The organism is Prevotella sp. AGR2160 (genome assembly GCF_000424185.1).
Classification (GTDB): Bacteria; Bacteroidota; Bacteroidia; order Bacteroidales; family Bacteroidaceae; genus Prevotella.
In genome coordinates this window covers 1-57671 of record NZ_AUJK01000007.1, presented here as the reverse complement: position 1 = coordinate 57671, position 57671 = coordinate 1, and the positions used below count along the sequence as shown (strand labels likewise).

Below are 57671 nucleotides of genomic sequence, written 5' to 3'. Positions count from 1 at the left end.
AATATTCAGCGTGATACTTCTTGTTGTCTTCACCATTAGTATTCCTTCTGCGCCTTGATGATATTGAAGACCTTCTCAATCAGGGCTTCGTTCTCTTTCCCTAATAACTGACCGACAGCAATTTTGATTGCTCGCTCCTTCATCCTTGAGCCGCGCCACTTCGCTTTAGCCACTCTGCGGACAGCTGCATCCACTTGCAAGGTTACATCCATGTCTTTGTCCAGATTGTCATAGAGCGCCTTCTTACCTGTGGTGTTGATGGCGGGAGGATATTTCTTGAGTTTCAACTTCTCTTCGCGCAGCTTCTCGACGAGCTGCTTGATCAACTGCTTATAGTCGATCTGCTCTTTCTTCAACTGCTCCAAGAGGTTGTTGAGCATCTCCGACATGCGGTCATAGTATTCGGGGTTCTCCTGATGCTTCTCAATGATGATGCGCCGGGCATTGCCGGTGATATATTCCGCCATGTTCTTTGGATCGCTCATCGTCTTCGGCATGTGCCTGGCACCTTCCTCCGCACCTTTGTCGAGGATGATATCCAAGAAACTGATATCGCTCATGTCAGCAACGAGGTCACTGTCTTTCGCACGCACATAGTTGTCGAGCAGCTGCCGCATGCCCGGCGTGTAGGCTTTCAGGTCGATGGCATCCCCACTCTTGAGTTTGAGCTCGTCCTTGAGATCATTGTAGTAAGCCACGGTCTTTTTCATCTCGGCAGCCTCGGTAGCCGTATATCCTGCCACCTCCATGTCGTTGGCAATGTTGATATAAGCCCGCACGAGGTCTTCAATGGCTTTATAGAGCAATTGCCGTTTCATGGCGTTCTTCTCGCTTTCCGCCCATTGCTCATCGGGTGGCGTCGTCTCCCGATACACGAAGAAGGCGAAGTAGCCCTCCTGCGTCTTCGGCTCCACATCCTCGCACATCTTGCGCACGGTCTCCAATGCCTTGTCGAGATCCTCACGTCCTTGCTTGACGCGGTTCTTCACGAGCCCCTCGACATCCTCCTTGTCGAAAGCGTCGAAGGCTCCGCTGGTATAGTCGTCGACGGCATCACGGATGGCATTGAAGAGATCCTGATAGTCGATGATGAAACCATAGTCCTTGTTCTCCCCGGCCACGCGGTTCACGCGGCAGATAGCCTGGAAGAGGTTCTGGTCCTGCATCTTCTTGTCGAGATAGAGATAGGTGGCGGCAGGGGCGTCGAAGCCCGTGAGCAGTTTCGACACGACGATGACGAGTTTTATGCGGCCGGGATGGTCCACAAACTCCTTCTTCACCTTCGCCTCATAGTCGGCAGCCTTCAGGTCCTTGCCGAGAATCTCCTCATAGGTGTCGTAGATAAACTTCTTGCCCGTCTCGCCTTCCCCCGTGTACTCGTCTTTCACGTCCTTGCTCTGGGGCTCATAGCTCGTCACGAGACCGACATGCCCTTTCAGACTCGTCTTCTCAAACATTTTGTAGTAGCGGCAAGCCTGATAGATGGAGTCGGCGACGAGCATGGCGTTGCCGTAGCCTCCGGCCAGGGCGGGCTTCGTGTCCATGTCCATTACGATATCCGTCACGATACGGTCCATGCGCTCCTTGGCGGAGAAGAGCTTCTTCATCTGCGCCCACTTGCCCATGAGCACTTTCTTCGCCACGCGGCTCAGGCCCTTGGTCTTGGCGTCGAACCACTGGTCGACCTTGTCTTTCGAACCTAAATACTGTGCCACGTTGCGCGGCTCGTAGCGCAGGTCGAGGATCACCTTGTCATCGACAGCCTCGTCGAACTTATAGGTATGGATGAAGCTGCCAAAGATCTCCAACGATGTACTTTTCTTGCTGCGGAGTATCGGGGTACCCGTGAAGCCGATCATCGTGAAGTCCTTGCCCATGATATGCTCCATCGCCTTGTGCAGCAGTCCACTCTGCGTGCGGTGGCACTCGTCGACAAAGACGATGACGTTCTTGCCTTTCACCGAGAAGTCCGCGGGGAGCTTCTGCTGAATGATCTCCATGTAGGCTTTCTCGTCATCGGGTATGCGCTTGTTGCCGACATATTCTGCCGGTATCCGCTTCCGGGCGCCGAACTTATGGATGAGGGTACAGATGAGCCATTTGTTGTCGTGGTTGAGCAGACTGATAAGCTGGGCGCCACTTGTTGCCTGACTGATGTCTTCCTTCACGTCGGCAAAGCCTTGCTCGATCTGGTCGTCGAGCTCATTGCGGTCGGTGACGATGATCACGCGTGGGTCCTCGAGGTTCTCATGGATCCATTTCGCCAGCCATACCATGATGAGACTCTTGCCCGAGCCCTGACTCTGCCAGATGATGCCGCCCTCGTGCTCGCCGATGCGCTTCTGCGCCGCCTTGATGGCAAAATACTGGTTTGGACGCGCCGCCTTCTTGATGCCGCCGTCGAAGATGATGAAGTCGTGGATGAACTCCAGGAACCGCTCTTTGTCGAAGAACTGCATGATGCTGCGGTCGAGCTCATTGGGGAAGAGCTCCGGCGTGTACCGGCTCTTCGGACAAGGGTCACCGCATGGCTCCTTCCAGCGCAGCCAGAACTTCTCCGGTGTGCCGATGACGCCATACCACAGGCCCTCGGAGTCGTTGCCGGCAAATAAGAGCTGGATGGTGTTGAAGAACTGCGGGATATAGTCTTCCTGCTGGTTGCGGATCTGCTGACGGATACCTTCGTGGACAGATACCTTCGAGCGCTTCAGTTCGATCGTTGCCAGGGCGATGCCGTTGACATAGACGACGATGTCGGGACGGATGGTCGTCTCCTTGCCGAGGCGTTTGACCGTCACCTCCTGAGCGACATAGAAGTCATTGTTCTGCGGGTTCTTCCAGTCGATGATTGGGATGTTGTGCGTCTTGTCGCTGATATCCTCTTTTGAGGCGACGCCATAGCGGAGATAGGAATAGAACTCTTCGTTCTTGTCGTAGAGCTGCGAGGCGAGCGAGAGGCGGGAGGCGATGCTGAGGACGTTCACCGTATGGTCGATCTCGTGGATCGTTTGTCCTTGTCTCGACAGATAAGTGCGCAACAGGTCCGGCTTCATGTTCGTGTTCTCCTGATTCTTGAGGTTGCCGAGATAGAGATAGCCGAGGTTCATGTGGCCCTCAGCATCGGCAAAGGGGAAACTGTCGGCAGCAAATCCTTCCTTGCTGTCGAAATCCTTGCTCATCAAGTGGAGAAGGCGTTCTTGTGCCTTGATTTCTATATCATCTACTTCTGCCATAGTCGTATTTTATTTTTTGTTACACCAACCGAATCTTTCCCGTCAGCAGTTGCTGCATCATGCCTTGTTTCAGTTCCTTCAGCTTGTCCCGCTTGCGTTCCAACGCCGTGATCTCAGAGTCCATATTACTGAGGATAGAGGCAATGGCACGCTGCTCGGAGATATCGATTGGGATTAAGATTCTTTGCTCCTTCAATTTTTCTTGAGACATTGTTGGAATTGTGCTTCCTCCTGTTATTGATAATACTTGAGCCTGATAATCATCATCTATCAATTTATAATATAGGAAATGATTATCACATTTAAAATCCTTCATTACTACGAACTGAGGATTAATGGTGGCTTTTTCATTTAGTCCTGTCACGATTGCACATTTTCCTATAGAAGCTGTTTTGCAAAATAGTATATCCCCATTATAAACTTTAATTTCAGGACTCTCCTCATATTTATTAAATGAGATATAATCGCAATCATCAAAAGAGAGTTTAAAGTCATGTATATCAGAAGGGCTGAAAGTAATCGCTCCCATCCCCTTTTCTACTAAGTCGTTTTTTGTATATCCTCTAAATCCTATTCTGCCATATAGCTTACAAAGACTTCCAATATTAACATTGCTCCATTCCCCTTTGTATCCGTTCAGTCTTTTCTTTCCCGTGAGGAGTTGTTGCATAGCGCCTTGTTTGATGAGTTTCTTCTTCTCAATCTTCTTCTCTACGGCTGCTATCAATGCATCAACATTGCTCAACGCCGTGGCGATACGGCGCTGCTCAGACAAAGAAGGAAGAGCAATTAGACAAGCATTAATATCTTTATTTGTTATCTGATTAATGGTAGCTGATGAATTTCCATGAATTTGGTTATAGACATAATCAGATTGCCATGCAAATGAGACATATTTGTAATCAAAATCTTTGTATACTCTCAGGATAGTCATAAAAGCGCCAAATGCTGCTCCCACGCAACGCTTATCTAATATCGTTGATTTTCCTATCAGTTTTGAACTCCCATTCCTTACACATATTAGTATGTCATGCTCCTGTACTTTGGCTCTGTCTGGAATGTACATGTTGACATAGACCTTATCATCCAAACTTAGAAAGCCATTTTGAATATTAGATGAGCGTAAAACTAGCGTCCCATGATCACTAACATCTTCAGGGTGATATGTTAACCCTGTAAAGTTCGAAGCTACAGCTGAGAGTTTGACTACTCCCCACTTCTCCGGAATCTTTCCTATCTCCGTATCTTTGAATTTTGTCTCAATCATCTTTGTTCTCTTTTAGTTTTGTACCCAACCGATAAATTCATTGGTCGAACATTATTTGAGGTGGGGCACAGAACCCCACCCTGCACTGTATTTGAATTGCGAACGCAGTGCGTTCACAATTGGTAATTGCGCACACAGTGTATGCGCAATCGCCGTCAATACCCCATCTCCTTCAGGCTTGCCTCCACCTTCTTCTCCAGCTCCTCGATCTCCGCGTCTATCTCCGGCAGTGTCTCGGCATAGCGGTCGTGGAGCGCCGTGACATCGGTCGTGATCTGCTGACTGATACGCTGCATCTCCTCGTTGAGACGACTGCTCAGCGAGGCAAACCATTTCTTCTCGATGACGAGACGGCGGATGTCATCCTCCGAGAGGCTGTCATACTTCTGGCGCGTCTCGTCCAAAAGGGCGACATTGAGCTCCTTGATCTTCTTGTTGACATCGGCTATCTTGTCTTTCAGCGTCACCCACTGGCACAGCACCTTGGCTTCATCCCCATTTGCAGGCAACGTCTTGATTCGCTTGTTGATCGTCTGCTTGTTGATCTTTTTGTCAGCAAAGAGCTCTTCATCGAAGGTTTGCTCATTGTCTTCGACGAGACTGTTGAGCTCGTCCTCGAGACCGCTCTTCTCTTCCTCTTTCTGTTCAATGGCGCTCAGCTCGTCGGCAAAATACTCGTTGACGACGATGCTGACAGGCAGGAGGTCGCAGGCAATGTCATCGATGCTCGTCGCCACCTTCGCCTTCGGCTGTTTGCCGCTTTTCTTCTTCTGCTCGGGCTGCGGCACATAGAGCGTCGCCTTCCATCCGTCGCTGTCGATGAGATAGAAGTCATCCTGCATCGTCTCTGCCCAATAGTTCATCAGTTGGTCGTAGACATCGTAGGCATTGACGAGCGAGGCGTCTTTCTTGAAGATCTCGAGAAGGTCGGCGCTGAGGCGGGCGATGAGCAGTTTCGGCGTGATGCCCTGGCGGAGGCCGTAGAAGAGGTCGTGCTCACGGTCGGTCCAGGTCTTGAAACTGTGAAGGAACGCGTCACGCTGCTTCAGGAAACTGTTGTTCTGCTCCACCGTCTGACGGATCTCGTCGGGCTTGCAACGGAGCTGGTAATAGCCTTGGCGCGTAGCGGGTTCGAAGAGTGCCTCGCGAAGGGTGGGGCACACCTCCCAGTAACGGTGCATCTGCTCAATGTCGTGAGGCGGCAGACCGCCCCCGAGATGGGCACTGATGTCCTGTGTGATCTCCTTATCCTCCGCCGTGATATAGCGGGGGATATTCAGATTGTAGTCGTTCTTCTCGTTGGCGATCTCCTCATTGCTGACGAAGCGGGCATAATGCGGCACATCCTGATGCGCGTTCCACACGTCGACGATACGTCGGTTGTCCTGCTCGCGCAGCCTGTTCTTGTTGCCGTCCTTGATGAACCCGTCCTTGGCATCGATAAAGAAGATACCCTTGCGATTCTCGGCATCTTTCTTGTCGAGGATGAGAATGCAGGCGGGGATGCCCGTGCCATAGAAGAGGTTCGGCGGCAGCCCGATGATGCCTTTGATATAATGCTTTGTGCCGACGATATACCGGCGGATCGTGGCCTCGGCGCCTCCGCGGAAGAGTACGCCGTGAGGCAGGATGACGGCACCCTGACCCGTGGGGTTCAGGGTCTTGATGATATGCAACAGGAAAGCGTAGTCGCCGACACTCTCGGGAGGAACGCCCGTGGTGTCAATGCTCCAACGGCCGTAGATATCGTTCTGCTGCCCGCTGCCCATCCAGCTCGACAAGGAGAAAGGCGGATTGGCAACGACATAGTCGTAGGTGTCGAGCTCGGTGCCTTCCCGGAAACGGGGCGAGCGGAGGGTGTCACCCTGGCGGATGTCAGCATCGACGACACCGTGCAGGATCATGTTCATCTTGCACAGGCCCACGGTGGCATTGTCTTTCTCCTGTCCGAAGATACTCACGCCTTCGGGGCTGTTCGTCTCTGCCTGGGCACGGAGGAGCAGGGAGCCACTGCCGCACGTGGGGTCGTTGATCGTCGTCTGGCTGCTTGTCACCTTACTGAGGTCGAGGAGCTTCGCCATGAGCCGGCTCACCTCGGAGGGTGTATAGAACTGTCCCTTCGACTTGCCGCTCTCGGTGGCGAAGTTCTTCATCAGGTACTCGTAGGCATCTCCGATGAGGTCATCATCGTTGGCGCGGTTGTTGGAGAAGTTGAGGCCGGCATCCTGGAAGACGCCGATGAGGTTGCTCAGCGTGTCGACCTTGTCCTTGCCCTTGCCGAGCTTCTGCTCGTCGTTGAAGTCAGCCTCGAAGCGGTCCATGCCGTTGGCTTCGGTGAGTGCGTCGAGGGCCTCGTTGATCTTCTCGCCGATGTCCTTGTTGCCTTTGAGCCTGACGAGGTCGTCGAAGCTGCTGCCTTCGGGGATGTCGATGATATAGTCGGGATCGGCTTTCTTCTTGTCGGAGATGTACTTCAGGAAGAGGATCACGAGCACATAGTCCTTGTACTGCGAGGCATCCATCGAGCCTCGCAGCTCATCACAACTCTTCCAAAGTGTACTGTATAGTTGACTTTTCTTTATTGCCATAGGTCTTGTTCTTTGTTGCAAAAGTAGTGATTTTTCCTGAGTCTTAAAAATAATAGTTTAAAAAATGGCAAATTAGTTGTATATATAATTCCCCAACAAGAATGCCGTCACCGGCATCGGGCCGCCATAAAGGACGGCCCCTGCAAGCGGATTGTCGACCGTGTAAGTCCGTGATGTCCGTTTCCAAACAGTCTGTGGTTGTCCGCTGCCTCACGGAAGGCGCAGCCGGTTTTTATTTTGTTTTTATGGTTTTCGTGAATATCAAACCGCCAACATTATCCATTATCCGTTGTCCGTTTTTCGTTATGCGTCAGCATCATTTTTTACCCTTTGCAACGCTTTTAAAGTTATTTAGGACGTGATTTTTGCTATTCCATTGGTTTTTGTGTAATTTTGCCGTGAATTTGCAGAAGAGGGCCTTTGCGGGTCCCTTTTCAGAGTCAAGAAAATATTGAAAACAGAAATATTATGGCAGAAGCAATTGATATCCGGGAGTTGAATGCCCGTATCGAAGAACAGAGTCGGTTTGTCACCGATCTGACGACAGGAATGAACCAGGTCATTGTCGGACAGAAACATCTCGTGGAGTGTCTGCTCATCGGACTTCTCTCCGACGGACATATCCTCCTCGAGGGTGTCCCCGGACTGGCCAAGACACTGGCCATTAAGACCTTGTCACAGCTCATTGACGCTGATTACAGTCGTATCCAGTTCACCCCCGATCTCCTCCCTGCCGATGTGGTAGGCACGATGATCTATTCCCAGAAGGATGAGAACTTCCAGGTGAAGAAAGGTCCCGTCTTCGCCAATTTCGTGTTGGCCGATGAGATCAACCGCGCCCCGGCGAAGGTCCAGAGCGCCCTCCTCGAGGCTATGCAGGAGCATCAGGTGACCATCGGCGAGCAGACTTTCCCGCTGCCGAATCCCTTCCTCGTCATGGCCACGCAGAACCCCATCGAGCAGGAGGGCACGTACCAGTTGCCCGAGGCACAGGTGGACCGTTTCATGCTGAAGGTCATTATCGGCTATCCCTCTCTGGAGGAAGAGAAACTCATCATCCGTGAGAACCTGCAGCCGTCGATGCCCCGTGTGACGCCCGTGGTCAAGGCTGACGATATCCTCGCCGCCCGCAAGGTCGTCGGAGAGGTGTATATCGACGAGAAGATCGAACAGTATATTGCCGACATTGTCTTCGCCACCCGTTTTCCCGACCGTTATGGCCTTTCCGAGCTGAAGGACATGATCACCTTCGGCGGCAGTCCCCGTGCCAGTATTGCCCTGGCGAAGGCCTCCCGCGCCTACGCCTTCATCAAGCACCGCGGCTATGTCGTCCCCGAGGATGTCCGTGCCGTCGTCCATGATGTCATGCGTCACCGTATCGGCCTGAGCTATGAGGCTGAGGCCAGCAACGTCACGAGTGAGGAGATCGTCTCCAAGATCGTCAACAAGGTAGAGGTACCCTAAATGAATAAGTCGGTGACCACCATGTTGTGGCCACGCAATGAAAACGAAATAAATTGGAATCCATAGATCTTTTAAAGAAGGTAAGGAAGATTGAGATCAAGACACGCGGTCTGAGTCAGAACATCTTCGCCGGCCAGTATCACTCGGCCTTCAAGGGACGCGGCATGGCGTTCTCTGAGGTCCGGGAGTACCAGTTCGGTGATGACGTGCGTGATATCGACTGGAATGTCACGGCCCGATTCCATCATCCTTACGTGAAGGTCTTCGAGGAGGAGCGTGAGCTGACGGTGATGCTCCTCGTCGATGTCAGTGGCTCCCTCGACTTCGGCACCCATGGTGAGCAGAAGCGTGACATGGCCACGGAGATCGCCGCCACGCTGGCCTTCAGTGCCATTCAGAACAACGACAAGATCGGCGTGATCTTCTTCAGTGACCGTATCGAGAAATATATCCCGCCGAAGAAGGGCCGCAAGCATATCCTCTATATCATCCGCGAGATGCTCGACTTCCACCCGCAGAGCCGTCGTACCGACCTCACGGTGGCCTTGGAATATCTCACACGGGTGCAGCGCCGTCACTGTACGGCATTCGTTATCAGTGATTTCTTCGACGATGCCCATGTCCTGCCGTTTAGCAGTGAGCGGGAGGAGGGCAAGGACACGCCGCTGCAGCACACGCTGAATATCGCCAACCGCAAGCATGACATCGTCGCCATCCAGGTCTATGACCTCCGTGCGAAGATGCTCCCCGATATCGGACTGATGAAGGTCGTCGATGCCGAGACGGGTCATGAGATGTTCATCGATACGAGCAGCAAAAAGTTCCGCATGGCCCATACCCGCTTTTTCCTCGCCCGTGAGGAGGCCCTGGGCAAGATCTTCGCCCGCAGCCGTGTCGACTGGACGAGCATCGCCACCAACGAGGATTTCACGCGGAAATTGATCGCCCTCTTCAAGCAGCGGTCTTAACATCCCAATGCAGGGGCCGTCCCTTGTGGCGGCCCGATGCCGGAACGGCATTCAAAATATTCCCGGTTTGATTCGGCGTACCGCCGACGGGCCGCCACAAGGGACGGCCCCTGCAAAAGGATGATGCCTCCTATAAATATAAAATGTAATGAAAAGAAACAGAGTACTTGTCCTCATCATATCCCTCTTCACCGTCCTTGGCCTGCAGGCCCAAGTCAATGTAGAGGAGAAGCTCGACTCCCTGCGCATGCTCGTCGGTGAGCAGACGGACCTCCACCTCTTCGTCACCACGACGAAGGGCATGGCCGTGCAGCTGCCGTCGTATAAGAGCGGACAGCAGCTCGTCCCCGGCATCGAGGTCGTCGATCAACGTGATGAGGACACGACAGAGGTGGCTGACGGCAAGATCCGTTTCGGCCGTACCTATACGCTGACCTCCTTCGACGAGAAAGTCTACGCCATCCCCGCCCTCTCGGTGAAGGCCGGCGGCAAGACCTTCGCGGGACAGCCGCAGGCGCTGAAGGTCCTTACAATCCCCGTCGACACCACCCATGCCGACCGCTTCTATCCCCCGAAGGACGTGCAGGACAATCCGTTCCTCTGGAGTGAGTGGAGCGGCATCTTCTGGCTCAGTGTCCTGGTACTGCTCCTCTGTGGTGCCTTCCTCTTCCTCCTCGTGCGCCTGAAGCAGCATAAGCCCATCGTCATCCATATCCGTACGGTGAAGAGGGTGCCGGCCCATGAGCGTGCCCTCCATGAGATTGAGGCTATCAAGGCCCATCACACGGAGACGCAGGAAGGACAGAAAGAATACTATACGAAACTGACGGACACGCTGCGTGAGTATATCCAGCAGCGCTTCGGCTTCCGGGCTATGGAGATGACGAGCAGTGAGATCATCAGCCGCCTCCAGGAGAGTGGTGACGAGAAGATGATCGCTGAGCTCCGTGACCTCTTCACCACCGCCGATCTCGTGAAGTTCGCCAAATATGAGACCCTCATCAACGAGAATGACGCCAACCTCGTCAATGCCGTGAAGTTCATCGACGAGACGAAGACCGACGAGGTCACGAAGGAGGAGCGTGTCGCTCCCGTCCTCAGTGCTGATGATGAGAAGAGCCGCCATGAGCGCCGCCTCATCAAAGGGCTGCTGTGGCTCTCCGGCATCCTCGCCGTTGTACTGCTGGCTGTCGTTTTCTATGAGTTGTATATGATTTTGAGTTGACATGGAATTTGCAAGTAAAGGATATTTTCTGCTGCTCCTGCTGCTGATACCTTATATAATATGGTATTTCCTCTACAGGAAGAAGAGCGAGCCGACGATGCGCCTCTCCGACACACGGCCTTACCGCTACGCGCCGAAGAGCCTGCGCATGCGCATGATGCATCTGCCGATGGTGCTGCGCTGCGTCACCTACGTCCTCATCGTCATCATCCTCGCACGGCCCCAGACCCATACGGCCTGGGACAACAAGAGTGTCGAGGGTATCGATATCATGCTCGCCATGGATGTCTCGACGAGTATGCTCGCCGAGGATCTGAAACCGAACCGTATCGAGGCCGCGAAGAGCGTGGCCACGGAGTTTATCTCCGGACGGCCGAATGACAATATCGGTCTGACGATCTTCGCCGGTGAGGCCTTCACGCAGTGCCCGATGACGACGGACCACGCCTCCCTGCTCGCCCTCTTGCAGGATGTCAGGACGGATATCGCCGCCCGTGGACTCATCGATGACGGTACGGCCCTCGGTATGGGCCTCGCCAATGCCGTCAGCCGTCTGAAGGACTCGAAGGCGAAGAGTAAGGTCGTCATCCTTCTCACCGACGGCGTGAACAATATGGGTGATATCTCACCGATGACGGCTGCCGCCATTGCCAAGAGTCTCGGCATCCGTGTCTATACCATCGCCGTGGGCGCGAAGAAGGTGGCTCCCTATCCGATGAATGTCGGCGGAACGGTACAGTATGTCCCCGTGACGGCGGAGATCGACGCGAAGACCCTCAGCGCCATCGCCTCGGAGACGGGCGGTAATTTCTACCGCGCCACAAATACGGCAGAGTTGAAACGTATTTACCACGATATTGACCAGTTGGAGAAGACGAAGATGAACGTGAAGCATTACGCCAAGCGTTACGAGGCCTACCAGCCCTTCGCCCTCCTTGCCATCCTCACCCTTGTCCTCGAGATCCTGCTGCGCAACACGTGGCTGCGGCGTATCCCCTAAGGGACTCATGAGACGGCCATGTGCCGTCAGCGATAAAAAATATTAGACGTCATGTTTAGATTTCAAGATCCGATATATCTCTGGGTACTGCTCATCATCCCCGTGCTCATGCTCATCCGCTTCATCAGCGGCAGGCAGCGGCGACGGAAGATCCGCCGCTTCGGTGATCCCGACCTCGTCAAGGCCCTCATGCCCGACGTGAGCCGCCGTCGCCCACGGGTAAAGTTTGCCCTCCTGCTGATGGTCTTGGCCCTACTCATCCTCATGCTCGCCCGTCCGCAGATGGGTGCCGGCGTGTCGACGGATAAGCGTGCGGGCATTGAGACGATCATCTGTATGGATGTCTCCAACTCCATGCTCTGCCAGGATGTGGAGCCGTCACGCCTCGACAAGAGTAAGATGCTCGTGGAGAATATGGTTGACCGATTCAACAATGATAAGATCGGCCTCATCGTCTTCGCCGGTGAGGCCTATGTCCAGTTGCCTATCACGGCCGATTATGTCAGTGCCAAGATGTTCCTCTCGGAGATCGAGCCGGGAATGATCCAGACGCAGGGCACGGATATCGGCCGTGCCATCGATCTTGCCACCCACAGTTTCTCACAGGATGACAATGTCGGCCGTGCCATCATCGTCATTACTGATGCTGAGGACCACGAGGGTGGGGCAGAGGAGGCCGCAAAGGCTGCCCGCAAGCAGGGCATCAACGTGTTTATCCTCGGTGTCGGCTCCACGAAGGGTGCCCCGATCCCCATGGGTGACGGCTCCTATCTGAAGGACCGCAACGGCAATACCGTCATGACAGCCCTCAACGAGGGAGAGGCACAGAAGATTGCTGCCGCCGGCAGTGGCACCTATATCCATGTCGATAATACCAGTGACGCCGAGGAGAAGCTCAACCACGAGCTCACGAAGTTGCAGCGTGGTGAGACGTCGTCGACGGTATACAGTGCCTACGACGAGCAGTTCCAGGCTCTCGGCATCATCGCCGTTGTGCTCCTCGTCATCGAGACATTGATCTCCGAGGCCAAAAACAGCCGCCTCAGTGGGCTGCAGCTCTTCCGCGGCTTCCGCGGTATTCATGCGCCGCGTCGCGGACCACGTCAGGGCCGTAAGCATTCCGGCGGTAAGGGTGCCGCCATACTGCTGCTCCTCCTTTTGCTGCCCTTTGCCCTCCCGGCTTCGGCGCAGCAGGATCGTGAGAATATCCGTGTGGGCAACCGCGCCTACCGCAGTCAGAAATGGGCGGAGGCGGAGACGGCCTACCGCAAGGCCCTCGCTGCCAACGGCCAGAACCCGCAGGCTCTCTACAACCTCGGGTGCGCGCTGATGCAACAGGGTAAGATGAAGCAGGCCCTGAACTTCTACAAGCGTGCCGCTCAGGCCGAGCCCAACAAGATCCGCCGGGCCCGCAGCTATCACAACATGGGCTGTATGTATCAAGCCAAGCAGGACTATGGTCATGCTCTGGAGATGTACAAGCAGGCGTTGCTCTGCAACCCCCATGACAACGAGACGCGTTATAACTACGTGCTCTGTAAGCGACTGATGAAGAACAGTCCGCAGAATCAGAACCATAAGAATAACAAGATCAACAAGAACAACAAAAATAAGAATAATCAGAACGAGAATAATCAGAATAAGAATCAAAATAAAAATAACCAGAACAAGCAGAACAAGAACGACCAGGACAAGCAGAACCAGCGTCATCAGCCTCAGATGAGCAAGCAGAATGCCGAACAGCTCCTCAATGCTGCCATCCAGCAGGAGCAGGCCACGAAACAGAAGCTCCAGCAGCGCATGACACAGCCGAAGCGGCGTACGCTCCAGGACAACTGGTGATCAGCTTGTGAGGACAATAACGAAAGGAACGGCAAAGGCTGTTCTTTCAAGGTTATGAAAGGATAAAAACGAAAAATGAAGCATTGTAGATACGGACAACTCATCCTGTTGATGCTGCTGGCATGGCTCCTGCCGGCGGTAGTGGTTGCACAGATCCATGTGTCTGCTCCCTCGCACGTCGCCGCGGGAGAGAACTTCCGCGTGGCCTATACCATCAATACTGATGATGTCGAGGACTTCCGCTGTGGCAGTGTGCCGGCAGGCCTCGAGGTCATCGCCGGCCCTTATCAGAGCTCGCAGTCGAGCTTCCAGGTTATTAACGGCCATACGAGCAGTTCGTCGTCGGTGACGATCACTTATACCCTCTATGCCGCCAAGGATGGCGCCTTCACCATCGGCCCTGCCCGGGCTGTCGTCCGTGGACGGCGGATGCAGAGTGCTGCCGCCCGTGTCGTCGTCAGCGGGCATGCCCGTAATGGTGGTGGTGCCCCACGGATGCACAACGACCCGTCGGCAGGTGCCGCCATCCAGAGTGCCGGCAGCCGTATCACGCCCTCGGAACTTTTCATCCGTGTCACGGCCAACAAGAAGCGCGTTCATGAGCAGGAGCCTGTACTGTTGACCTATAAGGTATATACCACTGTCGACCTTACCTCCCTTGAGGGCAAGATGCCCGATCTTACGGGATTCCACTCCCAGGAGGTACAACTGCCGCAGCAGAAGACGTTCCACGACGAGGTAATCGGCGGCCGCCACTATAAGTGCGTCACGTGGAGTCAGTATGTGATGTATCCGCAGATGACGGGTAAGCTGCAGATCCCGAGTATCACCTTCAAGGGTATTGTCGTTCAGGAGAACCGTAATGTCGATCCCTTTGAGGCCTTCTTCAACGGCGGCAGTGGTTATGTCGAGGTGAAGAAGAATATCGTGGCCCCGGGCATGACGATCCAGGTGGACCCGCTGCCGAAGGCCCCCGCAAACTTCTCCGGTGGTGTCGGCCATTTCAATATCTCCGCTTCGCTGAATAAGAAAGAGGTGAAGGCCGGTGACCCTATCACGCTGCGTGTCGTCGTCAGCGGTATCGGTAACCTCAAACTCATCAAGCAGCCTGTCGTCAACTTCCCGAAGGATTTCGACCGTTATGACGCGAAGGTCACCGACAAGACGAAACTTACCGCCAATGGCGTGGAGGGCAATATGATCTATGACTTCCTCGCCGTGCCGCGCAACCAAGGCTCTTATACAATTCCGTCGGTGACGATGACGTATTACGATGTCACGGCAAACAGTTATAAGACGATCCATACGCAGCCGTTCACGCTGACCGTCGACAAGGGTGACGGCAGCTCGAGTGTCAGCGACTATAATGATCTGAAGGATAAGGATATCCATCCCATCCATCAGGGTAATGTGAAACTCTATCATGTCGACAGTTTCTTCTTCGGATCAGCAGGCTATCTCGTGACCCTCTTCCTCATCATCGCCATCTTCATCGCCCTCCTCGTGACGTTCCGCCGACGCGCCCTGGAGAATGCCGATATCGTACGCCTGCGCGGAAAGAACGCGAACCGCATAGCCCGCAAGCGTCTGCAGAAAGCCATGGATCTCATGGTCAAGGGGCAGGCTGCCGCCTTCTACGACGAGGTGCTCCGTGCCCTCTGGGGCTATGCCGGCGACAGGATGAACATGCGCCCCGAGGAACTCTCGCGTGATAATGTACAGACGGTATTCGAACAGCATCATATAGACGGAGAGACGATCCGCCGTTTCGTCGACGCCCTCGACGAGTGTGAGTTTGAGCGTTATGCCCCGGGTGATCCCGCCGGAAATATGCAGAAGACTTTTGAGAAAGCGATGACAGCGATTATGGATATTGAGACATTCCTGAAGAACAAGAACCAGCAGAAACGGGGAGAGGCCGCCGGAAGCCACCATAATTTCGGCGGTCATCATGATCATGACGATCATGGCGACGGCTATCATTCTTTCAGTCGGTCCAACAACGATGTGGAGGCAGAGGTGAAGAGCCATGGCTATGATCTGAAGATGATCCTCATCTTACTCCTCTGTACGTTCTCCCTGGGCATGTTCTCCCTCGATGCCTCCGCCGTGACGAAACGACAGGCTGATGCCGAATATTTGCAGGGTAACTATCAAGAGGCTATCCGGGACTATAAATATCTGTTGTCTACAGGTGTCAGTGCCGACCTTTATTATAACCTCGGCAATGCCTACTACCGCAGTGACAACCTCACGCAGGCTATCCTTGCCTATGAGCGCGCGAGCCTCCTCGATCCGGGAAACAGTGACATCCGGTTTAACCTTGAGTTCGCCCGCAGTAAGACCATCGACAAGATCACGCCGGAGAATGAGCTGTTCTTCGTCACCGCCTATGAGGCTATGGTGGGCATGCAGACTGTCGACGGCTGGGCCGTGACGGCCATCGTGGCCATCTGTCTCTCCCTGCTCCTCGTCCTTGTCTACCTCTTCGCCCCGCAACTTGTCCTTCGCAAGGCTGGCTTCTATGGTGGCGTGCTGACGCTGCTCCTCTTCCTCGTGAGCAATCTCTTCGCCTGGCAGCAGAAGCATGCGCTTGAGGCCCGCACAGGGGCTATCATCACGGCTCCGTCGGTGCAGGTGCAGAAGACACCGGCGAAGAATGGTGACGACAGTTTTGTGCTCCATGAGGGTACACGGGTCGATATCGAGGATGAGAGTATGGCATCCTGGTATCAGGTGAAAGTCGCCGACGGCCGTGAGGGCTGGGTCGAGCGCAAGAGTCTGGAAAAGATATAATTACAAAATGATTGATTTATTATTAACATCACAGGCAGACCGGGCGATCCTGGCGTTCTTCAACGGCAGTGACTCGCTCTTCCTCGATCATGTCGTCCTCGCGCTGACTAACGGGCCGACGTGGATCGTGTTTTATCTCGCCTTGTTTTATATGGTATTGCGCAACAACGAGACGATGCCGCAGATCATGCTCGTCGTTGGCGCTGCCGCCTGTTGCGTCCTCTTCGGTGGTGGTGTCTCCGATATCCTCGTCAAGCCCCTCGTCATGCAGTTCCGCCCGACCTATGACCCGCAGTGGAAGATGATGGTGGATGTGGCACAGGGCTATACGGGCAGTGGACAGTATGGCTTCTTTTCCGCTCATGCCGCGAACACAATGGCCATCGCCGTCTTCTTCTCCCTTCTCGTCCGTGGTAGGTTGTTCTCGATGATGATGATCCTATGGAGTCTGGCCAACGCATGGTCACGGCTCTATCTCGGCGTCCATTATCCCAGTGATGTCGCCGTAGGCCTCCTCTGGGGTGCCGTCGTCGGACTATTGGTGTATCTTGTTTATAGGAAATGCTATTTCAAGGTGAGTCCGCGACTGAACTATATCTCCTCACAGTATACCCGTACGGGTTATGACTACCAGGACATCGACATGGTTCTCACCATCATGGCCTTTACCCTTACCTATATCGTCATTCAGGCGACTATCGTGTAATTTATAATTTTTTCGACAATGGATACAAAACATATCAAGATTGGAGATTTCAATTATGATCTCCCCGACGAACGAATTGCTAAATTCCCCATCGCACAGCGCGACCACTCGAAGTTGCTCATCTACAACCACGGAGCAGTGAGCGACGATATCTTCTACAATATTGTCAACTACCTGCCGAAGGGCGCGCTGATGGTTTTCAATAATACCCGTGTCATCCAGGCCCGTATGCATTTCCGCAAGGAGACGGGTGCCCTCATTGAGGTGTTCCTCATGGAGCCTGCCGCCCCGACGGACTACGAGCTGATGTTCCAGACCACGGGCCACTGTGCCTGGCTCTGCATGATTGGTAACCTGAAGAAATGGAAAGAGGGATCGCTGAAGCGTGACTTCACCATCAAGGGCCATACCTTCACCCTTACGGCAACGATGCGCCGCGGTGATGAGCTCTCCGCCGAACAGCAGAAGATGACGGCACACAGTGGCGGCACAAACTACTGGGTTGACTTCGACTGGAATACCGAGAAGGTCAACTTTGCCGAGATCCTGGAAGAGGTCGGTGAGCTGCCCATTCCGCCGTATCTCAACCGTGAGACGCAGGAGAGTGATAAGGTGACGTACCAGACGGTCTATTCCAAGATCAAGGGCAGTGTCGCCGCGCCTACCGCCGGCCTCCATTTCACTGATGCCGTCCTCGAGGATATCGACCGCCACGGCATCACGCGTGATGAGGTGACGCTGCATGTCGGTGCCGGCACTTTCAAACCTGTGAAGAGTGTGGAGATCGAGGGTCATGAGATGCATACGGAGTATATCGTCGTCCACCGCCATACCCTCGAGCGCCTGCTGAGTCATGACTGCCGTGCCATCGCTGTCGGTACGACCTCCGTGCGCACGTTGGAGAGTCTCTATTATATGGGTGTCTATCTGCAGACCCATCCCGATGCCTCTGAGGAGGAGCTGCATGTGAAGCAGTGGGATCCGTATGACAACGGCCGTAACGGAGGACTCGTCGACGGCATCACGCCGATGACGGCCATCCGGAATATCCTCGACTATCTCGAGCGCAACGGCCTCGAGGCCCTCCATTCGAGTACGCAGATTATCATCGCACCGGGGTATGAGTATAAGATCGTGAAAATGCTCGTGACGAATTTCCACCAGCCACAGAGCACACTGCTCCTCCTCGTGAGTGCTTTCCTCCATGGTGACTGGCGCAAGGTCTACGACTATGCCCTCAGCCATGATTTCCGGTTCCTGAGTTACGGTGACAGCAGTCTGCTGATCCCTTAAACATTTTTAAACACAAACATTCAACGAATTATGAAAGTTGGAGATCACGTTAGATTTTTAAGTGATACCGGTGGTGGCGTCATCGCCGGTTTCCAAAAAGGAAATATCGTATTGGTAGAGGATGAGGACGGATTCCAGATTCCCACCCCCGCCAATGAGGTCGTCGTGGTACAACAGGACGATTATAGTATGGGTAAGATGATCTCGGAGAAGATCGATGAGCAGGAGAAAGCTGCCGAGCACGCCCAGACGGAGCTGAAGGATAACTCCCGCAGTGTCAAGGCCATCCTTGCCGACGGTATGGATGACCTTGAGGAGGACGAGCCCGAGGATCCCTCGCAGCGAGAGATCACCTACCAGCGTCCCGCCGAGGAGCGCAAGGGCGGCAACAAACTCTCCGCCTACCTCGCCTTCGTCCCCGAGGATGCTAAGGATATCACGAATACGGACTTGAAGGTGTACTTCATCAACGACAGTAACTACTACCTCCAGTATGCCTGTGCGCTCCCCGAGGGTAACAGTTGGAACCTGAAGAGTCAGGGAGAGGTGGAGCCGAATACAAAGGTGCTGTTGGAGAAGATCCCCCACAGTGCCGTCAACACGCTGACGAAAGTCGCCTTCCAACTCTTCGCCTACAAGCGTGACAAGGCCTTCGTACTCAAGCCCGCCGTCGATGTGGTCCTTCGCATCGAGCCCGTGAAATTCTATAAGCTCCATACGTTCACGGAGAATCTCTTCTTCGATGATCCTGCCATGTTGCTGACGATCGTGGAGAATGACGAGACGGAGAAACCGCTTGACCTCGACCCGAAGAAGCTGAAGAAGGAACTCTATAAGGAGGCTGCCCGCAAGGTCCGCGCCGACGAGACTCCGTCAAAGGGCGACGCTCAGAGCAAGAAAATCCGCACGAAGGATGACGGCACCATTGTCGTCGACCTCCATGCCTCCTCGCTCCTGGAGACGACGGCGGGGATGAACTCTGCCGATATCCTCCATTACCAGGTGGATTATTTCAAGTCGGTGATGGAAGCCAACAAAAAGAAGCACGGCCAGCAGATCGTCTTCATCCATGGAAAGGGTGAGGGTGTGCTCCGCCAGGCTGTCATCCATGAGCTCAACTACCGGTATAAGAACTGCCGCTATCAGGATGCGTCGTTCCAGGAATATGGTTACGGTGCCACCCTCGTGACGATCAAATAGAAATATTCCGGGATTTCGGGAATTGCAGGGGCCGTCCCTTGTGGCGGCCCGTCGGCGGAACGCCGAATCGTATCGGCAATCATTGCTATACGGAATGCCGTTACCGGCATCGGGCCGCCACAAGGGACGGCCCCTGCAAGAGGATCGTATCATTGCGCTTATCAAAGAGAAATTAAAGAAAGAATTTATGAATTACGGATTTATCAAGGTCGCCAGTGCCGTTCCCGGTGTGAAGGTCGGTGACGTACAGTATAATCTCCAACAGATCGAGAACATTATCGCCCAGGCGGAAGGCCAGGGCACGGAGATCATCGTCTTTCCCGAACTGGCCCTGACGGGTTATACCTGTCAGGATCTCTTCCATCAGCAGATCCTCCTCGACGGTGCCGAGACAGCTCTGCTCATGCTCCTCGACTTCACGCGGCAGCTCGATATCATCTCTATCGTTGGGCTCCCCGTTGTTGTCGGGGATCTGTTGTTGAATGCCGCCGCCGTCGTCCAGCGCGGAAAGATCCTCGGTATCGTGCCGAAGACCTATCTGCCCAACTATAGTGAGTTCTACGAGAAACGCTGGTTCGCCTCCGCCCAGGACCTCCGTGATACCGAGTTCCGCTTTGCCGGTCATAAGCTCTCCATCACTCCCGAGCCGCAGATCTTCCAGACGGCACAGGGCGTGAAGTTCGGTGTGGAGATCTGTGAGGATCTCTGGGCCCCGGCACCGCCGAGCAGCAGACTGGCTCTCTGTGGCGCCGAGCTCATCTTCAACCTCTCCGCCAGTGATGAGCTCATCGGCAAGCATGCCTATCTCAAGAGTCTCGTGGCCCAGCAGAGCGCCCGTACGATCACGGGATATATCTACAGTTCCGCCGGCTTTGGTGAGAGCACGCAGGATGTCGTCTATGGCGGCAACGCGATGATCTACGAGAATGGCAACTGTCTCGTGGAAGGTCAGCGCTTCAGCCTTGATCCTCAGGTACAGTGTGCTCAGATAGACATCGACCGTCTGCGTGCCGAGCGCCGTCTGAACAGTACCTATGTCAACGCGCAGCGGAATATCAAGTTCGCCATACAGAACAAGCATTTCGACGTCAGAAACATCTGTTGCGTGGCCCCGGAGGTGAGTCGTGACTTCGTCCTAGAGCGTACCGTCGATCCCCATCCGTTCATCCCGAAGTCCAATGATATGAATGCCTCCTGTGAGGAGATCTTCAACATCCAGGTCATGGGCCTCGCCAAGCGTATCGTCCATACCCACAGCAAGACCGTCGTCATCGGTATCAGTGGCGGCCTCGACTCCACGCTGGCCCTACTCGTGTGCGTGAAGACTTTCGATAAGTTGAAGATGGACCGTAAGGGAATCATCGGTGTCACCATGCCCGGTTTCGGCACCACCGACCGCACGTACAACAATGCCGTCAACCTCATGAAGAGTCTCGGCATCACCATCCGTGAGGTGAGCATCGCCAAGTCCGTGACGCAGCATTTCGAGGATATCGGTCATAATATGGAAGTCCATGACGTGACGTATGAGAACGGCCAGGCCCGTGAGCGCACGATGATCCTCATGGATCTCGCCAACCAGCTCGGCGGTATGGTCATCGGTACCGGTGACCTCAGTGAGCTCGCCCTTGGCTGGGCTACCTATAACGGTGATCATATGAGTATGTACGGTGTCAACTGTTCCATCCCGAAGACCCTCATCCGTTATCTCGTACGCTTCGTCGCCAATAGTGGCATTGACGAGGCATCCCGGGCAACACTCCTCGATATCATCGACACGCCGATCTCCCCCGAGCTCATCCCCGCCGACGAGAACGGAGAGATCAAGCAGAAGACCGAGGACCTCGTAGGACCTTATGAGCTCCATGACTTCTTCCTCTACTATTTCCTGCGCTTCGGTTTCCGTCCGCAGAAGATCTACCTCCTGGCCCGTAAGGCCTTCGAGGATGTCGACAACGACGAGGACACGTCGAAGAGCATGACAGGAGCAGACCTCGGTGGCGCCTATAGTGACGCCACAATCAAGAAATGGCTGAAGGTGTTCCTCCGTCGCTTCTTCCAGCAGCAGTTCAAGCGCTCCTGCCTCCCCGATGGTCCGAAGGTGGGTAGCGTGAGCCTCTCGCCGCGCGGCGACTGGCGCATGCCGAGTGACGCAAATGCTTCATTATGGCTCGGTGAGATAGAAAATCTGTAATAGATTTGTAGGAAACAGTTTTTTTTCGTAATTTTGCGCCTTATAAAAGAAAAGTTAAAATAAAAGAGACATATATGGCTAAGAGATTTGCCGAACATCAGGCTATGGACCTGGTCAAGACCAACAATGACGTGTTGGCAGAATGGGAGAAGAAGGATATCTTCCATAAGAGTATCGATGAGCGTGAGGGACAGCCTCAGTTTATTTTCTTCGAGGGACCTCCCTCGGCCAACGGTCATCCCGGTATTCATCATGTCCTGGCCCGTTCCATCAAGGATACTTTCAACCGTTACAAGACGATGAAGGGCTTCCAGGTGCACCGCAAGGCCGGCTGGGATACCCACGGACTGCCCGTGGAGCTCGGTGTGGAGAAAGAGCTGGGCATCACGAAGAAGGATATCGACAACAAGGCCTCCGACAAATATATCTCTACGGAAGACTACAACCATAAATGCCGTGAGAACGTCATGAAGTTCACCGCTGAGTGGCGTGAGTTGACGGAGAAAATGGGCTATTTCGTAGACCTCGACCATCCGTATATTACTTACGACAACAAGTATATCGAGACCCTGTGGTGGCTGCTGAAACAGCTCTACCGCAAGGGCCGTCTGTATAAGGGCTATACCATCCAGCCCTACAGTCCTGCTGCCGGTACCGGCCTCTCCAGCCATGAGCTGAACCAGCCGGGCTGCTACCGTGACGTGAAGGATACGACTGTTACGGCACAGTTCCTCATCACTGATCCCAAGGAGGAGTGGACGAAATGGGGCAAGCCCTATTTCATCGCTTGGACGACGACACCGTGGACACTGCCTTCCAATGTCGCCCTCTGTGTCGGTCCGAAGATTGACTATGACATTATTGAGACGTATAATCCCTATACGGCCGAGAAAGAGACGATTATCATGGGTGATGCCCGTGTCAACGCTTATCTCGCTCCCGAGGGTGAGGTGACAGACGGTGGCGAGCTCCCCGACTACCAGCATGGCGACAAATATGTGCCGTTCCGCAAGATCGGTACCATCAAGGGGGCTGACCTCGTCGGTCTCCACTATCAGCAGCTCATGCCGTGGGTGAAGCCTGTGGAGAAATGTGGTGAGTATGCTCCCGCCTTTGTCAATGAATATGCTGCCGCCCATCCCGAGAAAGTCTTCACGGGGGAGAATGGCAAGGACCAGTTCGTGGAGATGGCTGACGAGGCCTTCCGCGTCATCCCAGGCGACTATGTGACCACGGAGGATGGTACCGGTATCGTCCATATCGCTCCTACCTTCGGTGCCGATGATGCCAAGGTGGCCAAGGATGCCCGCATCCCCGCCCTCTACCTCATCAGTAAGAAGGGTGAGACACGTCCGATGGTCGACCTCCAAGGTAAGTATTATCTGCTGAAGGAACTCGACAAGAACTTCATCGAGCGCTGCGTAGATGTCAAGGCTTACCAGCATCATGAGGGCGACTACGTGAAGAACGCCTATGATCCGAAGTTCAATCCTAATGGCGTCTGGGACCGTAAGGGCTCGGAGAAAGCCGAGGACCTGAATGTCGTGATCTGTATGGAGATGAAGCAGGAGGGCACGGCCTTCAAGATCGAGAAGCACGTACACAACTATCCGCACTGCTGGCGTACCGACAAGCCGATCCTCTACTATCCCCTCGATAGCTGGTTCATCCGTGACACCGCCGACAAGCAGCGCATGGTCGATCTCAACAAGACCATCCACTGGCAGCCGGAATCTACAGGCACGGGCCGCTTTGGCAACTGGCTTGAGAACCTCAACGACTGGAACCTCAGCCGTAGCCGTTTCTGGGGTACGCCGCTGCCCATCTGGCGCGATGAGGACCGTAATGAGATCTGCATCGGCTCCATCGAGGAACTCTACAACGAGATCGAGAAGAGTGTCAAGGCCGGATTCATGAAGAGCAATCCCTTCAAGGATAAGGGCTTCGTCGTCGGTGACTACTCCCAGGAGAACTACGATAAGATCGACCTCCATCGGCCGTATATCGACTATATCGTACTTGTCAGTAAGACCGGCAAGCCGATGCACCGTGAGAGTGACCTCATCGACGTGTGGTTCGACAGTGGCTCCATGCCGTATGCCCAGCAGCACTATCCCTTCGAGAACGCCCTCAACGCCGAGAAGCTGAAGGCTACGGGCAAGAGTGAGGCAGAATACCGCGATGAGCTCATCCACAGTACTTATACCGGCACGCCCGTTCCACCGGCCTTCTATCCCGCCGACTTCATCAACGAGGGTGTCGATCAGACACGTGGCTGGTTCTTCACGCTCCATGCCATCTCTACGATGATCTTCGACAGTGTCGCTTTCAAGAATGTCATCTCCTCCGGTCTCGTCCTTGATGCCAAGGGTAACAAGATGAGTAAGCACGTCGGCAATGTCACCGATCCTTTCGAGATGATCAATAAGTATGGTGCCGATCCCGTCCGTTTCTATATGATGACGAACAGTGAGCCGTGGGACAACCTGAAGTTCGACCCGAAGGGTGTCGACGAGGTGCGTCGTAAGTTCTTCGGTACCTTATATAATACGTACAGCTTCTTCGCCCTCTACGCCAATGTCGACAACTTCGACCCGGCAGCCGAGCAGGTGCCCCTCAGCGAGCGCCCGGAGATCGACCGCTGGATCCTCTCCTGTCTGAACACCCTCGTCAAGGGCGTGCAGACAGAGCTCGACGGCTACGACCCGACGCGTGCCGGCCGTCTCATCGACGCCTTCGTCAACGACGACCTGAGCAACTGGTACGTCCGTCTGAACCGTAAGCGCTTCTGGGGTAAGGAGATGAGCAAGGACAAGCTTAGTGCTTATCAGACCCTCTATACCTGTCTGATGACGGTCAGCAAGGTCCTCGCGCCCTTCGCTCCCTTCTCTGCCGACCAGCTCTACCACGACCTCGGCGGAAAGCTAGAGAGCGTACATCTCGATACCTATCCTACGGTAGACGAGAGTGCCATCGATCCTGACCTCGAGGCCCGCATGGGTATGGCTCAGCAGATCACGTCCATGGTCCTCGCCCTGCGTCGTAAGGTGAACATCAAGGTCCGTCAGCCGCTGGCTAAGATCATGATTCCCGCCGTCGATGACGAGCAGAAGAAGCATATCGCCGCCGTCGCCGACCTCATCAAGACCGAGGTCAACGTCAAGGATCTCTCCTTCGTGGAGGACTCCGGCTTCCTCGTGAAGAAGGTGAAGTGTAACTTCCGCGTCATGGGTAAGAAATATGGCAAACTCATGAAGGGTGTTGCCGCGAAGATGAACGGCCTCTCCCAGGAGGAGATCGCCCAGCTTGAGAAAGACGGCCATCTGAACTTCGAGGTGGAGGGTAATCCCATCACCGTTGAGGCTGCCGATGTGGAGATTATCTCCGAGGATATCCCCGGCTGGCTCGTCAGCAACGAGGGTAACCTCACCGTTGCCCTTGAGGTGGAGCTGACACCGGAGTTGAAGAAGGAAGGTATGGCCCGTGAGCTCATCAACCGTATCCAGAATATCCGTAAGGACAGTGGCCTGGAGATCACCGACCGCATCCGCCTCACCGTGGCTCCTCATGAGGAGACCGATGCCGCCATCGAGGCTTACGGGGACCTCATCAAGAGTCAGGTGCTCGCCGATGACATCACCATCGCTGCCAATGACGGTGTGGAGACGGACTTCGACGACTTCAAGCTCAATATCAAAGTGGAAAAGGCTTAATATTTTCCTGCTTATTCACCATCTTCCTTGCGTGGCCGCAATAGGACGGCCACCTACAAAAGGATAAACTTTTAATTTCTATTGATATGGAAATCAAGAAACGTTACAGCGACGCGGACCTCGAGGAGTTCCGCACGCTCATCAATGAGAAGTTGGCTGTGGCCCGCAGGGACTATAAGGACTTGATGGATCAGCTCGACAACTCCAATAGCAATGACGTGATGGATACCTCTCCCACCTATAAGGCGCTAGAGGAGGGTAGTAACACACAGTCGAAGGAAGAGATCCTGATGATGGCTCAGCGTGAGCAGAAATACATCCGGGGATTGGAGGCTGCCCTCATCCGTATCCAGAACAAGACGTATGGCATCGACCGTATTACGGGTGAGCTCATCCCGAAGGCCCGTCTTCTTGTCGTGCCCCATGCTACGTTGAGTGTAGAATCCAAGAATAAGCATAAGAATCACTAAACAGTGCAGTATAATCAGAAAAAGGTGCGTGTGCTGTCTGTCGCCCTCATCGTCCTGGTGCTGGCCATCGACCAGATCATCAAGATTTGGGTGAAGACACACATGACCCTTGGACAGCAGTACGAGATCGCACCATGGTTCCGTATCTGCTTCATCGAGAACAATGGCATGGCATGGGGCATGACGTTCTTCAACAAGTATGTCCTGTCTATTTTCCGTATCATCGCCGTGGCCATTATCGGGTGGTATATCCACAAGCAGATCAGCCGTGGCGCCCGACTGCGTTATGTCTTCCTCCTTTCGCTGATTCTCGCCGGGGCAGCGGGGAATATCTTCGACTCGATGTTCTACGGACTCATCTTCACGGCCTCGTCACCCGACTATGTGGCTTGGCTCGTGCCCTTCGGTCAGGGCTATGCCGGATTTCTCACGGGAAAGGTCGTGGATATGTTCTATTTCCCACTCATCGACACCTATCTGCCGACATGGCTGCCGCTTGTCGGTGGCTCCCATTTCACCTTCTTTGATCCCGTGTTCAACTTCGCCGACTCGGCTATCTCCGTGGGTGTCATCGCTCTGTTGCTCTTCTGCCGCAAGGATATGGAACCGAAGCAGAAGGAATCAAAGGCCTCTGAAGATCATGTTTCGGCATCAGAAAAAGTATCGGATCAGAAAGGAGGGGCGGCATGAGAAAGACTGCGGGACTGTTCTTGCTGGTACTGAGTCTCCTGCTCCTCGCTTCCTGTAATCCGGGGACGCCAAAAGGAATCCTCTCGTCGGGAGAGATGGAGGATATCCTTTTCGACTACCATATCGCACAGGCCATGGCGCAGCAGGGCAACCGGCCGGAGGACTTTATCTCCTATCGTGCTGCCGTATTGAAGAAGCACGAGGTCACGGAGGCAGAGTTCGACTCCTCCTTGGTGTACTATGAACGCCATACGGAGAAATTGCAGGAAATCTATGGTAACCTCGCTGACCGCATGCAGAAAGAGGCGGCGGCGCAGGGCGCTTCGGCAGCAGACCTGTCGTCCTATGGCACTACAGCCAATGGGGACACGGCGAGTATATGGACAGGACCGCACGCGATGGTCTTCACGCCCGACAAGCCGTTTAACTATGCCGCTTACTCCCTCAAGGCAGACACCGCCTATCATCCCGGTGACCGTCTGATCCTCGACTTCGATGCGCAGTTCATCTACCAAGATGGCGTGCGGAATGGTGTCGCCGTCCTCGCTGTCCAGTTTGGCAACGACTCCGTAGCCACGCAGGTGGTACAGGTGCAGAGCGACAGCCACTACAGTCTGCAGGTGGAGGATACGAAACGCCTCGGCATTAAGAGTGTCCGTGGTTTCTTCCTCCTGAGTAAAGGTAATGAGCAGACGGAAGGTGGACTGACGACGCTGAAGCTGATGTTCATTGAGAATATCCGTCTCGTACGCATGCATATCAAGAATGAACCTACCAATGGAACCAATAACGGAATCACCGGAGGCCCGTCAGGCCCGGGCATGCCGCCGGATAGCGGTGGCCGTCCTCGTCCTCTTCCCATCCAGGGAGCGCCTGTACCGGCAGGTGTTGTGCGTCAGTAACGGCCGTGTCGTCAGTTTTCATCCCCTCACCGAGGAGGAGCCGATGACGGAGTGGCATCCCGTGACCGTGGAGATGGATGAAAACGGAAAGATTTTAAAAGTAAAAAATTAAAAAATTAAAAACTGCCGTCTGTAGGTGGCCATAAAATTTATATATTATGCTTTCAGTAGACCAGTTAGAAGACAAACTTATTGATCTTGCTTTCGCCGAAGATATCGGCGACGGTGATCATACCACCCTCTGCTGCATCCCTGAGGATGCCATGGGCAAGAGCCATCTCCTCATCAAGGAAGACGGTATCCTCGCCGGTGTGGAGGTAGCCAAGAAAGTGTTCAACCGTTTCGACCCGACCTTGAAGGTGGAGGTCCTCATCCCCGACGGTACGCCCGTGAAGAAGGGTGACATCGCCATGATCGTTTCCGGCAAGACACGCTCCCTGTTGCAGACCGAGCGCCTGATGCTGAACATCATGCAGCGTATGAGTGGCATCGCCACGATGACCCACCGCTATGTGGAGCGCATCAAAGGCACCGGCGCTCATGTCCTCGATACCCGTAAGACAACGCCGGGCATGCGTATGCTCGAGAAGCAGGCCGTGAAGCTCGGCGGCGGCATGAACCATCGTATCGGTCTCTTCGACATGATCCTGCTGAAAGATAACCACATCGACTTCGCCGGAGGCATCAGCGATGCCATTGACCGCTGTCATCACTATCTCGAGGAGAAACACCTGAACCTGAAGATAGAGATTGAGGTGCGCAACTTCGACGAGCTGCAGCAGGTCCTCGACCATGGTGGCGTCGACCGTATCATGCTCGACAATTTCAGTGTCCCCGATACGAAAAAGGCCGTGGATTTGATCAACCACCGTTATGAGACGGAGTCGAGTGGTGGTATCACCTTCGACACTATCCGTGACTATGCCGAGCAGGGCGTAGACTTTATCAGCGTCGGTGCCCTCACGCACAGCGTGAAAGGCTTAGACATGAGCTTCAAGGCTTGCGACTAATCGTAGGGACATGATTCATCATGTTCCGCCCCAAACATTATATATGAAGAAATTAATCATTCTCGCGGCAGCCATGATGAACGTGGCTGCTGCTTTTGCTTGTACCAACTTCATCGTTGGCAAGAAAGCCAGTGTCGACGGCTCCGTGATGTGCTCGTATAATGCCGACGACTATGGCATGTTCCAGTATCTCTGTCATTATCCCGCCGCCACCCATCAGAAAGGGGAGATGCGGAAGATCTACGACTGGGATACCAATCAGTATCATGGTATGATCCCCGAGGCCCCCGTGACCTATAACGTCATCGGTAACATGAATGAATACCAGGTGACGGTAGGTGAGACGACCTATGGCGGCCGGGAGGAGATGGTCGACACGACGGGTATCATCGACTACGGATCACTGATCTATATCGCCCTGCAGCGTTCGAAGACGGCACGGGAGGCTATCCATACGATGACGACCCTCGCTGAGCGCTATGGTTATAACTCCGAGGGTGAGTCGTTCACCGTCTGTGATCCCAATGAGGCCTGGATCCTCGAGATGCAGGGCTGTGGCGGTGACAAGAATAATAAGGTGGTATGGGTCGCTGTGCGCATCCCCGACAATGCCATCAGCGGTCACGCCAACCAAGCCCGCATCGGACAGTTCTCTATGTATAAGACGGAGGTGCTCCATTCGAAGAACGTGATCTCCTTCGCCCGCAGCAAGGGCTGGTTTAAGGGAAAAGACAAGGACTTCAACTGGAAGGATGCCTATGCCTTCCCCGATTTCTCCGGCCGCCGCATCTGTGATGCCCGCGTGTGGAGTTTCTTCCGTCACTGGAAGAATATGGACCGGTGGCTGCCGTGGGCCCTGGGCAAGGACAAGAATGCCGAGGATATGCCGCTCTGGATCATCCCCGATAAGAAACTCTCCGTCGCCGATGTCGAGCGCTGCATGCGTGACCATTTCGAGGGGACACCGCTCTCTGTGGCCGACACGACGAGCATCGACGGTGGTATCTGGCAGATGCCTTACCGGCCGACACCGCTCTTCTACAAGGTAGACGGTAAGGAATATTTCAATGAGCGGCCGACGAGTACGCAGCAGACGGGCTTCACTTATGTCGCCCAGATGCGCTCCTGGCTGCCGCGGGCTGTCGGTGGCGTACTGTGGTTTGGTAATGATGATCCGAACATGATTGCCTACACGCCCGTATACTGCAACTCCACCGTTCAGCCGAAATGCTACAACACGCCCGGTGCGGACGCCCTGACCTACAGTGACGACAATGCTTTCTGGGTATGCAATATGGTGAGCAACATGGTCTATCCGCGTTACAGCGTGATGTTCCCGTCGCTCGAGGCCGTCCGTGACAGTCTGGAGAAGAGCTATTTCGACAACCAGAGTGCCATTGAGAAGAGTGCCATGGCCCTGGGCAGCACGGAGGCTACCGTAAAGTTCCTCAACGACTATAGCTGTCGTAAGGCTGACGAGATGCTCGCCCGTTGGAAACAGTTGCGCACGTATCTTGTCGTGAAGTATAATGACATGGCCGTGAAGCCGGAGAAGAACGGACGTTTCCTCCGTACGAAATATGGACTCCAGGTTCCTGTGGAGCGTCCGGGATATCCGAAGGGATATGCCCGTAAGATGATCCAGTTGGAAGGAAATAAATACGAAATGCCGAAATAAAAAATGCCCCGCGTTGATGTGACGCGGGGCATTTTTGTATGTTAATGGAAGATTAATAGGCGCTCTTGAACTCCTCGAGGAACCGCTTGTCGTTCTCGGAGAACATGCGGAGGTCATCGACACGGTATTTCAGGTTCGTGATGCGCTCCACACCCATACCGAAGGCATAACCGGTGTAGACGCTGGAGTCGATGCCGCAGGCCTCAAGGTCATGGGGATCGACCATGCCGCAGCCGAGGATCTCCACCCATCCCGTGTGCTTGCAGAAGCCGCAGCCCTTGCCGCCGCAGATGTTACAACTGATGTCCATCTCTGCACTCGGCTCCGTGAAGGGGAAGTAAGACGGACGGAGGCGGATCTTCGTGTCGGGACCGAACATCTCACGGGCGAAGGTCAGCAATACCTGCTTCAGATCGGTGAAGCTCACGCCCTTGTCAACATACAGGCCTTCCACCTGATGGAAGAAACAGTGGGCACGGGCACTGATGGCCTCATTACGGTATACACGACCCGGACAGAGGATGCGGAACGGCGGCTGGTGGTTCTCCATGAAGTGGGCCTCGTCGCCGGAGGTGTGACTGCGCAGCAGCACGTTCTTCGTCACGTCGCCGGGATCGCTCTGCTCGATGAAGAAGGTATCCTGCATGTCACGGGCAGGATGGTCAGCAGCGAAGTTCAGCATCGTGAAGACGTGCTTGTCATCATCCACCTCAGGACCCTGAAAGAGGGTAAAGCCCATGCGGGAGAAGATATCAATGATCTGATTGCGTACAATCGTCAGCGGATGGCGCGTGCCCAGGGCAATGGGGTAGGGCGTACGGGTGAGATCCATGTCATCACTGCTCACGGCCTCCTCAGCGACTTCCTCGCGCAGACTGTTGATCTTCTCCATAGCCAACTGCTTGAGCTCGTTGATCTTCATGCCGATCTCTTTCTTCTGATCCTTCGGGACCTGGCGGAAGTCGGCCATGAGGGCGTTGATCTCGCCCTTCTTGGAGAGATATTTCAGCCGGAGCTGTTCAACATCCTCAGCCTTTTGTGCGGACAGGTTACTGACTTCTTTCAGCAAACCTTCAATTTTTTCTAATAACATGCTATATAATGTTTTAATTTTCCTGTCGTCTCGCGGGCCCTGTTCCGAAGGAGGCAGACCCGATTGTTGATAAATCAAATGCAAAGTTACAAAATCTTTTTGAAAAAATCTTTGGAGGTCTATAAAATTATGCTTAATTTTGCAAAGAATTAGTTTAGTTAGCTATGAGAAAGTTTTTTGAGAGTTTCTTGGGACTCCTGCTCGTGGCTTTTCTCTTCACGGAGGGAGGTTGTACGGACAAGAAGCCTAAGCCTGTGTCCGAAGATTCAACGTCGACGATGACCATGGCGCCGGATACCACGGAGGAGGATTCCACGGAGCAGCTGATCGCCTCGACGCCGATGCCGAAGGCGGCCGATGAGCTCTTCGACGACTTTATCTTCAACTATGCCGCCAACAAGCGTCTACAGATGAAGCGTACGATATTCCCCCTGCCGGTATACAAGAATGGCAAATTGGCCGGAAAACTGCCAAAGAGTAGTTGGAAGATGGAACATTTCTTCATGCGGCAAGACTTTTATACGCTGATCTTCGATAATATGAAGCAGATGAAATTGGCCAAGGATACGACCATAGATCATGTCGTTATAGAGAAGATTTATTTCAATAAGAAGACCGTGAAGCAGTATCTCTTCAACCGTATCAATGGCAAATGGAACCTCACCTCGCTCAACGTGAAACCGATGTATCAGAATATGAATGCCAGTTTCTTGAAGTTCTATCAGCGTTTTGCCACGGATACGGCATTCCAGATGCGGCATATCAACAATCCCGTGAAGTTTACGGGTCCGAATCCCGATGATGACTTCTCGACCCTCACGGGTGACCTGCTGCCACAGCAGTGGCCGATGTTTGCGCCGAAATTGCCTACGGGGATGATTTATAATATCATCTATGGCCAGAAATATACGGAGAGTACGCAGAAGATCTTCGTCATCCGGGGTATCGCCAACGGCCTCGAACAGGAGTTCACGTTCCGTCTGCGCCATGGCCGCTGGCTTCTGATGGCCATGAGCGTGTAAATAATAATCATTTATGCAGATATATAACGACTATAACCTCTTGCACCACAACACCTTCGGCATCGATGCCCGATGCCGGAAATTTGTGGAGTATGCGTCCACGGAGGACGCGCAGCAGCTCGTCAAGGCCCTGACCAAAGCTGATGAGCCCTTGCTGCTCCTCGGTGGCGGCAGTAACCTCCTGCTCACGGGCGACTATCCGGGCACTGTCCTCCATTCCGCAATCCTCGGTAGGGAGGTGGTCCGCGAGACACCGGAGGCGGTATGGCTGCGCTGTGGCAGTGGTGAGACCTTCGACGATATTGTGGCCTATGCCGTAGCCCACAGTTGGTATGGTGCCGAGAACCTCAGCCTTATTCCCGGCGAGGTCGGAGCCAGTGCCGTGCAGAATATCGGTGCCTATGGTGCCGAGGCCTGTGATCTCATCGACACCGTGGAGGCCGTGGAGATCGCTACGGGCCGGGTGGTGACGATTGCTGCCTCCGATTGCGGCTATAGCTACCGCCAGAGCAAGTTCAAGCATGAGTGGCGGGATCAATATCTCATCACCCATGTCACCTATCGGTTCAATAAGATTTTCAATCCCCGTCTCGACTATGGCAATATCCGTGCTGCATTGGAAGAGAAAGGGATCCGTGTGCCGACGGCCGGACAGTTGAGGGATACGATTATCGAGATCCGCCGACGGAAGCTCCCCGATCCGAAGGACTATGGCAATGCCGGTAGCTTCTTCATGAACCCCATCGTTCCGGAAGAGACCTACCAGCGCCTGCTGAAGGACTATCCCGACATGCCCCATTATGTCATGAAGGGTGTTGATGGCGAGGCCGACCGCTATAAGATCCCCGCCGGATGGATGATCGAACAGTGTGGCTGGAAGGGCCGTAGCCTCGGACGTGCCGGGGTCTACAGTAAGCAAGCCCTCGTCCTTGTCAACCTCGGTGGTGCCACGGGAGAGGAAGTCGTCCGTCTCTGTCATACCGTTCAACAGGCCGTGAAGGATAAGTTCGGTATCGATATTTATCCCGAAGTCAATATCCGCTGATTTTGATTTGAATGAAAGTAACATTATTAGGCACGGGTACGTCAAGTGGCGTACCCGTATTGGGTTGCAACTGTGAGGTCTGTCAGAGCAAGGATCCGAGAGACCATCGCCTGCGCTGTGCCGCCCTCGTAGAGACGGCGACGACACGTCTGCTCATCGATGCCGGACCGGATATCCGCCAGCAACTGCTGACGGTACCCTTCCGTCGTATCGACGGCGTTCTCATTACCCATAGTCATTATGATCATGTGGCGGGACTTGATGACCTGCGGCCTTACTGTTATGCTTTCCAGGGCATCGATGTCTATGCCGAAACAGGCGTCGACGAACGGTTGCGGCAGGTGATGCCCTACTGTTTCCCCTCTGATCCGAAGGCGCTCTATCCCGGGGCACCGATTCTGAGGATCCATGATATCCGCGTCCATGAGCCGTTGACGACAGGTGATATCGAGGTCATGCCCCTGAGGGTCTATCATGACCAGTTGCCGATCCTCGGCTTCCGCATCGGCACCTTTGCTTATATCACTGATATGAAACGGATGGACGACAGTGAGTATGCTTATCTCGAGGGTGTCGATACCCTCGTCATCAATGCCCTGCGTTTCGACCGTCCCCATCACAGTCATCAACTCGTCGATGATGCCATCCGGGTGGCCCGCCGCATCGGGGCCCGAAAGACCCGACTCATCCATGTCACCCATCAGATCGGTCTCCACGATAAGGCTAACGCCCGGTTGCCTGAGGGCGTGAAGTTCGGATATGATGGGGAAGTTATGGATATCAATGGCGAATTGTAGGTGGCCGTCCTATTGCGGCCACCTACTTCTTTACGAACGTCATTTCCCCCGGCATTTTCACCCATTTCCGGTTGCGGGCGATTTTCAGTGTGCTGCCCTTGCCTTGGCGTAACGTGAAGGAACCATCTTTCTCCGCCGTCAGCGTCGCTTGGAGATCCTCACTGCCATAGTCGTTGCTGAGTTCTATGGATGCCGTTCGGCCCTTGATGGTAGCTGTGGTGATGAGCCAGCGGCGGCCGTCGTGGATATCACCGAAGAACCCGGGCAGTGGACCATAAAGGTCCTCGTAGTGTGGGATGGTGACATCATTCTCATAAAAGTTGATGCGCAAATAGACCTCATACTGTGCGTTATAGAGATAGCCCTTGAAGAGGGTACTGTCCGGCTTGGCGGCGAAGGCCATGACGGTGAATAACAGACAGTATAGAAATGTGATTACTTTTTTCATTGTCTTTTCTGTTGAGTCGATATTACATTTTGCTATCTTTAATGCTGCAAAGATAGTTAAAAAACAGATCAGATCCTATTATTTCATATTTTTTTTCAAAATTTTTCATTATTTCTTGAATTAAAATTTGAATTTCTTAAATTTTATGTTAACTTTGCACACGTAATAGTTTGTGTTATGGCAAAGTTTTTAAAAAGTCCCGACTATATCTTTGAAGCGAGTTGGGAGGTATGCAATAAGGTAGGCGGCATTTATGCCGTTCTTTCCACGCGTGCTAAGACATTGCAAGACATGTTGCAGGATCACGTGATTTTTATTGGTCCGGATTGTTGGGGGGACAAAGACTGTCCGTTCTTTGAACAAGATGACAGTCTCTTGGCTTCCTGGAGGCAAGTGGCTGCTCGCGAAGGGCTCTTCGTCCGTGTCGGTCGTTGGAAGGTCCCCGGAAAGCCTATAGCCATCCTTGTAGACTTTAAGCCCTTCTATCAGATGAAGGATCATATCTATACTCGTTTATGGGAACTTTACCAAGTTGACAGTCTTCATGCTTATGGAGATTATGATGAGGCTTCGATGTTCTCTTATGCCGCAGGAAAAGTGGTAGAGAGCTTCTATAAGCATGAAATCCCTTGTACCAAGAAAGTCATCTTCCATGGTAATGAGTGGATGTGTGGCCTGGGATTGTTATATATCCATCATGCGATCCCACAGATTGCAACGATTTTTACGACGCATGCCACAAGTATCGGTCGCAGCATTGCCGGTAATAACAAACCGCTGTATGACTATCTGAGCGGCTATAATGGTGATCAGATGGCTCAGGAACTCAATATGCAGAGTAAGCACTCCATAGAGAAACAGACCGCCAAATATGTGGATTGTTTTACTACCGTATCTGAGATCACGAATCGTGAGTGTGCCCAGCTGTTGGAGAAACCGGCTGATGTGGTATTGCCCAATGGTTTCGAGAATGACTTCGTGCCGCAGGGGGCCATCTTCGCCCGGAAGCGCCGTGAAGCCCGCCGCACATTGATCCATATCGCCAATGCCCTCATTGGCACCCGTTACACGGAGAAGGATGATATCCTCATCGCCTCTATCTCCGGTCGTTACGAGTTTCGGAATAAAGGTATTGATGTCTTCATTGATGCCATGAACCGCTTGCGGACCGATGAGAATCTGAAGAAAGACGTCCTGGCCTTCATAGAGGTACCGGGATGGGTCTCTGGTCCCCGCGGCGATCTGCAGAGGCGACTGAAGAGGGATGGCAATTACCGCAATGCCCTGCAGCAGCCGGAGATCACCCACTGGCTCCATAACATGGACCAGGACCAGGTGTTGGGTATGATGCGTTCCATCGGTTTCGACAACACGCAGGCCGGACATGTCAAGCTCATCTTTATCCCCTGTTACCTTCTGGGTGATGATGGCATTGTCAACAAACCCTATTTCGACGTCATTCTGGGTAATGATCTCTGTATCTATCCCTCTTATTATGAACCATGGGGATATACGCCGTTGGAGGCCGTCGCCTTCAAGGTGCCGTGTATCACGACCGATCTTGCGGGTTTCGGACTATGGGTGAACAGTGAGTGCGGGCATTATTCTGAGATCTTGGAAGGAGTGAAGGTTATCCACCGTACCGACAGTAATTATAACGAGGTGGCCGATGCCATCAAAACCACGGTGGAGGAGTTCGCTGCTTTCGATGAAAAGCGGGTTAAGGCAGCCCGTCATCACGCGGAGATGATCTCCCGCAAGGCGCTTTGGGGAAAATTCATCAAGAATTATCTGCGTGCATACGACTTCGCGCTTCGACGTATGGAAGAGCGTTTAAAGGAAATTTAGTATTTAGGAATATATAGTGTAAATAACAAATCAAATTTATTTATGAAAATCAAAGCTGACTATGTGAACGCTCCCCAGTGGAAGCAGGTCACGATCAAATCTCGTCTTCCGGAACAGCTCAAATGTCTCAATGAGCTGGCTCACAACATGTGGTGGGCATGGAACTATGAGGCCCGGGATCTCTTCAAGAGCCTCGATGCTGACCTCTACGAGAAAGTAGAAGAGAACCCCGTTCTGCTCCTCGACCGTCTGAGCTACGACCGCATGGAGGAGATTGTCAAGGATAAGATCCTCATGAAGAAAGTGAAGGATGTCTACGACGCCTTCAAGAAATACATGGCTGTCAAGCCGAACAGCAAGCGCCCCTCTGTGGCCTACTTCTCCATGGAGTATGGTCTGAACCAGGTGCTGAAGATCTACTCCGGTGGTCTCGGCATGCTCGCCGGTGACTACCTCAAGGAGGCTTCCGACTCCAATGTCGACATGTGCGCCGTCGGTTTCCTCTATCGCTACGGTTACTTCAAGCAGACGCTGAGCATGGACGGTCAGCAGATCGCCAAATATGAGGCGCAGAACTTCAACAACCTGCCCATCGAGCGTGTCCTCGACAAGGACGGCAACCCCGTCGTCGTCGATGTCCCCTATGTCAACTATCAGGTGCATGCCTATGTTTGGCAGGTCAATGTCGGCCGTATCAAGCTCTACCTCCTCGATACCGACAACGACATGAACTCTGAGTTCGACCGTCCGATCACCCACAGCCTCTATGGTGGTGACTGGGAGAACCGTCTGAAGCAGGAGATCCTCCTCGGCATCGGCGGTATCCTCACGCTGAAGAAACTCGGCATCAAGAAGGATATCTACCACTGCAACGAGGGCCATGCCGCCCTGTGTAACCTCCAGCGCCTCTGCGACTATGTCGACAGCGGCCTGACGTTCAACCAGGCTCTCGAGCTCGTACGTGCCTCTTCCCTCTATACCGTTCATACTCCTGTTCCTGCCGGTCATGACTACTTCGACGAGTCTCTCTTCGGCAAGTACATGGGTGGCTATCCCGCCAAACTCGGCATCTCCTGGGATGAGTTCATCGGCATGGGCCGTGAGAACCCCGATGACCACAGCGAGCGCTTCTGTATGTCCATCTTCGCCTGCAACACCTGCCAGGAGGTCAACGGTGTCTCCAAGCTCCACGGATGGGTCAGCCAGAAGATGTTCTCCAACATCTGGAAGGGCTACTTCCCCGAGGAGAACCACGTGGGCTATGTCACCAATGGTGTGCACTTCCCGACGTGGACGGCTACGGAGTGGCGTAAGGTCTACGACAAGTATTTCGATCCGACCTTCATGAGCGATCAGAGCAACGAGGAGATCTGGCATGCCATCTACAACGTCCCCGACGACGAGATCTGGGATACCCGTTTCGCCCTGAAGAAGAAACTCGTGGCCTATATCCGTGAGAAGTTCACGCAGACGTGGCTGAAGAACCAGGGTGATCCTGCCCGTGTGATGTCCCTCCTCGAGCGTATCAACCCGAATGCGCTGATGATCGGTTTCTGCCGTCGTTTCGCTACTTATAAGCGTGCTCATCTGCTCTTCACCGATCTCGACCGTCTGAACAAGATCGTCAACAACCCCGAGCGTCCCGTCCTGTTCTTCTTCTCCGGTAAGGCTCACCCCGCTGACGGCGCCGGCCAGGGCCTGATCAAGAAGATCTTCGAGATCAGCCAGCGTCCCGAGTTCCTCGGCAAGATCATTTTCCTCGAGGACTACGACATGCAGCTCGCCCGTCGCCTCGTCTCCGGTGTCGATATCTGGATGAACACGCCGACACGTCCCCTCGAGGCCAGCGGTACGTCCGGTGAGAAGGCTGAGATGAACGGTGTCGTCAACCTCTCCGTCCTCGACGGTTGGTGGGTAGAAGGCTACCGTAAGGGTGCCGGTTGGGCGCTGCCGCAGGAGCGTACCTATCAGAACCAGTCCTATCAGGACGCCCTCGATGCCGCTACCATCTATAACCTCCTCGAGAATGAGATCATCCCGATGTACTACAACAAGGGTGATAAGGCTTACTCTACGGAGTGGGTACAGGTCATCAAGAACTCCATCGCTACCATCGCGCCTCACTATACGATGAAGCGCCAGCTCGATGACTACTACGACAAGTTCTACAACAAGGAGGCTGCCCGCTTCAAGAAGCTTGCTGCCGATGACAACAAGCTCGCTAAGGATATCGCGCTCTGGAAGGAGACCGTCGCTGAGCGCTGGGACAACATCAATGTCGTCAGCAAGTCCGGTCTTGATGAGGGGGCTGAGACGGGTAAGAAATACAAGGTTTCTTACACCATCAATGAGCAGGGCCTCGACAATGCCATCGGTCTGGAACTCGTGGCGCTGAAGCCGGAGACGGATCCTTCCGACCGCAAGGTTTACAAGGTCTATCCGTTCAAGATGGTCAAGCACCAGGGCAATGACTATACCTTCGAGGCTACCATCGATCCCGACCGCGCCGGCAACTTCCGCCTCGGCGTTCGCATGTTCCCGCAGAACAAGTTCCTGCCTCACCGTCAGGACTTCTGCTACGTGAAATGGCTTGACTAATCCATTCCCACTTATCATATAAATTTCGGCGTCCTCTCCCGCTTTCGCGGAGGATGGCGCCGATTTTTTTTGTAATTTCTTTAATAAACCTTTGTTTCATTCCGAAATTATTTCTATATTTGTGGCATGAAACGAAACAATCTTTTCCTGCGTGTCATCCGGTTTTATGTTGACGGGTTCCGGAGTATGACGGTCGGCAAGGTGCTGTGGGCGGTGATCCTCATCAAGCTCTTCATCATTTTTGTCGTCCTGAAACTCTTCTTCTTCCCCAACTTCATCGATGAGCATAAGGGGAACGAAAGTGCGGCGCAGTATGTGTCCGGCCAGCTCTTACCGAAATAAAACAATTATTAATCCTTATACAGCCTATGCTAACCTTATTAGATGTGACGACCTCCGTCGTCGACTGGTCGAGGGCCCAGTTCGCCCTCACGGCGGCCTATCACTGGCTCTTTGTCCCCCTGACGCTTGGCCTGGCCCTCGTCATGGGCATTGCCGAGACCGTCTATTACCGCACACGGGATCCTTTCTGGAAGACCGTGGCACAGTTCTGGCAGCGCCTCTTCGGCGTGAACTTCGCCATGGGTGTGGCCACGGGAATCATCCTCGAGTTTGAGTTTGGTACGAACTGGAGCAACTACTCCTGGTTCGTCGGCGATATTTTCGGTGCGCCGCTGGCCATTGAGGGCATTTTCGCCTTCTTCATGGAGTCGACTTTCGTGGCCGTGATGTTCTTCGGCTGGAAGAAGGTGGGACCGGGCTTCCATCTCGCCTCGACATGGCTCACGGGCCTCGGCGCGACGATCTCCGCCTGGTGGATCCTCGTGGCTAACGCATGGATGCAGTATCCCATCGGTCAGACGTTCAACCCCGACACGATGCGCTGTGAGATGACGAGTTTCGTGGATGTCGCCCTGTCGCCCTTCGCCGTAGACAAGTTCTGCCATACCGTCACGTCGTCATGGATCATCGGTGCCGTCTTCACGGTGGCCGTCAGCGGCTGGTATCTGTTGAAGCACCGTGAGCAGCGGTTGGCGAAGGCGAGTATTCGTATCGGCGCCGTCGTGGGTCTCTGTGCCTCACTGCTGGCCGCTTTCACGGGCGACCGCTCGGGCTATCAGGTGGCCCGGGTGCAACCGATGAAGCTCGCGGCCATGGAGGCCAACTATCGTGGTGGCACGGACCAGAGTCTCACGGCCGTGGCCTGGGTGAACCCCTTCAAGCAGCCTGACTGGCAGAAGGAGCAGGAGCCGCCCTTGCGTGTCGGTATCCCCTACGCCCTGTCGTTCATGGCAACCCATGACTTCCATGGGTTCGTGCCCGGCGTGAACGATATCATCGAGGGCTATACGGCCCATGACGGTACCCGTGTGCCATCGCTGAAGGAGAAGATTGCCCGAGGCAAAAAGGCCATTGTCGCCGTCAGCGCCTACCGCAAGGGAGACCATAGCGCTCACGTGAGGCAGACGATCAAGGAGAATATGGCGTATTTCGGTTATGGCTACGTGAAGGATGCCCATCAGACCGTGCCGAATATCCCGTTGAACTTCTGGTGCTTCCGCATCATGGTCGGCCTCGGCTGTCTGTTCATCCTCTTCTTCGCCCTTCAGACCTATCTCGCTTACCGGAAGGATCTCGCCGACAGCCGCTGGCGCTGGGTGCATGTTGTGGCCCTCGTCGCCATCCCATTGGTCTGGATAGCCAGTGAGAGCGGATGGATGGTGGCGGAGCTCGGCCGTCAGCCGTGGACGATCCAGGACATGCTGCCCACGTGGGTCGCCGTCTCTGACCTGCGCAGTGGCTCCATCGCCCTGACCTTCTTCCTCTTCCTCATCCTCTTCACGACCATGCTCGCCGTGGAGATCTCCATCCTCTGCAAACAAATCAAGATAGGAGTAAAGAAGTAAAAAATTAAAAAAGTAAAAAAAGTAAAGAACTATGACATACAGTTTTTTGCAACATTACTGGTGGCTGATCATCAGTATTCTCGGAGCCCTGCTGGTCTTCCTGCTCTTTGTCCAGGGCGCCAATACGCTGATCTTCTCGTTGGGGAAGACGGCGGAAGAGCGGCGGCTCGTCGTCAACTCCACGGGCCGCAAATGGGAGTTTACGTTCACGACCCTCGTGACCTTCGGCGGAGCCTTCTTTGCCAGTTTCCCGCTGTTCTACAGTACGAGTTTCGGCGGCGCCTACTGGCTGTGGATGCTTATCCTCTTCTCTTTCGTCATCCAGGCCGTGAGCTATGAGTTCCAGAACAAGCTCGGCAATTTCCTCGGTCCGAAGACGTTCCAAGTGTGTCTGATCATCAACGGTATTGTCGGTCCCGTCCTCCTCGGTGGTGCCGTGGCGACATTCTTCGACGGCAGCAATTTCATCATTGAGAAGATGAATATCACGTCGTCGCTGAATCCTGTCATCAGCCGGTGGGCCAATGGCAGTTGTGGGCTCGACGCGTTATTGGATCCGTGGAATGTCGTCTTCGGCATTGCCATCCTCTTCCTGGCGCGCGTCCTCGGACTGTTGTATATGGTGAATAATATCAATGATGACGTGATCCGGCCGCGGGCCCGGAAGCAACTGGTTCCGAACACGGTTTTGTTCCTCGTGTTTTTCCTGGCATTTCTCGTGCATGTGTTGGTGAAAGACGGTTATGCCGTCAAACCGGCAACGGGCGTGATCAGTATGGAGCCTTTCAAATATCTCCATAACCTCATCGCCATGCCGTGGGTGCTCGTCCTCTTCCCGGCAGGTGTCGTCGCGTTGCTCTATGGCGTGATCCGTACGATCGTCAGTGACCGTTTCATCAAGGGAATCTGGTATGGGGGCGTTGGTGTCGTCCTTGTGGCCCTCGTCCTCTTCCTCATGGCCGGATGGAACAACACGGCTTATTATCCGTCGAATGCCGATCTGCAGAGTTCGTTGACGATCATGAACAGTAGCAGCAGTCTCTTCACGCTCCGTTGTATGGCCGTGGTGAGTCTCTTCGTTCCCTTCGTTATCGCCTATATCTGGTATGCCTGGAGGTGTATCGACCAAAAGAAGATCGACCGGGCAGAGATCGAGGCGGACGAGGAGGCATACTAAAAAGCCTTTTGATCCGTTTGCAGGGGCCGTCCCTTGTGGCGGCCCGTCGGCGGTTACGCCGAATCGCAATGCGCATCATGAATGCCGTTCCGGCATCGGGCCGCCACAAGGGCCGGCCCCTGCAATGGATCAGATAGGGTTGTGGCACGCCCCCTACAACGGGGGCAATGTGGGTGCGTGGCCGCAACATGGCGGCCACCTACAAAGGGATCAATGTGGGTATTATCTTTTCCTTCTATTATGGTTGTCGAAGTTCGGGTTGAAACTCTTCTTCTGTTTCCCTTTGAAATAACCCGAACCGGTATGGGACTCTTTATCCTCAAACTTCTTGTATTTCTTACCAACTCCCGGATTGTCATAATGACTGCCCACGGGACGATCATCATACGTGGTACGCTGACGGTTCGCACGTTCATCCCCGTACTTGGCACGCTGACGGCCACGGGCGGGCTTGGACTCCTCATGGCGGCTTCTGTTTTCCTTATGATGCCATCCGGCGGTAGCGGGGTAGAGGCGGTCGATGAGGTCCTCACGGCCGATACGGCGGAGCTCACGGATGATGCCCGGGCGCTCCTCGGGCTTATACCAGAAGAAGAACTGTCGCTGGGCCAACTTCTCCTTTGGCGTCTTCGCACTGTAGACGGGCTCGAGGGTATACGGATCATAGCCAGTATACCAGGCCTCCGTGGAGATCGTCATCGGCGTCGGCGTGAAGTCCTGAACCTGTTCGAGGTGGAAGTTGAGATCTTTCGTAATCACGGCCAGTTCGGCCATATCCTCTTCGTGGCAGCCGGGGTGGGAACTGATGAAGTAGGGGATGAGCTGTTCACGCAGTCCCTCCTCCTTATTGATCTTGTCGAAGATCTTCTTGAAATCATAGAAGAGCGTGAAACTCGGTTTCCGCATCTGTTTGAGCACCCGGTCGGAGGTATGCTCCGGGGCGATCTTCAGTCGGCCGCTGACATGTTTGGTGATGAGCTCACGGGTATACTGTCGTGCCGCGGCGTCACTCTTCTCATCGCCGCTCTTATGGAGCAGGAGGTCATAGCGCACACCACTGCCGATGAAACTCTTCTTGATCTCCGGCAGCGCGTCGACGGCATGATAGATCTCCAGGAGTTTACTGTGGTCGGTATTGAGGTTCGGACAGATCTGCGGGTTGATACACGACGGCCGCTTGCAGTGCTCACAGGCTTTCTGGTTCTTGCCCTGCATGCCATACATGTTGGCCGACGGACCGCCGAGGTCGGAGAGATAACCTTTGAATCCCGGCATCTTCACCACCTGCTTCACCTCATTGAGGATGCTGCGCTTGCTGCGGCAGGCCACGAATTTCCCCTGATGGGCGGAGATGGTGCAGAAGGCGCAGCCACCGAAGCAGCCCTGGTGGATATTCACGGAGAACTTGATCATCTCATAGGCGGGGATGGTCTTTCCCCGGTATTTCGGATGCGGCTCACGGGTATAGGGCAGGTCGAAGGTCTCGTCGAGCTCTTCCGTCGTCGGCGTGGGGAACGGCGGGTTGACGACGGCATATTTGCCATCGACGCCCTGCAGCAGCCGCTGCGCGTGTTTCTTGTTGGCTTCCTCCTCGATATGTCGGTAGTTCTCTGCCTCCGCCTTCTTCGAGCGCAGACATTCCTCATGGGAGTGGAGCACGATATCATCTTCGGTGATGCCCCCGGGAATCTCCTCCTCACGGGCGAGATAGACCGTCTGCGGCACGTCACGGATCTCCCGCATGGGGATATGCTCCTCAAGGCGGTGGAGGATCTCCAGCGTCGGCTTGGCGCCCATGCCATAAGAGATGATGTCGGCGCCACTGTCACAGAGGATACATTTCTTCAACTTATCCTGCCAGTAGTCATAATGCGTCAGCCGTCGCATACTCGCCTCGATACCGCCGAGGATCACGGGGACATCGGGGAAGAGCTGCTTGAGGATCTTCGTATAGACAATGGTAGGGTATTCCGGGCGGCAGTCATGGCGGCCGTCGGGACTATACTCGTCGACGGAGCGCAGACGCCGGTTGGCGGTATATTTGTTGACCATGGAGTCCATGGCACCGGGAGCGATGGCGAAGGCCAGCCGTGGCCGTCCGAGCTTCTTGAAGTCACGGTAGTCACCATGCCAGTCGGGCTGCGGGACGATGGCCACCTTATAGCCGTGGGCCTCGAGCATACGGCCGATGACGGCGACGCCGAAAGACGGATGGTCTATATAGGCATCGCCGGAGAACATGATGACGTCGAGCTGGTCCCAGCCTCGCAGCTCGCATTCTTTTTTCGTTGTAGGGAGGAAATCGGTGAGTTGATAATTGGGCATTACTTTTTAGTCGGTTACGTTCTCTGTGTCGGCAGGAGCTTCAGCAGCGGCCTTCTTACTCTTCCAGTCGGCGTAGAGCACGGCGAGGTTATGGAGTCCGAAGGCTTTCATATTACTGTTGTAGATGACGTCGAGACAGAGGTCGAGGAGATCTTTGTCTTTGCCGGCTTCTCCTTCGAGGAGGGAGCGGACATTGAATTTCAACTTGTCAAGGACCTGTTCGTCAACGATACCGTTGCTGTCTACGAGGTTACGGAAGAGTTGATAACGGTCGATGGTTTCGAGATGGGCGTCGGAGACTTCTATGCTCCGTGTGCCGGATTGATTGGCTTGGATCTTATACATATTGCTGTTATTTAGAGGGTTGTTCTGTTTGGCATTGGCGCTTCCTTGCGCTTGCAAAGCGCAAGCACCCGACGGCAAGCCCTGCACGTGGGGCTTTGTCCTCCCCATTTGGGGAGGGTTGGGAGAGGCATCCTCCTACTTTGTGAGGTAGTTCAGAATGCCGGCCATGATCTTCTGGCGGTCGGCGGCACTCTGGATACACTCGAAGGGGAAGCCCATGGTGAAGGCGGCATAGCTGCGGCCCGTGTCGCTCTTGCCCTTGAAGCCCACGGCGGCACTCGTGCCGTTGCTGTACTGGATGGCGCAGAGACTGCCGTCGACGGGCACCCATGTACTGTCGGTGGCGTTATAGGTTGCTGCCGGTTGCAGGATATCGGGATGTGTGGCGGCGTAATGGTTCTCGTTGAGGCGGTGATAGAAGTTGAAATCACAGCCGAGGCCATTGACGGTCTCTGAGATTTCCGTTGCCGCCGGAGCGGTATAGTCGACGCGCAGGGTGTTGTGGAGCCATTGCCGTTCGTCGTCAGCTGTCATGTCGGAGCCGATATAGGAGCCGCTGACGAGGAGCTTGCCGCCGCCCTCGGTATAAGCTGATAGGATTTTGCGGATGCCGGGCGTGAAGGTCTTGTAATATTCCGGTGTGTAACCGTCATTGCGCTCCAGTCCGAGGATGAGATCCACGACGGCATAGTTGCGCAGTTGCACCTGTCCGTTGGTGAGGGCCTCGGTGGAACAGCTGACGACATTGAAGCCTTTCGAGGCGGCGATGGCGTCGGCGTGTGTGGCGGTATAGTCGAAGGAATTTCCCATGATGAACGTCTGTCCGTCGACATATTCAGGGCTCCAGCCGGCATAGCGGACATAGGGCACGCCGGGGTCCTGGGAGAAGTCGAAGCCGTTGCCGTTGTTGTTCACCTGTGGGGAGGCCAGCCGGTGGAAGCCATTGACGACGAGCACCGTCTTCGTGGCTCCCGGCTGCCAGAGGGCGGCGACGGTCTCCGACGGGAAACTCTCACCACCGGCATTGCAGGCGGTGACTTTGAAACGATAGGTCACGCCGGGCTGCAACTGGATGGTCTTTTGGGTGCCCCGGATATTTGTGCCGTTGTCGAAGCCGCCTTTCCCGGCAGCGACGAAGACATTATAGCTGGTGGGGTAGGCGCTCTTCTCCATATTGTCATACGACGCTTTCCACGAGAGATGGGCTACGCCCTGGTTGTCAACCGTTACGAGGACATCATGCGGTGCCAGGGGCTCTACGGTATATTCCTTACCGTGGTTGCTGCAGACATAACGGAGGATGGTCTTATAGATTGACCGTGCGAGCGTGAACTTCGCCGACGGATTTTGGATGATGCGCATGTCGGGGAAATTCTGATGGGAGAGGGTTTCGAAGATTGCTGACGGCACTTCCGGCAGACGCGTCTCGGAGTAGTTGCGGTCCCAGAGATAGCGCGTGTTCCAATTGTGGTATTTCCCTTCCATATCAATCTGGATGTTATGGAGCAGGGCGCGCGCGAAATCCTTCGATGCCTCACGGGAGATGCCGCTGCTGAGGATGCCGTCGTTGAAATCCGTCGTACAGATAGCCAGACTACCCGTGATGCTCTTGCCGTCACGCTCATAACCAGCATCGCTATGGACGGCCAGGGAGAGTTCGAAGGGGACGCCGAGGCCCTCTTTCGTCGGCTCATAGACGCTGCCCCCGGAGAGCCAGTTCAGTTCGAGGGACCGGACATTGATGTCATCGCCGTAGTCGTCCTCGCCTTTCTTCGTACAATAATAGCGATAGGGGACCCCGGCCCACTGGGCACTGTAGCGGGCTCCCTCATCGCAGCGCGGCAGTCCGCTGACCTCACCGCCCCGGCGCACATTGCCCATACCGCCGCCGAAACGGACGGCGTCGGAGGTGATGACGCCACGCCGTGAGGCATGATTTGTTACGACGACACGGTTGTCGGGACTGCAGCCTTTGTCGAAGTCGAAGGTACCGAGGTACACCCATGTGCCGCCACCCATACGCTGGTTGACATTGAAAATGGTTTGTTGTCCTTGATGGTAAACGATATATTTAGCGTCGGCGACACTCTTTGGCAGGGTTGTGTAGGAGACATAGACGGCATAGCGGCCGCTCTCGGGGATGTTCGGCTGATAGGATATCTCACTGTTGCGCTTGTCTTTCTTCGTGGCTTTCACCTGGCGCAGCGTACCGTTTCTAAAGGGATTGTCGGTATCGCTAAGGAACGCCTGGAAACGGAAGCCCACGGAGTCGCAGTCCTTCCATTTCTTACCGTTGTTGTACTCTATATAATAAGGTGTGGCAGCATTGTCGTTGTCGACGATGACCTCATGGCGTTGCCAGTCACGCTCACGGGGCGTGAAGACGGTGGCACCGGCATTCTCGAGCATCGGGATGAGGTAAGGCACGACGATGGTCTGCGTGAACAGATCCTCCGTGGTACCGAAGAGGAGGGGACGCTGCCACTCCCACCGGCCTTTCTTCACATTATAATAACGGCCATGGCTCTGCCATACGCAGATATGCCGGTCGAGGAGTCCGCGTGTGATGAGGTTGGGCCGTGAGACATTGAAGACCCACGGCTCATCGGTATAGTCTATGCTTCCCCACGCCCTGGAGTTTCCCTCGTCGTAGTTCTGTGCAGTGGCAGGAGCCAGCGATAGGGAGAAGGCAGAGAGAAGGAATAAAGTCTTGATATGGTTCATATTCTTTATCGTGCGCATAAAATGCGCACGCACTTGACGGCAGGCCCGGAACGACGCAACTGACTGCGTGTCCGGAACGACGCAACTGACTGCGTGTCCGGAACGGCGCAACTGGCGGCAAGGCCGTGGTTACAGCTTGCCGACGGAGAAGTTCTCCGGTTTCTTGCCTTTGAAGTCCTTGAAATAGAGTTTGATCTCACGCATCTGCGCGTCGATGTCATCGCCGGGGGTGATCGCCTTCGTGCAGCGGATGAGTTTTTTCTCATAGTCCACACCATAGAGGAGGATAGGAATGCCGGCACCCTTGGCGATATACCAGAAGCCTTTCTTCCAGTCGTCCACACGGCTGCGCGTGCCCTCAGGGGTGATGCAGAGGCAGAAGTGGGGATGCTGGCGGGCGGCTTCGGCCATGGCATCTGTCATGTGGGTGTGCTTGGCGCGGAAGACGGGGATACCGCCGAGGTGTCGGAAGATAGGACCTAAGGGCCAGAAGAACCATTCCTTTTTCATCAGGAAGTTAGTCTTCAGCCCTTCCGCCTTCGTGTAGAGTTGTCCGATGATGAAATCCCAATTGCTCGTGTGGGGAGCCAAACAGATGATGCATTTCTCCGGCATGGGGATGGAAATTTCTTTCCGCCACCCCATCGTCTTATAGAGCAGGTGGGCACAGAGTCTACGCATCATTGGCCTAACGCACAGATTTGATCGACAATCTCATCTACCTGTTTGTTGAAGTCGGAGATGAGTACCTTATAGTATTTCTTTGCCGGCATGCCCGGTTCCGGGTGTGAGATGCGGGAGATATAGTTATTATGAATTTGCAGAATGGAGGTCAGCAGAGCGTTGACATTCTGCTCGTCAGGGTTAGTACCGCCATAGAGGCTGGCTGCAACACATTCAGCGAAGAGTTCACTGCTGATGTAGTTGATGGATTGTTTTAATTGTCGTTTGTTACTCATTTTTGTTTTGCTTTTTTAGGAGGCTGTCATGCTCAACAACCTCGTGGAGTGACTAATTTATGGTTCAAAGATAAGAAAAAATCATGAAAGTTGCGAAAAGATTCGCGAAAAAAGATGTTAAAACGAGAAAATAATCTCTTTTCCTTTTTTATTTCAAAGAAAATGAGTAAATTTGCGTAGAATTTTGAACGTTTCAACTTTTATAGAATAAAACAAAATGAAGGAAATTAGTGCATTGCAGAAAGAGAGAGCTGCTTACCAGCCGAAGCTGCCGAAGGCTCTCCAGGGTGCCGTTAAGGTTCAGGAAGGTGCTCCTACGCAGAGTGTAGACAACCAGGAAGAGATTAAGAAGCTCTTCCCTAACACCTATGGTATGCCGCTCATCGAGTTCGTTCCTGGTGATGAGGAGAACCGTGCGAAGATGAACATCGGTGTCATCCTCTCCGGTGGTCAGGCTCCTGGTGGTCACAACGTTATCACCGGCCTCTTCGATACGCTGAAGAAGCTCAATCCTGAGAACCGCCTCTATGGCTTCCTCATGGGTCCCGGTGGTCTCGTTGATCACAACTATATTGAGATCACGGAGGACTTTCTGAAGGACTACCGCAATACGGGTGGTTTCGACATGATCGGTTCCGGTCGTACGAAACTGGAGAAGGAAGACCAGTTTGAGAAGGGTCTGCAGATCATCCGCAAGCTCGACATCAAGGCTATCGTGATCATTGGTGGTGATGACTCCAACACCAATGCCTGTGTCCTCGCTGAATATTATGCTGCCAAGAAGTACGGCGTTCAGGTCATCGGTTGTCCGAAGACTATCGATGGTGACTTGAAGAACGACCAGATTGAGACCTCTTTCGGTTTCGATACCGCTACGAAGACCTACTCCGAGCTCATCGGTAACATTGAGCGTGACTGTAACTCTGCCCGCAAGTACTGGCACTTCGTCAAGCTCATGGGCCGCAGCGCCAGCCATATCGCTCTGGAGTGCGCCCTTCAGACTCACCCGAATATCTGTCTGATTTCTGAAGAGGTACAGGCCAAGGATATGACGCTTAACCAGATTGTTGAGTCTATCGCCAAGGTTGTCGCTTACCGTGCCGAGCAGGGTAACAACTTCGGTGTAGTCCTCATCCCTGAGGGTCTCATCGAGTTCATCCCCGCTATCGGCCGTCTGATCCAGGAGCTCAACGACCTGCTCGCTGCTCACGGCGCTGACTACAAGGACCTCGACAAGGACGCCCAGCGTGCTTACATCCTCGCTCATCTGAGCAAGGAGAATGCCGAGACCTTCGCCACACTGCCTGAGGGCGTTGCCCGTCAGCTTTCTCTCGACCGTGACCCGCACGGAAACGTACAGGTTTCTCTCATCGAGACCGAGAAGCTCATCTCCGAGATGGTTGGCAACAAGCTTGCTGAGTGGAAGAAGGAAGGCAAGTATAACGGCAAGTTCGCCGCACAGCATCACTTCTTCGGTTATGAGGGTCGTTGTGCTGCTCCTTCCAACTTCGACGCTGACTACTGCTACGCTCTGGGAACGAGTGCCGCACAGCTCATCGCCAACGGCAAGACCGGTTACATGGCCATCGTGAAGAACGTTGCCGCACAGAACCGTGACGAGTGGAAAGCCGGTGGTGTGCCTATCACGATGATGATGAACATGGAGCGTCGTAATGGTGAGATGAAGCCGGTGATCCGCAAGGCTCTCGTAGAGCTTGACGGCGCACCCTTCAAGGCATGGGCCGCTATGCGTGACGAGCTTGCCAAGAATACCGAGTATGTCTATCCCGGTCCTATCCAGTACTGGGGTCCTGCTGATGTCTGCGACCAGCCGACGAAGACGCTGGCTCTTGAGCAGGGAAAATAAAGAATATCGTTTGAACTAAATCATGGTAAAGGCGGCTCATCGCCGTCTTTATCTTTTCTGTATATGACGGGAACACGAAGGATAACACAGCGCAAGGCGTCTTCTTCGAGGAGGCGGACGGGGCGTCGTGTTCGTCATTCGCGTTCCCGTCGTCTTTTGCCCCCTTTTCTCCGCCGTCTGCCCCGTTGGAGCTGGTGGCTTGGCGGTATGGGAGTTATAGTTCTTTATATCTGGGCTTTTTGGTTTTTCTTTGTCAGTCCTACAGGTTTCCGTTGGCGTGCCCTCTATGGTGATCCCAATTATCCTTCGGGTTATGATATACAAGGTATTGATATCAGTCATTATCAAGGGAATATCGACTGGGAACAGTTACGTAACGCGATGATCAACGGCTGTCCCTTACGTTTTGTCATTGTAAAATCGACGGAAGGCAGTACGCAGATGGATGAGAATTTCGTGGATAATTTCCGCAATGCCCGTGAGTATGGTTTCATCCGTGGTGCCTATCATTTCTGGAGTACGAAGAGTTCAGCTCGCGCCCAGGCTTATCATTTCCTCGATAAGGTTCATTTGACGGATGGAGACCTGCCTCCCGTTCTCGATATTGAGCATAAGCCGCAGAATCAGAGCATAGAAGATTTCCAGACGGACGTCCTTACATGGCTGCATATTGTGGAGGACCGTTATCATGTGAAGCCTATCATTTATTCTTATTATAAGTTTAAGGAGACCTATCTTTCTGCTTCCGTCTTCGATGATTATCCTTATTGGATCGCCCATTATTATGTGGGGAAGGTGGAATACAAGGGGCCGTGGAAATTCTGGCAGCATACGGATGCCGGTAAGTTGCCGGGCATCCGTGGTTATGTAGACCTGAATATTTATAACGGCAGTTATTATGATCTCCGGAAATTAACCATCGGCGGTCATGAGGACGATGAAGAAGAGGAGCCCGATTACAGTCCTGATGAAGTCAAAGAAGAAGATATAGACGAATAAGGGGCCTCTCCCTACAAGAGTTTGTTCAGTGCGGCGGCGATGCCACCATCATCGATATCACGGGTGACAAGGTCTGCGACCGTTTTGACGTCCTCCTTTGCGTTGCCCATGGCGACACCGATGCCAGCCTCACGGATGATGGGGATGTCATTGCCACCGTCACCGAAGGCGGCCGTTTCTTTGAGGCTCAGACCGAGGGTGTCAGCCATGGCATGGAGCGCTTTTCCCTTGTCGGCATGACTGTCGGTGATATCCGTGAAGGCGGGATGCCAGCGGCTGCTGATACAGTGAGGGATTAGTGGTTTCAGTTCTGCCTCCTCTTCGGCCGTGAAGAAAGGTGTCACCTGCAGAATGGGCTGTTTCAAAACGATGTCCAATGGCGTGAAGGAGAAGTCCGTCAGTCCCAGACCTTTGATGAACACTTCCTCAGCTACCTGCTTGGGGTTGATGATGGCGATATCCTTTTGGCCAACGACAGCCGTCGTCTTCCCGTCTCTGTTGGCCATGTCCATGATCTTCTGAACCTCATCCCTGTTCATCGGATATTCACAGACCACCTTGTCACCGATGAAACAATAGGCGCCGGTGGTGGTGATATAGCCGTCGATGAGTGGCTCGATCTGACCGAGGTTATTGATGAAGGGCACGGGGCGTCCCGTAGAGATAAAGATTTTCACGCCTTTGTCGTGGGCGCGCTGCAGGGCGTCTACCGTTGACTGCGGAATACGGTGTGTCTTGAAACTGACGAGCGTGCCGTCGATATCGAAGAATAGCGCTTTGATCATATACCTTATTTATAATCTACTTTTACCACGATGACACGGATCTGTTGGTCATCGGTATCGTTTTTAATCTTAGCGATATGCCAGTCGCCGGGGAAGAAGATGAAGAACTGGCGTGGATTACTGTCCATGAACCGTGTTTTCTCCACCTGATAGTCATAGTGGATGACATCGGGCTTATAGCGACAGTTGGGTGTACTTGTGTAATGGTCGATTATGCCGAAGCGCTCTGTGCCCCGGACGACATATTGGAAGTCGATGTGATGATGATGGCTCTCGCTCTTGCGCTTTTCCAATGGCCGGTTGACATCATCCTCCACACTTACCACGAGGTTGCTGCCTTCAATAGGGTGTTTTCCTTTTGGGAGAGTCAGCAGGTCAGTGTGGGCGAGCCATGAGAAGAGCGCTTTCCACTGTTCGGGATTCTTCTGATACTGTTCGTAGAACTCAATGGTATTCACGCTTGGGTGAGGATCAGCCGCTGTGAATCCGCAGCGCCATTCGCCGCTTTTCATCCATTCCTCTGCTTTCGTGAGCAGTGAGGGATTGTGATAATACTGCGTGTAATAGCCTTGGGCATGAAGCGCCATGACCGCTAAAAACAGGATGAGGAGGAGAGATATTTTTTTCATTGTCGATCAGTTGAAGTATTATTGAGCTTAAATATTCATGTGTAATGTTTGAAAATTTTTATTCTCCAAACGGAGAGCGGAATACGGGAGTCGAACCCGCCTCCTCAGCTTGGGAAGCTGATGCACTACCGATGTGCTAATTCCGCAAAGGTATAAAACAAAAAAAGGAATCTTTCGATTCCTCCTTTGAGCCGATACCCGGACTCGAACCGGGGACCCACGCATTACGAATGCGTTGCTCTACCAACTGAGCCATATCGGCGACTCCAACAAGTCAAAATGCTTTCCTCTTGAAAAGCGATTGCAAAGGTACACAAAAAAAATAAACCGGCCAAATATTTTGACCGGTTTTTTCAAAGATTTTTGATTTTTTCTTTCTTTTGTGTTCCGATGGGAACTTCAGCGCCTGATTATTTAAAAGTGAGGGCTTCCTGATGGGGATCTTTGCCGATGGAGATGGTATCGCCTTCCTTGATGTCACCACTGAGGATCCGTTCACAGAGACCATCCTCGATATACTGTTGGATGGCACGTTTCAGCGGACGGGCGCCGAACTGTACGTCATAGCCTTTCGTGGCTACGAACTCCTTCGCTTTATCAGTAATGGTGACTTTATAGCCCAAGTCATTGATGCGCTTATAGAGCCCCGACAGTTCGATGTCGATGATCTTCTTGATGGCGTTGAGATCGAGCTGGTCGAAGGTGATGATCTCGTCGAGGCGGTTCAGGAACTCCGGCGAGAACTGCTTGCTGAGGCTCTTCTGGATGATGGATCGTGCGTATTGCTTGTCCGTATCGTTCAGGGCGAGTCCGGCAGCGTTTCCGGCCGTGAAGCCGACGCCGTGGCTGAACTCCTTCAACTGTCGTGTACCGGCATTGGAAGTCATGATGATGATCGTGTTACGGAAATCTACCGTCCGTCCGTTGCCATCCGTCAGCCGTCCTTCATCGAGCAGCTGGAGGAGCATGTTGAAGACGTTGGCATGCGCCTTCTCAATCTCGTCGAGGAGCACGATGGAGTAGGGGTGCCGGCGCACCTGTTCGGTGAGCTGTCCACCCTCCTCGTAGCCGACGTACCCCGGAGGAGCGCCGATGAGACGTGAGGTGTTGAAGCTCTCGGTATACTCACTCATATCGATACGGATGAGCGCGTCTTTCGAGCCAAACATCTGTTCCGCGAGCTGTTTGGCGAGATAAGTCTTACCGACACCCGTAGGACCGAGGAACATAAACACGCCGATGGGGTGGTTGGGATCCTTCAGTCCGATGCGGTTGCGCTGGATAGCCTTCACCATCTTGTCGATGGCAGGATCCTGAGCGATGACCTTCTTCTTCAGTTCACCGGCCATGTTACGCAGTCGGACGCCTTCAGCTTCCGCCATCCGCTGTACGGGGATACCGGTCATCATAGCGACAATATCCGCCACCTGACCTTCATCGATCGTTGCCTTCTCATGACTGTCGCCCTGCGCCCATTGACGCTGGATATCACTGAGCTCCTGTTCCAACTGTGTTTGTTGGTCACGGTAGCTGGCGGCGAGTTCGAAATTCTGATTCTTCACAGCCTCCTGCTTCTTCAGCTTTGTCTCGTCGATCTCCTTCTCTTTCTCAGCGAGTTCAGGCGGAACGGTGGCATGCTGGAGATGTACCCGGCTGCCGACCTCATCCATAATGTCGATGGCTTTGTCGGGGAAGAACCGGTCGTTGATATAGCGGTCTGCCAATTTGACACAGGCTTTCAGTGCCTCGTCAGAATAACTGACATGGTGGTGCTGCTCATAACGTTCTTTGATATTCTCGAGGATCTGCAACGTCTCACTGGCCGTCGTAGGCTCTACCATGACTTTCTGGAAGCGGCGCTCGAGGGCACCGTCTTTCTCGATGGAGTTACGGTATTCGTCGAGTGTCGTGGCACCGATGCACTGGATGACGCCACGGGCCAAGGCCGGCTTGAGGATGTTTGCGGCATCCATCGTACCCGGGTTGCTGCCTGCACCGATGATCGTATGGATCTCATCGATAAACACGATGATATCAGGATTCTGTTCTAGTTCCTTGATGAGTCCTTTGATACGTTCCTCAAACTGTCCGCGGTATTTCGTTCCCGCCACAATGGCAGTCATATCGAGGTTGACGACGCGCTTGTTGAAGAGGATCGGCGAGGTGTGGCGCTTGACAATGAGCTGGGCGAGACCTTCTACGATGGCACTCTTACCGACACCGGGCTCACCGATGAGGATCGGGTTGTTCTTCTTGCGGCGTCCGAGGATCTCGACGACGCGCTGGATCTCTTTCTCACGTCCCACGACGGGGTCGAGCTTTCCTTCAGCGGCAGCCTGTGTGAGGTCATGGCTGAAGGCATTGAGGATTGGTGTCTTGCCATTGCCGCCACGTTGTGTCGTAGCAGTGGCAGTGGAACGTGATTGTTGGGCATGACTGCCCTGGGCCCCGGCGCCATAATCCTCCTCTTCCTCGTCCTCCATATCTTCGGGGAGGGTGAAGCCGTCGGTGGTTTTCTTCGCCGTCATCTGCTGAAGGGCAGCGAGGGTATCCTCGTAATGAATATCGTTGAATTCCAGTACCTCCTTAGCACCATTATCCATCTGGTCATGGAGAATGGCGAGGAGGATATGTTGTACGTCTACAGTTTGAGAGTGCTGTACCCGTGCCTCAAGGACGGCAAGCTTGAGGATCTTGCTAGCCTGGTCGTTGAGCACGAGTTCTGAGGTCACCAAAGGTTCAGAGAGCTCGTCTTCACGGACTTTCTCTTCGAGTTCCTCTTTGATGGCCGATATATCGACATGTTCTTTCTCCAATAGGGAAGGGACGACACCGCTCTTCTCGCGCAGGATGCCGAGGAGCAGATGTTCCGGACCTACCGACCGACTTGCCAATCTCGTCGCTTCTTCACGGGAGAAAGCCAGCACTTCCGATACTTTGGGTGAAAATTGACTTGTCATATTTTACAATTCCTTTCTTTTTAAATGCTTTTTCGATTACAAAAATAAATAATTTCTGGGAATTGTACAAATATTATGCCAATAATCTTTCTGATTAATAACTTTCCGTTTCAGAAGGGAAGGAGCAGTCTTTGACACATTTCACGTATTCCTCCACGCCTTTGGTCATACAGCTGTTCATATCGGCGAAGTGTCGAAGGAATTTCGGCTTGAAGCCATTCGTCATGCCCAAGGCGTCGGCATAGACGAGGATTTGTCCGTCGCAGCCATTGCCCGCACCGATACCGATGGTCGGCACGTGGACGGATTCCGTGACCTTCTTGGCCAGTGCGGCAGGGACTTTCTCCAGCGTGATGCCGAAGACGCCGGCAGCCTCGAGGGCCTTGGCATCGGAGAGGAGCTTCTCAGCTTCAGCCTCTTCCTTGGCGCGGAGGCCGTAGCCGCCGAACTGGTGGATACTCTGCGGCGTGAGCCCGAGGTGTCCCATGACGGGAATACCGGCATTGACAATACCCTTGACGGTATCGGCGATCTCTACACCGCCTTCCATCTTCACGGCGTCTACACCCGTCGCCTTCATGATCTTAACGGCATTGCGGATACCATCCTCGCGGGAAGTCTGATAAGAGCCGAAAGGCATATCGCAGACGACGCAGCAGTGATGGCAGGCTCGTGCGACGGCCCGTGCGAAGACGATCATGTCATCGATGGTGATAGGCAGTGTGGTACTGTTGCCGAGCATGACATTGCTGGCGGAGTCACCGATAAGGATACCATCGATGCCTGCGGCGTCAACGATGCCTGCGGTGGTGAAATCGTATGAGGTGAGCATGGCGATCTTTTCGCCTTCCTGCTTCATTTTGATAAATGTCTTAGCTGTAATTTTCTTCTTGTCAGTTGTTAAGTAACCCATGATTTAAATATAAAAATTAAAGTGTTTTAGCGATCTTCATGACTTTGGAGGTGTAGGCGCGGTCCTCAGCATAGTGGATGTTGTTGAGGAAGGCGTAGTAGTTGCCGCCGGTATATTTGTACTGTACATCGTCTCGGTAGGCGCGCACGCTCTCTTCCCATCGGTCGAAGGTGAAGTAGCTGCCGTCGGAGGGACGGCGCAGACCGAAGATGTTATGGCATTGCATGCATACATTACTCGTGAAATAGCCGGTCTCCAGCAGCGCCTGGGCCAGTACGATCTTCTTGCATTTGATATCGTATTTATCGAGCATCTTTTTCAAGTTCTCGATATTGAGATCGAGTGATTCAGGTTCTTCGAAGAGTGGTTCGGGGTCGTCGACGACATCGGGACCACAGAGCTGTTGTTCGGTAGTGGGTCGGCCGTGATGGTCGCCCAGCGCTTTCTGTGGCATGGCGTCGGGGAGGATATCCTGAGCTTGTACATTCGTACAGGCGAAAATGAATACTAAAGAATACAAATACTTTTTCATCATCTTCATAACGCTGATTTCTGCCGTTTATTGTAGAAAAAACGAGATTTATTTGAGATAACAAAAAACAACTGATATGATTAGGTCAATTTGATCTGACAAAAACATAAAATGGCCCAAGGGGGATTGTCCGTGGCAGGCGGATGCCGCTGCCTAACCAAAGAACTTGATATGATAGCGTGCTAAAACTATTTTTTTTGCTTACCTTTGCGGTCATGGAACAAGAAAAGATAGACTTCTACAAAGGTTTAGCGATATATATCCTCCCCGAGGGCGTGACTAACTACTTTGACGTGGTGGACTTCAACGAGCAGCCAGCCAAAGATCACGGGAAGCTTTACAAGACCGAGCTTCACATATATCTTGATGAGAAGGACAATCGTCCAGAGGGCTTTGATGGCGTCAAGTCAAACGGCTTCGGTGAAGAGAGGATGATATACGACTTCCCTGTTCGCAACC

43 protein-coding genes, 2 tRNA genes and 1 pseudogene (1 of these 46 running past the window's edge) are annotated in these 57671 nt (G+C 53.7%); 28 read left to right on the top strand and 18 right to left on the bottom strand.

The genetic code is table 11. The features are described 5' to 3' along the window. From G604_RS0106320 to G604_RS0106305, 4 genes are all read right to left on the bottom strand, one after another. Nucleotides 1-36, bottom strand: partial view of a M48 family metallopeptidase gene (locus G604_RS0106320; protein WP_036904758.1) — the 5' end (the start) only. Its footprint begins 699 nt before the window's first position; the window shows 36 of its 735 coding nt (coding positions 1-36); it begins with the start codon at nucleotides 34-36; its stop codon lies off the left edge, out of view. Then, a complete protein-coding gene (locus G604_RS0106315; RefSeq protein ID WP_028909836.1) occupies nucleotides 36-3233 on the bottom strand; it encodes a type I restriction endonuclease subunit R in 3198 nt (1065 codons plus the stop codon). Before G604_RS0106315 ends, G604_RS0106320 begins: the two co-directional genes overlap by 1 nt. A gap of 19 nt (nucleotides 3234-3252) precedes the next feature. Next, complete coding sequence (locus G604_RS14730; protein WP_051220254.1) at nucleotides 3253-4500, bottom strand: restriction endonuclease subunit S; 1248 nt, start codon at nucleotides 4498-4500, stop codon at nucleotides 3253-3255. Nucleotides 4501-4655: 155 nt separating this feature from the next. After that, the gene (locus G604_RS0106305; protein ID WP_028909835.1) at nucleotides 4656-7088 is read right to left on the bottom strand and encodes a type I restriction-modification system subunit M; all 2433 of its coding nucleotides are present in this window, start codon (nucleotides 7086-7088) and stop codon (nucleotides 4656-4658) included. 468 nt (nucleotides 7089-7556) lie between these two features. Here G604_RS0106305 and G604_RS0106300 point away from each other — a divergent pair, with 468 nt between their 5' ends. From G604_RS0106300 to G604_RS0106220, 17 genes are all read left to right on the top strand, one after another. Continuing rightward, nucleotides 7557-8552, top strand: coding sequence for an AAA family ATPase (locus tag G604_RS0106300; RefSeq protein ID WP_028909834.1), 996 nt, complete (start codon nucleotides 7557-7559; stop codon nucleotides 8550-8552). Between the two features lie 53 nt (nucleotides 8553-8605). Continuing rightward, entirely contained in the window at nucleotides 8606-9520 is a 915-nt protein-coding gene (locus tag G604_RS0106295) for a DUF58 domain-containing protein (protein WP_028909833.1), read from the top strand. 148 nt (nucleotides 9521-9668) lie between these two features. Further along, on the top strand, nucleotides 9669-10745 hold the full coding sequence (locus G604_RS0106290) for a BatD family protein (RefSeq protein ID WP_028909832.1): 1077 nt from the start codon (nucleotides 9669-9671) through the stop codon (nucleotides 10743-10745). 1 nt (nucleotide 10746) lies between these two features. Next, nucleotides 10747-11745, top strand: a complete 999-nt coding sequence (locus G604_RS0106285) for a vWA domain-containing protein (RefSeq protein ID WP_028909831.1) — start codon at nucleotides 10747-10749, stop codon at nucleotides 11743-11745. A gap of 51 nt (nucleotides 11746-11796) precedes the next feature. After that, nucleotides 11797-13587, top strand: a complete 1791-nt coding sequence (locus G604_RS0106280; protein ID WP_028909830.1) for a VWA domain-containing protein — start codon at nucleotides 11797-11799, stop codon at nucleotides 13585-13587. 75 nt (nucleotides 13588-13662) lie between these two features. Continuing rightward, nucleotides 13663-16383, top strand: a complete 2721-nt coding sequence (locus tag G604_RS0106275; protein WP_028909829.1) for a BatD family protein — start codon at nucleotides 13663-13665, stop codon at nucleotides 16381-16383. Between the two features lie 7 nt (nucleotides 16384-16390). Next, a complete protein-coding gene (locus G604_RS0106270; protein ID WP_028909828.1) occupies nucleotides 16391-17089 on the top strand; it encodes a phosphatase PAP2 family protein in 699 nt (232 codons plus the stop codon). An 18-nt stretch (nucleotides 17090-17107) separates the two neighbouring features. Then, nucleotides 17108-18382: an S-adenosylmethionine:tRNA ribosyltransferase-isomerase gene (locus G604_RS0106265; RefSeq protein ID WP_028909827.1), complete on the top strand. Its 1275-nt coding sequence runs from the start codon at nucleotides 17108-17110 to the stop codon at nucleotides 18380-18382. Between the two features lie 30 nt (nucleotides 18383-18412). After that, entirely contained in the window at nucleotides 18413-19582 is a 1170-nt protein-coding gene (locus tag G604_RS0106260; RefSeq protein ID WP_028909826.1) for a DUF2027 domain-containing protein, read from the top strand. A gap of 187 nt (nucleotides 19583-19769) precedes the next feature. Beyond that, nucleotides 19770-21776 (top strand): NAD(+) synthase, encoded by a 2007-nt coding sequence (locus G604_RS0106255; RefSeq protein WP_028909825.1) that lies wholly within the window; start codon nucleotides 19770-19772, stop codon nucleotides 21774-21776. A gap of 74 nt (nucleotides 21777-21850) precedes the next feature. After that, on the top strand, nucleotides 21851-25489 hold the full coding sequence (ileS, locus tag G604_RS0106250; RefSeq protein ID WP_028909824.1) for an isoleucine--tRNA ligase: 3639 nt from the start codon (nucleotides 21851-21853) through the stop codon (nucleotides 25487-25489). A gap of 86 nt (nucleotides 25490-25575) precedes the next feature. Then, on the top strand, nucleotides 25576-25959 hold the full coding sequence (locus tag G604_RS0106245; protein ID WP_028909823.1) for a TraR/DksA family transcriptional regulator: 384 nt from the start codon (nucleotides 25576-25578) through the stop codon (nucleotides 25957-25959). A 3-nt stretch (nucleotides 25960-25962) separates the two neighbouring features. After that, nucleotides 25963-26649 carry a lipoprotein signal peptidase gene (locus tag G604_RS0106240; RefSeq protein WP_028909822.1) on the top strand — a complete coding sequence of 229 codons (687 nt, stop codon included), beginning with the start codon at nucleotides 25963-25965 and terminating at the stop codon, nucleotides 26647-26649. Beyond that, nucleotides 26646-27551, top strand: coding sequence for a DUF4296 domain-containing protein (locus G604_RS13695; protein ID WP_051220253.1), 906 nt, complete (start codon nucleotides 26646-26648; stop codon nucleotides 27549-27551). Before G604_RS0106240 ends, G604_RS13695 begins: the two co-directional genes overlap by 4 nt. Further along, nucleotides 27535-27663: a hypothetical protein gene (locus G604_RS15625; RefSeq protein WP_255347076.1), complete on the top strand. Its 129-nt coding sequence runs from the start codon at nucleotides 27535-27537 to the stop codon at nucleotides 27661-27663. Before G604_RS13695 ends, G604_RS15625 begins: the two co-directional genes overlap by 17 nt. A gap of 46 nt (nucleotides 27664-27709) precedes the next feature. Next, on the top strand, nucleotides 27710-28561 hold the full coding sequence (nadC, locus tag G604_RS0106225; protein ID WP_028909821.1) for a carboxylating nicotinate-nucleotide diphosphorylase: 852 nt from the start codon (nucleotides 27710-27712) through the stop codon (nucleotides 28559-28561). 43 nt (nucleotides 28562-28604) lie between these two features. After that, nucleotides 28605-30239 (top strand): dipeptidase, encoded by a 1635-nt coding sequence (locus G604_RS0106220; RefSeq protein WP_028909820.1) that lies wholly within the window; start codon nucleotides 28605-28607, stop codon nucleotides 30237-30239. 52 nt (nucleotides 30240-30291) lie between these two features. Here the strand turns inward: G604_RS0106220 and pheS are convergent, their stop codons facing one another. Next, nucleotides 30292-31332, bottom strand: a complete 1041-nt coding sequence (pheS, locus tag G604_RS0106215; protein ID WP_028909819.1) for a phenylalanine--tRNA ligase subunit alpha — start codon at nucleotides 31330-31332, stop codon at nucleotides 30292-30294. Nucleotides 31333-31496: 164 nt separating this feature from the next. On the opposite strand from pheS, the gene G604_RS0106210 reads away from it, so the two are divergent. The 3 genes from G604_RS0106210 to G604_RS0106200 are packed head-to-tail and all read left to right on the top strand — an operon-like array spanning nucleotide 31497 to nucleotide 34196. After that, the gene (locus G604_RS0106210; protein WP_028909818.1) at nucleotides 31497-32354 is read left to right on the top strand and encodes a DUF4348 domain-containing protein; all 858 of its coding nucleotides are present in this window, start codon (nucleotides 31497-31499) and stop codon (nucleotides 32352-32354) included. 13 nt (nucleotides 32355-32367) lie between these two features. Beyond that, nucleotides 32368-33399, top strand: a complete 1032-nt coding sequence (gene murB, locus G604_RS0106205; protein ID WP_028909817.1) for a UDP-N-acetylmuramate dehydrogenase — start codon at nucleotides 32368-32370, stop codon at nucleotides 33397-33399. Nucleotides 33400-33410: 11 nt separating this feature from the next. Further along, nucleotides 33411-34196: an MBL fold metallo-hydrolase gene (locus G604_RS0106200; RefSeq protein WP_028909816.1), complete on the top strand. Its 786-nt coding sequence runs from the start codon at nucleotides 33411-33413 to the stop codon at nucleotides 34194-34196. A 22-nt stretch (nucleotides 34197-34218) separates the two neighbouring features. On the opposite strand, the gene G604_RS0106195 is transcribed toward G604_RS0106200, so the two are convergent. Then, nucleotides 34219-34644, bottom strand: a complete 426-nt coding sequence (locus tag G604_RS0106195) for a hypothetical protein (protein WP_028909815.1) — start codon at nucleotides 34642-34644, stop codon at nucleotides 34219-34221. A gap of 177 nt (nucleotides 34645-34821) precedes the next feature. Here G604_RS0106195 and G604_RS0106190 point away from each other — a divergent pair, with 177 nt between their 5' ends. The 5 genes from G604_RS0106190 (at nucleotide 34822) to G604_RS0106170 (ending at nucleotide 42174) form a co-directional block, all read left to right on the top strand. Beyond that, the gene (locus tag G604_RS0106190; RefSeq protein ID WP_028909814.1) at nucleotides 34822-36492 is read left to right on the top strand and encodes a glycogen/starch synthase; all 1671 of its coding nucleotides are present in this window, start codon (nucleotides 34822-34824) and stop codon (nucleotides 36490-36492) included. Nucleotides 36493-36534: 42 nt separating this feature from the next. Next, the gene (gene glgP / locus G604_RS0106185; RefSeq protein ID WP_028909813.1) at nucleotides 36535-39090 is read left to right on the top strand and encodes an alpha-glucan family phosphorylase; all 2556 of its coding nucleotides are present in this window, start codon (nucleotides 36535-36537) and stop codon (nucleotides 39088-39090) included. A gap of 126 nt (nucleotides 39091-39216) precedes the next feature. Next, on the top strand, nucleotides 39217-39432 hold the full coding sequence (locus G604_RS0106180; RefSeq protein WP_028909812.1) for a DUF4492 domain-containing protein: 216 nt from the start codon (nucleotides 39217-39219) through the stop codon (nucleotides 39430-39432). Between the two features lie 26 nt (nucleotides 39433-39458). Continuing rightward, nucleotides 39459-40997, top strand: coding sequence for a cytochrome ubiquinol oxidase subunit I (locus G604_RS0106175; RefSeq protein ID WP_028909811.1), 1539 nt, complete (start codon nucleotides 39459-39461; stop codon nucleotides 40995-40997). A 31-nt stretch (nucleotides 40998-41028) separates the two neighbouring features. Then, nucleotides 41029-42174 carry a cytochrome d ubiquinol oxidase subunit II gene (locus G604_RS0106170; RefSeq protein WP_028909810.1) on the top strand — a complete coding sequence of 382 codons (1146 nt, stop codon included), beginning with the start codon at nucleotides 41029-41031 and terminating at the stop codon, nucleotides 42172-42174. A 222-nt stretch (nucleotides 42175-42396) separates the two neighbouring features. Here G604_RS0106170 and G604_RS0106165 read toward each other — a convergent pair whose 3' ends face one another. The 5 genes from G604_RS0106165 to G604_RS0106145 form a co-directional block, all read right to left on the bottom strand. Next, nucleotides 42397-44499 carry a YgiQ family radical SAM protein gene (locus G604_RS0106165; protein WP_028909809.1) on the bottom strand — a complete coding sequence of 701 codons (2103 nt, stop codon included), beginning with the start codon at nucleotides 44497-44499 and terminating at the stop codon, nucleotides 42397-42399. Nucleotides 44500-44505: 6 nt separating this feature from the next. Then, the gene (locus tag G604_RS0106160) at nucleotides 44506-44844 is read right to left on the bottom strand and encodes a hypothetical protein (RefSeq protein ID WP_028909808.1); all 339 of its coding nucleotides are present in this window, start codon (nucleotides 44842-44844) and stop codon (nucleotides 44506-44508) included. A gap of 135 nt (nucleotides 44845-44979) precedes the next feature. Further along, nucleotides 44980-47568, bottom strand: coding sequence for a fibronectin type III domain-containing protein (locus G604_RS0106155; RefSeq protein WP_036904754.1), 2589 nt, complete (start codon nucleotides 47566-47568; stop codon nucleotides 44980-44982). A 129-nt stretch (nucleotides 47569-47697) separates the two neighbouring features. Further along, nucleotides 47698-48252, bottom strand: a complete 555-nt coding sequence (locus tag G604_RS0106150; RefSeq protein WP_028909806.1) for a 1-acyl-sn-glycerol-3-phosphate acyltransferase — start codon at nucleotides 48250-48252, stop codon at nucleotides 47698-47700. Beyond that, nucleotides 48249-48527: a hypothetical protein gene (locus G604_RS0106145; RefSeq protein ID WP_028909805.1), complete on the bottom strand. Its 279-nt coding sequence runs from the start codon at nucleotides 48525-48527 to the stop codon at nucleotides 48249-48251. Before G604_RS0106145 ends, G604_RS0106150 begins: the two co-directional genes overlap by 4 nt. 217 nt (nucleotides 48528-48744) lie before the next feature. Between G604_RS0106145 and G604_RS0106140 the strand changes: the two genes are divergently transcribed. Together G604_RS0106140 and G604_RS13690 are read left to right on the top strand one after the other, a co-directional pair. Continuing rightward, nucleotides 48745-50394: a diphosphate--fructose-6-phosphate 1-phosphotransferase gene (locus tag G604_RS0106140; protein ID WP_028909804.1), complete on the top strand. Its 1650-nt coding sequence runs from the start codon at nucleotides 48745-48747 to the stop codon at nucleotides 50392-50394. 63 nt (nucleotides 50395-50457) lie between these two features. Continuing rightward, nucleotides 50458-51393: a glycoside hydrolase family 25 protein gene (locus G604_RS13690; protein WP_051220252.1), complete on the top strand. Its 936-nt coding sequence runs from the start codon at nucleotides 50458-50460 to the stop codon at nucleotides 51391-51393. Between the two features lie 11 nt (nucleotides 51394-51404). On the opposite strand, the gene G604_RS0106130 is transcribed toward G604_RS13690, so the two are convergent. The 7 genes from G604_RS0106130 to G604_RS13685 all read right to left on the bottom strand — a co-directional run bounded on the left by G604_RS0106130 (nucleotide 51405) and on the right by G604_RS13685 (nucleotide 57212). Further along, a complete protein-coding gene (locus tag G604_RS0106130) occupies nucleotides 51405-52178 on the bottom strand; it encodes a Cof-type HAD-IIB family hydrolase (RefSeq protein ID WP_028909803.1) in 774 nt (257 codons plus the stop codon). A gap of 5 nt (nucleotides 52179-52183) precedes the next feature. Then, a complete protein-coding gene (locus G604_RS0106125) occupies nucleotides 52184-52807 on the bottom strand; it encodes a YhcH/YjgK/YiaL family protein (RefSeq protein ID WP_028909802.1) in 624 nt (207 codons plus the stop codon). A 75-nt stretch (nucleotides 52808-52882) separates the two neighbouring features. Then, nucleotides 52883-52953: transfer RNA gene (locus G604_RS0106120), tRNA-Gly, on the bottom strand. 43 nt (nucleotides 52954-52996) lie between these two features. After that, a tRNA-Thr gene (locus G604_RS0106115) sits at nucleotides 52997-53069 on the bottom strand. 148 nt (nucleotides 53070-53217) lie between these two features. Then, the gene (locus G604_RS0106110; protein ID WP_028909801.1) at nucleotides 53218-55767 is read right to left on the bottom strand and encodes an ATP-dependent Clp protease ATP-binding subunit; all 2550 of its coding nucleotides are present in this window, start codon (nucleotides 55765-55767) and stop codon (nucleotides 53218-53220) included. Nucleotides 55768-55861: 94 nt separating this feature from the next. Continuing rightward, complete coding sequence (gene panB / locus G604_RS0106105) at nucleotides 55862-56680, bottom strand: 3-methyl-2-oxobutanoate hydroxymethyltransferase (RefSeq protein WP_028909800.1); 819 nt, start codon at nucleotides 56678-56680, stop codon at nucleotides 55862-55864. Nucleotides 56681-56696: 16 nt separating this feature from the next. Then, nucleotides 56697-57212: a glucosaminidase domain-containing protein gene (locus G604_RS13685; protein WP_231376068.1), complete on the bottom strand. Its 516-nt coding sequence runs from the start codon at nucleotides 57210-57212 to the stop codon at nucleotides 56697-56699. Nucleotides 57213-57427: 215 nt separating this feature from the next. Between G604_RS13685 and G604_RS0106095 the strand changes: the two are divergent. After that, nucleotides 57428-57671: pseudogene (locus G604_RS0106095) on the top strand (DDE transposase); the annotation flags it as partial.

Bases quoted from the DNA above. Each gene is read 5' to 3' on its own strand.
- G604_RS0106160 (WP_028909808.1), bottom strand. From the start codon at position 44,844: ATGTATAAGATCCAAGCCAATCAATCCGGCACACGGAGCATAGAAGTC.
- murB (WP_028909817.1), top strand. From the start codon at position 32,368: ATGCAGATATATAACGACTATAACCTCTTGCACCACAACACCTTCGGC.
- G604_RS0106290 (WP_028909832.1), top strand. From the start codon at position 9,669: ATGAAAAGAAACAGAGTACTTGTCCTCATCATATCCCTCTTCACCGTC.
- G604_RS0106260 (WP_028909826.1), top strand. From the start codon at position 18,413: ATGAAAGTTGGAGATCACGTTAGATTTTTAAGTGATACCGGTGGTGGC.
- G604_RS0106280 (WP_028909830.1), top strand. From the start codon at position 11,797: ATGTTTAGATTTCAAGATCCGATATATCTCTGGGTACTGCTCATCATC.
- G604_RS0106145 (WP_028909805.1), bottom strand. From the start codon at position 48,527: ATGAGTAACAAACGACAATTAAAACAATCCATCAACTACATCAGCAGT.
- nadC (WP_028909821.1), top strand. From the start codon at position 27,710: ATGCTTTCAGTAGACCAGTTAGAAGACAAACTTATTGATCTTGCTTTC.
- G604_RS0106210 (WP_028909818.1), top strand. From the start codon at position 31,497: ATGAGAAAGTTTTTTGAGAGTTTCTTGGGACTCCTGCTCGTGGCTTTT.
- G604_RS0106275 (WP_028909829.1), top strand. From the start codon at position 13,663: ATGAAGCATTGTAGATACGGACAACTCATCCTGTTGATGCTGCTGGCA.
- G604_RS0106265 (WP_028909827.1), top strand. From the start codon at position 17,108: ATGGATACAAAACATATCAAGATTGGAGATTTCAATTATGATCTCCCC.
- G604_RS0106110 (WP_028909801.1), bottom strand. From the start codon at position 55,767: ATGACAAGTCAATTTTCACCCAAAGTATCGGAAGTGCTGGCTTTCTCC.
- G604_RS0106200 (WP_028909816.1), top strand. From the start codon at position 33,411: ATGAAAGTAACATTATTAGGCACGGGTACGTCAAGTGGCGTACCCGTA.
- G604_RS0106270 (WP_028909828.1), top strand. From the start codon at position 16,391: ATGATTGATTTATTATTAACATCACAGGCAGACCGGGCGATCCTGGCG.
- G604_RS0106155 (WP_036904754.1), bottom strand. From the start codon at position 47,568: ATGAACCATATCAAGACTTTATTCCTTCTCTCTGCCTTCTCCCTATCG.
- G604_RS0106195 (WP_028909815.1), bottom strand. From the start codon at position 34,644: ATGAAAAAAGTAATCACATTTCTATACTGTCTGTTATTCACCGTCATG.
- G604_RS0106125 (WP_028909802.1), bottom strand. From the start codon at position 52,807: ATGAAAAAAATATCTCTCCTCCTCATCCTGTTTTTAGCGGTCATGGCG.
- G604_RS0106140 (WP_028909804.1), top strand. From the start codon at position 48,745: ATGAAGGAAATTAGTGCATTGCAGAAAGAGAGAGCTGCTTACCAGCCG.
- pheS (WP_028909819.1), bottom strand. From the start codon at position 31,332: ATGTTATTAGAAAAAATTGAAGGTTTGCTGAAAGAAGTCAGTAACCTG.
- G604_RS14730 (WP_051220254.1), bottom strand. From the start codon at position 4,500: ATGATTGAGACAAAATTCAAAGATACGGAGATAGGAAAGATTCCGGAG.
- G604_RS0106175 (WP_028909811.1), top strand. From the start codon at position 39,459: ATGCTAACCTTATTAGATGTGACGACCTCCGTCGTCGACTGGTCGAGG.
- G604_RS0106130 (WP_028909803.1), bottom strand. From the start codon at position 52,178: ATGATCAAAGCGCTATTCTTCGATATCGACGGCACGCTCGTCAGTTTC.
- G604_RS0106305 (WP_028909835.1), bottom strand. From the start codon at position 7,088: ATGGCAATAAAGAAAAGTCAACTATACAGTACACTTTGGAAGAGTTGT.
- G604_RS13690 (WP_051220252.1), top strand. From the start codon at position 50,458: ATGACGGGAACACGAAGGATAACACAGCGCAAGGCGTCTTCTTCGAGG.
- G604_RS0106300 (WP_028909834.1), top strand. From the start codon at position 7,557: ATGGCAGAAGCAATTGATATCCGGGAGTTGAATGCCCGTATCGAAGAA.
- G604_RS0106245 (WP_028909823.1), top strand. From the start codon at position 25,576: ATGGAAATCAAGAAACGTTACAGCGACGCGGACCTCGAGGAGTTCCGC.
- G604_RS0106170 (WP_028909810.1), top strand. From the start codon at position 41,029: ATGACATACAGTTTTTTGCAACATTACTGGTGGCTGATCATCAGTATT.
- G604_RS0106315 (WP_028909836.1), bottom strand. From the start codon at position 3,233: ATGGCAGAAGTAGATGATATAGAAATCAAGGCACAAGAACGCCTTCTC.
- G604_RS13685 (WP_231376068.1), bottom strand. From the start codon at position 57,212: ATGAAAAAGTATTTGTATTCTTTAGTATTCATTTTCGCCTGTACGAAT.
- glgP (WP_028909813.1), top strand. From the start codon at position 36,535: ATGAAAATCAAAGCTGACTATGTGAACGCTCCCCAGTGGAAGCAGGTC.
- G604_RS0106190 (WP_028909814.1), top strand. From the start codon at position 34,822: ATGGCAAAGTTTTTAAAAAGTCCCGACTATATCTTTGAAGCGAGTTGG.
- G604_RS0106255 (WP_028909825.1), top strand. From the start codon at position 19,770: ATGAATTACGGATTTATCAAGGTCGCCAGTGCCGTTCCCGGTGTGAAG.
- G604_RS0106150 (WP_028909806.1), bottom strand. From the start codon at position 48,252: ATGATGCGTAGACTCTGTGCCCACCTGCTCTATAAGACGATGGGGTGG.
- G604_RS0106220 (WP_028909820.1), top strand. From the start codon at position 28,605: ATGAAGAAATTAATCATTCTCGCGGCAGCCATGATGAACGTGGCTGCT.
- G604_RS13695 (WP_051220253.1), top strand. From the start codon at position 26,646: ATGAGAAAGACTGCGGGACTGTTCTTGCTGGTACTGAGTCTCCTGCTC.
- G604_RS0106180 (WP_028909812.1), top strand. From the start codon at position 39,217: ATGAAACGAAACAATCTTTTCCTGCGTGTCATCCGGTTTTATGTTGAC.
- G604_RS0106165 (WP_028909809.1), bottom strand. From the start codon at position 44,499: ATGCCCAATTATCAACTCACCGATTTCCTCCCTACAACGAAAAAAGAA.
- panB (WP_028909800.1), bottom strand. From the start codon at position 56,680: ATGGGTTACTTAACAACTGACAAGAAGAAAATTACAGCTAAGACATTT.
- ileS (WP_028909824.1), top strand. From the start codon at position 21,851: ATGGCTAAGAGATTTGCCGAACATCAGGCTATGGACCTGGTCAAGACC.
- G604_RS0106285 (WP_028909831.1), top strand. From the start codon at position 10,747: ATGGAATTTGCAAGTAAAGGATATTTTCTGCTGCTCCTGCTGCTGATA.